This window comes from Paenibacillus sp. WG02 (assembly GCF_055396115.1).
In genome coordinates this window covers 5,793,929-5,851,599 of the sequence record NZ_AP036016.1, presented here as the reverse complement: position 1 = coordinate 5,851,599, position 57,671 = coordinate 5,793,929, and the positions used below count along the sequence as shown (strand labels likewise).

At 42.4% G+C, this 57,671-nt stretch carries 50 protein-coding genes and 2 pseudogenes (2 of these 52 running past the window's edge); 41 read left to right on the top strand and 11 right to left on the bottom strand.

Going from position 1 to position 57,671, the window contains the following annotated elements; genetic code table 11:
* Positions 1-153 (bottom strand): annotated as a pseudogene (locus ACBP55_RS26525) (MFS transporter) (it extends 779 nt beyond the left edge of the window).
* Between the two features lie 250 nt (positions 154-403).
* Between ACBP55_RS26525 and ACBP55_RS26520 the strand changes: the two are divergent.
* The 10 genes from ACBP55_RS26520 (at position 404) to ACBP55_RS26475 (ending at position 14,857) form a co-directional block, all read left to right on the top strand.
* The gene (locus tag ACBP55_RS26520) at positions 404-1,759 is read left to right on the top strand and encodes an ABC transporter substrate-binding protein (protein WP_464645866.1); all 1,356 of its coding nucleotides are present in this window, start codon (positions 404-406) and stop codon (positions 1,757-1,759) included.
* A gap of 237 nt (positions 1,760-1,996) precedes the next feature.
* Complete coding sequence (locus tag ACBP55_RS26515) at positions 1,997-3,337, top strand: ABC transporter substrate-binding protein (RefSeq protein WP_464653416.1); 1,341 nt, start codon at positions 1,997-1,999, stop codon at positions 3,335-3,337.
* An 83-nt stretch (positions 3,338-3,420) separates the two neighbouring features.
* The gene (locus tag ACBP55_RS26510) at positions 3,421-5,031 is read left to right on the top strand and encodes a response regulator transcription factor (RefSeq protein WP_464645865.1); all 1,611 of its coding nucleotides are present in this window, start codon (positions 3,421-3,423) and stop codon (positions 5,029-5,031) included.
* 135 nt (positions 5,032-5,166) lie between these two features.
* Positions 5,167-6,111 (top strand): carbohydrate ABC transporter permease, encoded by a 945-nt coding sequence (locus ACBP55_RS26505; protein WP_464645864.1) that lies wholly within the window; start codon positions 5,167-5,169, stop codon positions 6,109-6,111.
* Positions 6,112-6,122: 11 nt separating this feature from the next.
* Positions 6,123-6,953 carry a carbohydrate ABC transporter permease gene (locus ACBP55_RS26500; protein ID WP_464645863.1) on the top strand — a complete coding sequence of 277 codons (831 nt, stop codon included), beginning with the start codon at positions 6,123-6,125 and terminating at the stop codon, positions 6,951-6,953.
* A gap of 325 nt (positions 6,954-7,278) precedes the next feature.
* Positions 7,279-7,464, top strand: a complete 186-nt coding sequence (locus ACBP55_RS26495) for a hypothetical protein (protein WP_464645862.1) — start codon at positions 7,279-7,281, stop codon at positions 7,462-7,464.
* A gap of 668 nt (positions 7,465-8,132) precedes the next feature.
* Positions 8,133-9,902 (top strand): sensor histidine kinase, encoded by a 1,770-nt coding sequence (locus tag ACBP55_RS26490; RefSeq protein WP_464645861.1) that lies wholly within the window; start codon positions 8,133-8,135, stop codon positions 9,900-9,902.
* Between the two features lies 1 nt (position 9,903).
* Positions 9,904-11,508, top strand: a complete 1,605-nt coding sequence (locus tag ACBP55_RS26485) for a response regulator transcription factor (RefSeq protein WP_464645860.1) — start codon at positions 9,904-9,906, stop codon at positions 11,506-11,508.
* Between the two features lie 217 nt (positions 11,509-11,725).
* Positions 11,726-12,598, top strand: a complete 873-nt coding sequence (locus ACBP55_RS26480) for a cation diffusion facilitator family transporter (RefSeq protein WP_464645859.1) — start codon at positions 11,726-11,728, stop codon at positions 12,596-12,598.
* A gap of 138 nt (positions 12,599-12,736) precedes the next feature.
* Positions 12,737-14,857 (top strand): bifunctional metallophosphatase/5'-nucleotidase, encoded by a 2,121-nt coding sequence (locus ACBP55_RS26475; RefSeq protein WP_464645858.1) that lies wholly within the window; start codon positions 12,737-12,739, stop codon positions 14,855-14,857.
* 179 nt (positions 14,858-15,036) lie between these two features.
* Here the strand turns inward: ACBP55_RS26475 and ACBP55_RS26470 are convergent, their stop codons facing one another.
* From ACBP55_RS26470 to dltX, 6 genes and pseudogenes are all read right to left on the bottom strand, one after another.
* Entirely contained in the window at positions 15,037-15,426 is a 390-nt protein-coding gene (locus ACBP55_RS26470) for a Crp/Fnr family transcriptional regulator (RefSeq protein WP_464645857.1), read from the bottom strand.
* Between the two features lie 122 nt (positions 15,427-15,548).
* Positions 15,549-16,733: a D-alanyl-lipoteichoic acid biosynthesis protein DltD gene (gene dltD, locus ACBP55_RS26465; protein WP_464645856.1), complete on the bottom strand. Its 1,185-nt coding sequence runs from the start codon at positions 16,731-16,733 to the stop codon at positions 15,549-15,551.
* On the bottom strand, positions 16,730-16,969 hold the full coding sequence (gene dltC, locus ACBP55_RS26460) for a D-alanine--poly(phosphoribitol) ligase subunit DltC (protein ID WP_464645855.1): 240 nt from the start codon (positions 16,967-16,969) through the stop codon (positions 16,730-16,732). Before dltC ends, dltD begins: the two co-directional genes overlap by 4 nt.
* A gap of 43 nt (positions 16,970-17,012) precedes the next feature.
* Positions 17,013-18,167: a D-alanyl-lipoteichoic acid biosynthesis protein DltB gene (dltB, locus tag ACBP55_RS26455; protein ID WP_464645854.1), complete on the bottom strand. Its 1,155-nt coding sequence runs from the start codon at positions 18,165-18,167 to the stop codon at positions 17,013-17,015.
* Between the two features lie 5 nt (positions 18,168-18,172).
* A pseudogene (dltA, locus tag ACBP55_RS26450) lies at positions 18,173-19,697 on the bottom strand (D-alanine--poly(phosphoribitol) ligase subunit DltA).
* A gap of 16 nt (positions 19,698-19,713) precedes the next feature.
* Positions 19,714-19,893, bottom strand: coding sequence for a teichoic acid D-Ala incorporation-associated protein DltX (dltX, locus tag ACBP55_RS26445; RefSeq protein WP_464653415.1), 180 nt, complete (start codon positions 19,891-19,893; stop codon positions 19,714-19,716).
* A gap of 356 nt (positions 19,894-20,249) precedes the next feature.
* Here dltX and ACBP55_RS26440 point away from each other — a divergent pair, with 356 nt between their 5' ends.
* The 9 genes from ACBP55_RS26440 (at position 20,250) to ACBP55_RS26400 (ending at position 29,962) form a co-directional block, all read left to right on the top strand.
* Positions 20,250-20,693, top strand: coding sequence for a MarR family winged helix-turn-helix transcriptional regulator (locus ACBP55_RS26440; protein WP_173193458.1), 444 nt, complete (start codon positions 20,250-20,252; stop codon positions 20,691-20,693).
* Complete coding sequence (locus tag ACBP55_RS26435) at positions 20,690-21,349, top strand: HlyD family secretion protein (RefSeq protein ID WP_464645853.1); 660 nt, start codon at positions 20,690-20,692, stop codon at positions 21,347-21,349. The genes ACBP55_RS26440 and ACBP55_RS26435 overlap by 4 nt, the downstream gene beginning before the upstream one ends.
* Positions 21,350-21,358: 9 nt before the next feature.
* Positions 21,359-22,675 (top strand): efflux RND transporter periplasmic adaptor subunit, encoded by a 1,317-nt coding sequence (locus ACBP55_RS26430; protein WP_464645852.1) that lies wholly within the window; start codon positions 21,359-21,361, stop codon positions 22,673-22,675.
* A gap of 14 nt (positions 22,676-22,689) precedes the next feature.
* On the top strand, positions 22,690-24,315 hold the full coding sequence (locus tag ACBP55_RS26425; RefSeq protein ID WP_464645851.1) for a DHA2 family efflux MFS transporter permease subunit: 1,626 nt from the start codon (positions 22,690-22,692) through the stop codon (positions 24,313-24,315).
* 56 nt (positions 24,316-24,371) lie between these two features.
* Positions 24,372-26,120: a hypothetical protein gene (locus tag ACBP55_RS26420; protein WP_464645850.1), complete on the top strand. Its 1,749-nt coding sequence runs from the start codon at positions 24,372-24,374 to the stop codon at positions 26,118-26,120.
* Between the two features lie 581 nt (positions 26,121-26,701).
* Complete coding sequence (locus ACBP55_RS26415; RefSeq protein ID WP_464653414.1) at positions 26,702-27,001, top strand: HTH domain-containing protein; 300 nt, start codon at positions 26,702-26,704, stop codon at positions 26,999-27,001.
* 202 nt (positions 27,002-27,203) lie between these two features.
* The gene (locus tag ACBP55_RS26410; protein WP_464645849.1) at positions 27,204-28,241 is read left to right on the top strand and encodes a polysaccharide deacetylase family protein; all 1,038 of its coding nucleotides are present in this window, start codon (positions 27,204-27,206) and stop codon (positions 28,239-28,241) included.
* A gap of 31 nt (positions 28,242-28,272) precedes the next feature.
* Complete coding sequence (locus ACBP55_RS26405; RefSeq protein ID WP_464645848.1) at positions 28,273-29,301, top strand: AI-2E family transporter; 1,029 nt, start codon at positions 28,273-28,275, stop codon at positions 29,299-29,301.
* Between the two features lie 367 nt (positions 29,302-29,668).
* Positions 29,669-29,962: a hypothetical protein gene (locus tag ACBP55_RS26400; RefSeq protein WP_464645847.1), complete on the top strand. Its 294-nt coding sequence runs from the start codon at positions 29,669-29,671 to the stop codon at positions 29,960-29,962.
* A gap of 254 nt (positions 29,963-30,216) precedes the next feature.
* Here the strand turns inward: ACBP55_RS26400 and ACBP55_RS26395 are convergent, their stop codons facing one another.
* Positions 30,217-30,567 (bottom strand): hypothetical protein, encoded by a 351-nt coding sequence (locus ACBP55_RS26395; protein ID WP_464645846.1) that lies wholly within the window; start codon positions 30,565-30,567, stop codon positions 30,217-30,219.
* Positions 30,568-30,877: 310 nt separating this feature from the next.
* Between ACBP55_RS26395 and ACBP55_RS26390 the strand changes: the two genes are divergently transcribed.
* The 10 genes from ACBP55_RS26390 to ACBP55_RS26345 all read left to right on the top strand — a co-directional run bounded on the left by ACBP55_RS26390 (position 30,878) and on the right by ACBP55_RS26345 (position 39,807).
* A complete protein-coding gene (locus tag ACBP55_RS26390; RefSeq protein WP_464645845.1) occupies positions 30,878-31,990 on the top strand; it encodes an MGDG synthase family glycosyltransferase in 1,113 nt (370 codons plus the stop codon).
* Positions 31,991-32,030: 40 nt separating this feature from the next.
* Positions 32,031-33,323 (top strand): polysaccharide deacetylase family protein, encoded by a 1,293-nt coding sequence (locus ACBP55_RS26385; protein ID WP_464645844.1) that lies wholly within the window; start codon positions 32,031-32,033, stop codon positions 33,321-33,323.
* 113 nt (positions 33,324-33,436) lie between these two features.
* Positions 33,437-34,105, top strand: coding sequence for a TVP38/TMEM64 family protein (locus tag ACBP55_RS26380; RefSeq protein WP_464645843.1), 669 nt, complete (start codon positions 33,437-33,439; stop codon positions 34,103-34,105).
* A gap of 164 nt (positions 34,106-34,269) precedes the next feature.
* On the top strand, positions 34,270-35,190 hold the full coding sequence (locus ACBP55_RS26375; protein ID WP_464645842.1) for an ABC transporter ATP-binding protein: 921 nt from the start codon (positions 34,270-34,272) through the stop codon (positions 35,188-35,190).
* Positions 35,183-36,130: an ABC transporter permease gene (locus ACBP55_RS26370; protein WP_464645841.1), complete on the top strand. Its 948-nt coding sequence runs from the start codon at positions 35,183-35,185 to the stop codon at positions 36,128-36,130. Before ACBP55_RS26375 ends, ACBP55_RS26370 begins: the two co-directional genes overlap by 8 nt.
* Positions 36,131-36,304: 174 nt before the next feature.
* On the top strand, positions 36,305-37,045 hold the full coding sequence (locus ACBP55_RS26365; RefSeq protein ID WP_464645840.1) for a hypothetical protein: 741 nt from the start codon (positions 36,305-36,307) through the stop codon (positions 37,043-37,045).
* Between the two features lie 2 nt (positions 37,046-37,047).
* Positions 37,048-37,425 carry a GntR family transcriptional regulator gene (locus tag ACBP55_RS26360; RefSeq protein WP_464645839.1) on the top strand — a complete coding sequence of 126 codons (378 nt, stop codon included), beginning with the start codon at positions 37,048-37,050 and terminating at the stop codon, positions 37,423-37,425.
* Position 37,426: 1 nt separating this feature from the next.
* Complete coding sequence (locus tag ACBP55_RS26355) at positions 37,427-38,116, top strand: ABC transporter ATP-binding protein (protein ID WP_464645838.1); 690 nt, start codon at positions 37,427-37,429, stop codon at positions 38,114-38,116.
* Positions 38,117-38,175: 59 nt separating this feature from the next.
* Positions 38,176-39,084, top strand: coding sequence for an NAD(P)-dependent alcohol dehydrogenase (locus ACBP55_RS26350; protein WP_464645837.1), 909 nt, complete (start codon positions 38,176-38,178; stop codon positions 39,082-39,084).
* A 21-nt stretch (positions 39,085-39,105) separates the two neighbouring features.
* Positions 39,106-39,807, top strand: coding sequence for a DUF4386 domain-containing protein (locus tag ACBP55_RS26345; protein ID WP_464645836.1), 702 nt, complete (start codon positions 39,106-39,108; stop codon positions 39,805-39,807).
* Between the two features lie 70 nt (positions 39,808-39,877).
* Here the strand turns inward: ACBP55_RS26345 and ACBP55_RS26340 are convergent, their stop codons facing one another.
* The 3 genes from ACBP55_RS26340 to ACBP55_RS26330 form a co-directional block, all read right to left on the bottom strand.
* The gene (locus ACBP55_RS26340; protein WP_464645835.1) at positions 39,878-40,540 is read right to left on the bottom strand and encodes a PspA/IM30 family protein; all 663 of its coding nucleotides are present in this window, start codon (positions 40,538-40,540) and stop codon (positions 39,878-39,880) included.
* Positions 40,527-40,829, bottom strand: coding sequence for a hypothetical protein (locus ACBP55_RS26335; RefSeq protein WP_464645834.1), 303 nt, complete (start codon positions 40,827-40,829; stop codon positions 40,527-40,529). Before ACBP55_RS26335 ends, ACBP55_RS26340 begins: the two co-directional genes overlap by 14 nt.
* Before the next feature lie 198 nt (positions 40,830-41,027).
* On the bottom strand, positions 41,028-42,233 hold the full coding sequence (locus ACBP55_RS26330; protein ID WP_464645833.1) for a COG4705 family protein: 1,206 nt from the start codon (positions 42,231-42,233) through the stop codon (positions 41,028-41,030).
* A gap of 380 nt (positions 42,234-42,613) precedes the next feature.
* On the opposite strand from ACBP55_RS26330, the gene ACBP55_RS26325 reads away from it, so the two are divergent.
* From ACBP55_RS26325 to ACBP55_RS26270, 12 genes are all read left to right on the top strand, one after another.
* Positions 42,614-43,573, top strand: coding sequence for an ABC transporter permease (locus tag ACBP55_RS26325; RefSeq protein ID WP_464645832.1), 960 nt, complete (start codon positions 42,614-42,616; stop codon positions 43,571-43,573).
* 13 nt (positions 43,574-43,586) lie between these two features.
* Positions 43,587-44,468, top strand: a complete 882-nt coding sequence (locus ACBP55_RS26320) for a carbohydrate ABC transporter permease (protein ID WP_464645831.1) — start codon at positions 43,587-43,589, stop codon at positions 44,466-44,468.
* Between the two features lie 87 nt (positions 44,469-44,555).
* A complete protein-coding gene (locus tag ACBP55_RS26315; protein WP_464645830.1) occupies positions 44,556-45,263 on the top strand; it encodes an extracellular solute-binding protein in 708 nt (235 codons plus the stop codon).
* On the top strand, positions 45,260-46,192 hold the full coding sequence (locus ACBP55_RS26310; protein WP_464645829.1) for a type 2 periplasmic-binding domain-containing protein: 933 nt from the start codon (positions 45,260-45,262) through the stop codon (positions 46,190-46,192). Before ACBP55_RS26315 ends, ACBP55_RS26310 begins: the two co-directional genes overlap by 4 nt.
* An 82-nt stretch (positions 46,193-46,274) precedes the next feature.
* On the top strand, positions 46,275-48,524 hold the full coding sequence (locus tag ACBP55_RS26305; protein ID WP_464645828.1) for a glycosyl hydrolase family 95 catalytic domain-containing protein: 2,250 nt from the start codon (positions 46,275-46,277) through the stop codon (positions 48,522-48,524).
* 218 nt (positions 48,525-48,742) lie between these two features.
* On the top strand, positions 48,743-51,073 hold the full coding sequence (locus ACBP55_RS26300) for a helix-turn-helix domain-containing protein (protein ID WP_464645827.1): 2,331 nt from the start codon (positions 48,743-48,745) through the stop codon (positions 51,071-51,073).
* Entirely contained in the window at positions 51,063-52,637 is a 1,575-nt protein-coding gene (locus tag ACBP55_RS26295; RefSeq protein ID WP_464645826.1) for an extracellular solute-binding protein, read from the top strand. Before ACBP55_RS26300 ends, ACBP55_RS26295 begins: the two co-directional genes overlap by 11 nt.
* A 212-nt stretch (positions 52,638-52,849) precedes the next feature.
* The gene (locus tag ACBP55_RS26290; protein WP_464645825.1) at positions 52,850-54,370 is read left to right on the top strand and encodes a 7TM diverse intracellular signaling domain-containing protein; all 1,521 of its coding nucleotides are present in this window, start codon (positions 52,850-52,852) and stop codon (positions 54,368-54,370) included.
* A gap of 7 nt (positions 54,371-54,377) precedes the next feature.
* Complete coding sequence (locus ACBP55_RS26285) at positions 54,378-54,968, top strand: sensor histidine kinase (protein WP_464645824.1); 591 nt, start codon at positions 54,378-54,380, stop codon at positions 54,966-54,968.
* A complete protein-coding gene (locus ACBP55_RS26280; RefSeq protein ID WP_464645823.1) occupies positions 54,965-55,666 on the top strand; it encodes a response regulator transcription factor in 702 nt (233 codons plus the stop codon). Before ACBP55_RS26285 ends, ACBP55_RS26280 begins: the two co-directional genes overlap by 4 nt.
* 150 nt (positions 55,667-55,816) lie before the next feature.
* Positions 55,817-56,290: an SRPBCC family protein gene (locus tag ACBP55_RS26275; protein WP_464645822.1), complete on the top strand. Its 474-nt coding sequence runs from the start codon at positions 55,817-55,819 to the stop codon at positions 56,288-56,290.
* Between the two features lie 61 nt (positions 56,291-56,351).
* A protein-coding gene (locus ACBP55_RS26270) for an S-layer homology domain-containing protein (protein ID WP_464645821.1) crosses the window boundary here: on the top strand, positions 56,352-57,671 show its 5' portion. Its footprint extends 687 nt past the window's final position; the window shows 1,320 of its 2,007 coding nt (coding positions 1-1,320); it begins with the start codon at positions 56,352-56,354; its stop codon lies off the right edge, out of view.

Sequence of the window (57,671 nt, the reverse complement as noted above, 5' to 3'; positions counted from 1 at the left end):
CCCCGCCGTATAGGCAGAAATCCCTAAAACATCTGTATAAAATTTCAAGAGATAGATTTGTCCTAAATCGAACATCAATCCATTCCCAAGGTCCCCTGCTCCGTAACCCAATTTTTCTCTAAGACTTAATTTTTGTTTTGTCTTGCTGTTCATAACGGTTGCTCCTTCCCTTGCTGACGAGGTGAATCTCTTTTTTTAATATATCGAAGTCCATATTTGAATACATCCAAGGATTTTTTCTAAAACGAAAAAAAATTGACTTACAGAAAAAATAATTCAAAATGTGCAAAAATTGTTGCATGTTAATGGAATCAATCTGTACTATAATTCATTTGTATCCGCTTACATGAATAATGGAAATGTAATGTTTAGTGGAATTAAGAATGAAAAGGGGATTGATTCGATGTTTAATAAAACATTGCGTAGTATTGTAACTTGCTCAATCATTGCGGGATTGCTTGCCGGATGCTCTACTAGTACAGGTACTACTGCTACTGGCGCCAAGACGCCAGGAGGGACCGACAAGAAAGTCGAGCCTGTAACTCTGAAATTCCACTTTTGGTATAATGAAGATCAAGATAATTGGAAAACCGTCTATAAGGAGTTCGAAAAAAAATATCCAAACATTAAGATAGAATCGGTAACAGCTGGGGACAACAATTCCATCGAGTATCTGAAAAAACTTGACCTTGCTGCGGCATCCGGCGATCAGATTGATGTGATGTTGTTCTCGGCTCCTCAATATTACTCGCAGCGAGCGGCTATCAATATGCTGGAGCCTCTTAACTCTTACATAGCAAAAGATGGCTATAAGGTTCAGGATGACTATTATTTTGACCCCTCGATTGGTGATAAGACTTATGCGCTTCCTGCCAAAAAAGTGTCCTTCTTTGTCATGATGAATAAAAATCATTTGGATGAAGCAGGCTTGCCGGTTCCCCAGGACTGGACTTGGGACGAGTTCCTCGACTATTCCAAAAAACTAACCAAAGGTGAGGGATCGAATAAACGGTACGGAAACTACTTCCATACATTCCCTCTATTTTATCAATTTGCGCAAATGACTCAGATGGACGATTACCTCCTATATAAGTCCGATGGTAAGACAATCAATGTAGATACTCCGTTAAATAAAAAATGGCTCGATATCCGCAAGCAAGCGGAAGTGATGGACAAATCCACAACACCATATGCTGAGGTAATCAGCCAAAAGCTGAATTACAGGCCTCAATATTTCAATGAAAAAGCGAGTATGATTATTACTGGAGACTTTATGATTCCAGAAGCAGGCGGAACTGATAAAGTGCCCGCTAACTTCAAGACTGTTTTCGCACCTTTGCCAAAAGTGAACAAAAGCGACCCGATCACAACAACCTCAGGCTCAGATCTCATGGCTGTCTACGCAAAGTCGAAGCATAAAGAGGAAGCTTACCAATTCGTTCGTTGGTACACGACAGAAGGAATCCAATTGCAAGGGAAGTATATCTCATCTTGGAAAAAAGCAGATGTTAGCAAAACCATCGATAACCTGGTAGCAGCTTCCAAAACACCGGATAAGGTCGATAAGGAATCTTTGTTGTACGTGATGAAAAACAGTATTCCACAAAAATTCCGCATCCCGGCGCCTTATAGCGATGAAGTTGACAAAGCTTATGTTAAAGAAGTGGAAAGATTTCTGCTTGGCGAAGTAGATACGAATACCGCTATTCATAATGCGTCTCAAAAGGTGCAAGAAGTCATCAAAAATAACAGCAAATAAACATCAAAATCAACGGTCTACTCAGACGAACTGAGTTGGTCGTTGATTTTTTCTTGTATAAGGATACTTGTCCCAGACACACTAGGAAAATGGTGCGGAAAAATTTTTTCGTTATTTGCAAAAAATATTGAATGTTTAAGAAAGTAGTTTGACGTATGATTCATAAATAGCCACATGAACCAGCTTTCATTACATGAGATTATAAGTGGTGCTATTAAGGAGAAAAGGGGATTGACGATGCTCAATAAAACAGTTCGAAGTCTGACTGCTATTTCAATCATCGCAGGATTGCTTAGTGGGTGCACGGGTAGTCCTAATGCTAAAAATTCGGAGGTTACCGACAAAAAAGCCGAACAAGTAACACTGAAATTTCACTTTTGGTATAACGAGGACCAAGATAATTGGAAAACCGTCTACAAGGAGTTCGAGAAAAAATATCCAAACATTAAGATTGAAGCGGTAACTGCCGGGGACAACAATTCTATAGAGTATTTGAAAAAACTTGATCTTGCCGCCGCGTCCGGTGATCAAATCGATGTGATGATGTTCTCGCTCCCACAACAATATGCGCAGCGTGCTGCCATAAATATGCTCGAACCTCTCAACGATTACATTGCAAAAGACGGATATAAGGTACAGGATGAATATTTCATTGATCCTACCATTGGAGATAAGGTCTATGCACTTCCCGCAAAGAAAGCTACCTTCTTTGTCATGTTAAACAAAAATCATTTGGATGAAGCAGGTCTCCCGATTCCCAAGGATTGGACCTGGGACGAGTTCCTCGACTATTCGAAAAAGCTAACAAAAGGTGAAGGAGCAAATAAGAGGTATGGAACCTACTTCCATACGTTCCCTCTATTTTATCAACTGGTTCAGTTCAATCAGATGGACAATTACTTCCTTTATAAGGCCGATGGAAAGACGCTGAATATAAACACCCCGCTAATAAAGCGTTCGCTCGATATCCGCAAACAAGCGGAGGTTGTAGACAAATCGGCAACGCCGTACTCGGAAACCATAAGTCAAAAATTAAGCTATAGACCTCAATATTTCAGTGAGAAAGCGAGTATGATTATTACTGGGGATTTCATGATTCCTGAAGCAGGGGGTACGGATAAAGTCCCAACTAACTTTAAGACCGTTTTCGCACCTTATCCAAGAGCGAGTAAGAACGACCCTATCACAACTACTTTAGGTGGAGATCTTATGGCTATGTACGCAAAGTCGAAGCATAAGGAAGAGGCTTACCAATTCATTCGTTGGTACACGACGGAAGGAATTCAGCTACAAGGGAAATATATCCCGTCATGGAAAAATGCAGATGTATCAAAAGCACTCGACAACCTAATTGCTTCATCTAAAACTCCTGACAAGGTTGACAAAGAATCTTTACTATATGTAATGAAAAACAGCATTCCGCAAAAATTCATTATTCCAGTATCTTATCATGACGAAATAGACAAAGTTTATAATAAAGAAGTTGAAAAGTTTCTACTCGGTGAAGCAGATGCGGATACGGCCATTAAAAATGCTACTCAAAAAGTGCAAGAAGTCATAAAAAATAACAGCAAATAAAAATCCAATTCAACGGTCTTCTCAAATGAACTGAGATTGCCGTTGATTTTGATTTTCCTTATGTATGCCAGGAGGAGGAAAAAATGGCAATGTGGAAAGTGATTCTCGTCGATGACAGCTATCCAGTACTTGAGTTTTTGACTACCATCATTCCTTGGGAATCTTTTGAAATGAAGGTTATAGGCATACATCAAAACGGTAGGGACGCGTTGGAGCATTGCAAGGTTGATATGCCGCACATCCTCATTACAGATATTGGAATGCCAGAAATAGACGGCTTAGAACTCACGAAGGCTGTTAAGCAGCTAGCCCCTCCTTTGAAAGTTATTATTCTGTCGTGCTATAACGAATTTCAATATGCCCAACAGGCTGTCAGGTTAAACGTCACGGAGTATATTCTAAAGGAAACAATGGAGCCGGAAACGATATTTGAAATTCTAAAAACAACACAATTGCAATTAGAACAAGAGGACAAAATACGAGAAAGTCAAGTACGTTTAAAAACGATTCTAGACCAGAATAGTTCTCTATTAAAGGAAACATTTATTCGCTCGACGCTTAATCATCCGATAAATGATACTAAACGTTGGCTGGCTGAAGCGTATGAGTTTGGAATCGATTTGGACAAGATTAGGTATTTACCCGTACTCTGCTTCGCAAATAGATATCGTGATTTGAAACAAAGATATCAAACGGTCGAATTGTTCAAGTTTGTTTTTGAAAACGGTTTCTGTGATTTAGTTGATAAAAAAAGACTAGGATTTAGTTTTCTGTGCACAGCCAACGAAATCGTTTTATTGATTCCTCTACAAATAAATCCTGTGGTTAGAGAATACGATGAGATTCTCATTAAACTTACAGACATACAGGAGGAGTTTGAAAAACATTTAAAAATAAGCTTGTCTCTCATGATTTCGGCGCCTGCTCATACGCCGCAAGAAATCAAACAGAGATTGAAGGAATTAACGAACAGTAAGGATCAGCGGTTTTATGCTAATGAAATGAGTATCTATAAATGGGAGGAGTTTCAATGCTCATCTGATGATATCTATAAATATTTCACTCAAGCATCAGATGAACTAAAACAACTGATTGCTGAAGGTAGTAAAGATAGAATGGATGGAATATTAACTGGTTTGGAAAAAAAGCTTAGAACTTTACGGTTTAAGGCGGAGGAAGTACGAGGGTGGGCGATTAAGCTTTTGTCTGATATTGATTTAAAGTATCGATCACTGCAACACTTTCAAAAGGTTTATACAAAAGAACTGATTCATAATACCGTATTGGAATTGGAATCATTGGACGAACTGTTTGATTATATGCAGCATTTCATCTTGGAAAAAATCAATCAAGTTACTAGAACACAGCGCGATAGTCAACGAAAAGAAGTCATTGAAGCGAAACAATATGTGATGACGCACATGTCAGAGAAAATCGTGATGGAGGAGATTGCTCACATGCTTTTTTTAAATGCGAGTCACTTCAGTCGAATTTTCAAACTTGAAACGGGAGAGACCTTCATTGAATTCGCAACACGGGCGAAAATGGAACGAGCACAGGAGTATTTACTACAATCCGAAAAAAATGTAGAGCAAATTGCTGAAATGCTTGGATATGAGAATACCAGTTATTTCATTAAATTGTTTAAAGCATTCTCAGGGATGTCACCAGTTAACTTCCGCAGGTTAAAGTGAACATACATATTTTGTTATAAATAGGGAATTAAATAAACGCGCAAATATTTTTCTGAAAAGAAAAAATACTTAGATGTGTTTGCTCTTTCAGCTCCCTATAATGAAAGCATAACCAAACAACAAGAGGTGATCGAATTGAAACAAGGCTTGATAGAAAGACCCACTGGAACCGTATCTAAGAAGGTTTTGCACTATTCTCGAAAGCGTTCTCACAACGATGCATGGGCTGGTTTATTTTTTACTGGACCTATGCTCATTACGACTACAGTGCTTACGATTATACCTATTTTGCTTTCCGGTATCATTAGCTTCACCGATTGGAATTTTATATCGGGTCTAGGCAGCATCAAATCAGTTGGGTTCGCTAATTACCAAAAGCTGTTCCAAGATGTGGAGTTCATTCATTCCATGAAAAATAACATTGCGTTGATGGCCGTTGTACCCGTTTCACTTTTTCTTTCTTTAATATTGGCCGTGCTTATTAATAAAGTAACGTACTTCAAAACCTTTTTTAAGGTAGTCTACTTTATGCCGTTTATTTCCAGCTTTGTTGCTGTGGCTGTCCTTTGGAGGGTATTATTTCATCCGACCAACGGTCCGATCAATGGGTTTTTAAAGTCAATCGGGATTGCACATCCGCCGTTGTGGCTCGCTGACACGAATTATGCCCTACTTTCAGTAATGATTATCTTGGTATGGTCGTCTTTGGGATTCAATATGATTATTTTTATGGCTGGGCTGCAAAACATACCCAAGGATTTGTATGAGGCGGCTGATATAGATGGGGCCTCACCCATTCGTCAATTTTTCTCCATCACTCTGCAAATGCTTTCACCAACGACTTTCTTTCTGCTAATAACCGGCTTGGTTGCTTCCTTCAAGGCGTTTGATCTCATCATGATCTTAACGAACGGAGGACCAGCCGGATCCACATCCGTAATTGTATTTTACTTATATGAAACTGCATTTATAAATTTGAAGTCCGGTTACGCTTCTGCGATGGGCATCGTACTACTACTCTTCATTCTAGTGATTACTCTTATTCAATGGGTTGGTCAAAAGAAATGGGTAAACTACTAAGGGGTGTTCCAATGAAATCAATTCGTTTTGATCGTACATTAGTTACTTTAATTATGGCAATATGCGGAATATTTTTTGCTATGCCTTTCTTATGGATGCTCTCTGCTTCATTCAAACCAGAACTCGAAGTGCTGGCTTATCCCATTCAATGGATTCCGAAGACATGGAGAGCAGCTGAAAATTACACAGAGGTTTGGGCTGGGGCGCTGCCTTTTACAATGTATTATTGGAACAGCTTGAAAGTATCTGTATTAACAACTCTGTTCTCATTGCTGATTTCTTGTATGGCAGCCTATGGCTTCTCAAAAGTGTCCTTCAAGGGGCGAGATATTCTGTTCATTTTAGTGTTAGTAACCTTCATGATTCCTAGCCAGGCCATCTTGGTACCGCAATTTATTATGATACGTTGGATGGGATTATTCGATAGTCATATTGGTCTGATCCTGATAGGTGCATCCGGTGTTCTCGGGACATTCCTGCTGCGGCAGTTTTTTATGGGTATTCATAATGAAATTATCGAATCGGCGAGGATTGACGGTGCGAATCACTGGACTATCTTCTCCAAGATTACAGTTCCGCTTGTTAAGCCGGCAATGGCGACTTATATGATCCTGCGATTTATCTGGACTTGGAATGATTACCAGAATCCGTTGATTTTTATCCGTTCGGATCAATTGTTTACATTACAGCTCGGTATGCGTAAGTTTGCTGATGCGAATGGCGAGTTTTACTCCCTCATCATGGCTGGAGCCGTATCTGCTATTTTACCCTTGCTAATCATTTTCATTATTGGACAGAAACATGTTATTGAGGGCGTTGCCATGGGGAGTGTAAAGGGATAAACAATGGTTATCGGACTCGGATTTCTACTAATTTGGGGGATGAAGAGTATGTGCGTATATTGCATCAAATGTAATAAAATTGTTCCCTTAACGAACATAGCTATTACGTTTAGAACAGGATTTTACAAGTTGAAAACTCGTCTTGGAATTTGCAAAGATTGCGACACATCTATCACTTCAAATCTGAAATAAGGAAGGAGAGTTACTAGATGAAAAAAGGTAAAATCGACGTTCAAATGATGATGCTCAAAGGCAAAGTTGAGGAAATAGGGGTTTTCTCATACGTATAGGTCAGCTCGATTCGAGTGCCTTAGAGGGTGGAGACATGAGTAAATTCATGCAGGCTTTCTCCAATGTTGTACAATTTGCTGAGGTTGGTGAGGGCAGCCTTGATATGAAAGGTATTATTGAGGCAGGTCTGGAAAGTGGCTCACAGTATTTCTTAGTAGAGCAAGATGATTTGTACGGGCGAGATCCATTTGATTGCTTGAAAACTTTGATGACAACTTAAGAAAATTAGGTTACGCAGATTGGTTTTGAAAGCGAAAATGGCTTTGAGATGGCATGAAATACTGTTGATTATTTGGAAAATGACTGCATGAAATATTGCAGTCATTTTTTTATGTCAATTATTGATGTAAAGAGAAGGAGATTGAATAATATTAACAAGAAATATGGATTTGCCATGTGGGGCAATTTTTCGGCGCTGAGAAGTCCTTTTTGGACGTCTCAGCAACACTTTGCTACTTTTTCGACGGTGAGATTTCCATTTCGGCTCTCTCAGCACAATTTGGAGGTTAACAAGCATCTTTCTAGCGCTGAGAAGTCCTTTTTGGACGTCTCAGCAACACTTTGTTACTTTTTCGACGGTGAGAAGTCCATTTCGGCTCTCTCAGCATACATTTAGCGGTTTACATGCATCCTTCTAGCGCTGAGAAGTCCTTTTTGGACTTGAAATGATATAACCTCAGAAAAAATATTTCTTCATATGTCAAAATAATTGATGGTATAGTCGGTTGGCATATCGTATGATTCAGAATAATTGGAAATCATTTCGTAAAAACTAAAAGGCTGTCTTAATCACTAGAAACGGTATAATGATGTTGATTCATTAGCGTTATGATCTAAAAAAATTCCTTCATCAGTTATGGTCCTTTAGTCTCTAAAAAGGAGCTTATCATGTTATTATTCTTCCCAAATCTGTCCCTCAGGAAAAAATTGATTATTACATCAATCGCTTGTTTGATACTGCCAACCATCATCATGCTGTACATCACAAACGTTTTTTCACAGCGAATCATTCGAGAACATACGTTAGAAAGTTCAAACCAGATTTTACAAAATGTGCAGGGTCAAATCAATAAGGTAATCGATGAAATGGTTGCCGTATCGAACATGATTCAATTTAATTCGGAGCTAAAGAGCTTGCTTAAGGGTAAGTATGATCCTTTAGTAATGAAGTCGGTAACGGAAAAATTAGAACAATTGGTTAGCGATAAACCCGATATACAGCTCACCCTGCTTACTATGGATGGACGCTACTTTTCAAGTTATTCGTATTATGAGTTTGAGCCCTCAAATTTTAGGAAACAAGCCTGGTTTGATGATTTGTCTCGATTGTCAGCTTTAGACACGCTTTTTTTAGGCGTCCAACCCAATTATTTGAAATCCCAGGCAGAAGAGAACCCTTACGTCATCATGACAGCTCGAGTATTAATGGATAATTCTGCGAATCCACTTGCTTATTTGATCGTAAGCCGAATGGAGAATACATTCAGTACTATTTTCGATAAATTTTCCGAGGAAATTTTTCTGTTGGATACGAATAGCCGTATACTAGCCCACAGAAATAAGGATTACATTGGGGATAATTTTCTAAATTTAATTCAAAAAGGTGTTGTTGAATCACCTGAGATGATTAGCTTAGATGGAAAATCTCACCTCTATGTAACTAAACCCCTGCGTCATGCGGGTTGGACCCTGGTCAGTCTGACTCCGTACGAACAATTAACTGATAAATTAAACAACATTTCTCGGTCCGGTTTGGTTTTACAGGTGCTTTTTGTAGTTGGATTTATCATCATTCTCGCTTATTTGATTCGGAAATTTACAAAACCAATTCAAGAACTTGGTGAAGTTGCGCTTAAGGTTGAAGCTGGGGATATAGAGGTGCGATCTAACATAAGAGGAAGGGATGAAGTAGGACGTCTAGGTCGTGCTTTTGATCTTATGCTTGACCGCGTACTCCAGATGCTCACACAAGTCAAACTTGAACAAGAGCTTAAGCGGCAGGCCGAGATTGAGATGCTGCATGCGCAAATTCATCCTCATTTTTTGTTCAATGTACTAAGCTCCATTCGTTTAAAGTTACTAATGAAAGATGACGAAGAGAACGCCGAGCTAGTTGGATCTTTGTCAACTCTATTACGTTCTACTATCTCCACACAGCAGGAGTTTGTGTCTTTGCTTGTTGAGGTTGAAATGGCCAAGCAGTATATGGAATTAATGAATTTTACAATGCGGCATCCAGCCGTTTCTCACATCCATGTGAATCCCGAGTTGCTTCCGGAAACTGTACCAAGATTTATACTACAACCAATCATTGAAAATGCTTATAAGCATGGTTTTACTGGAAAAAGCGGATTTATTACGATAAATGCGGACAAAGTAGAAGAAAACTTACAGATTTCGGTTAGTGATAATGGGCTTGGTATGGATACTAATACATTGAGTTCTTTACAGGAACGATTAATGCTTAACAAAAGACAGATTATTGAAGGATCTGCTGACAATGGTAGTAATCATTTATCAGGTATAGGGCTATCTAATGTATATGAACGTCTAAAGTTAATTTATGGGGAGCAATTTCAGATGACGATACAAAGCGAGAATAATCTTGGTACCAGGGTTGTAATGATCTTCCCAATTTCAAAAACGGAGAATAAATGATATGTATAAAGTAATTATCGCTGACGATCATATGCCTGTTATTGATTACTTGACGGCAAAAATCCCTTGGCAAGAACTCGGTTTGGAGCTAATTGAAGCCAGTTCTGATGGAGAGGAAGCGGTTCAGGCATGCAAAAATCTTCCGCCTGATATTCTTATTACCGATATCGGTATGCCGATCATGAATGGATTAGATTTAATTGAAGAGGCTAGAAAAATCAATCCTGGCTTAAAGACTGTCATTTTGTCTTGTCATGAAGATTTTCAATTTGCTCAAAGGGCAGTAAAGTTGAGCGTTAATGACTATATTTTAAAAGAAACTCTTCGCATCGATCAGTTGGTAGCTATTCTACGCGAACTTATTAAACAATTGAACGAAGAAGAAGCAAATCTGCGTAACCTGCAAAAACTTCAAGATGTCGTTTTTCATAGCCTCTCATCGGTAAGAACAACCTTTTTGCGATCATTGATAGACCAACCTATTTGGAATGAGACAGAGTGGCTAGAGAAGGCTGAAAATAGTGGCATTCGATTAGTGAAAGGAACTCCTTATATACCTGTACTATGCATGCTAGAACGGTTTTCGGATGTAGAGAAAAGGTTCGGTGGAGGGCACCAACTTCAATTTGTAATAGATAATGCACTGAACGAATCTGTCAAAATCGAGGGTAGTGTTGTCATAACACTTAACGAGAGACATTATTATGTCCTATATCCCTATTCCAAGTCAATTAAAAGAAATACATTGGAAGAAATAAATGAAGAATTACAAAATGTTCAGAAATCAATAAATCGTTATATGAAAATTGGAACTTCTTTTTATATAGGTGAAGTTTGCGATACGATGTTAGTATTAAAAAAACAGACCACTTGTTTATTAAATTCAAAAAACTTCCGTTTTTATTCAGGAGAAAATCGTATTTTGAAATTGCAGCAAATTGAGATGACTAAGGATGATATATTCGTTTGTTATACAGCGGCTCTGGATGACTTCAAAGATTGTATTTTAAAATATGATGTTGACTTTGTAAAATCAACAATTGCCAAGTGGATTGGACAAATTAATGCAAATAAGTATCCAATGGATTCTGTCCTTAGTTGGGTGTTAAAAATCGTTTCTGATATAGAACTGAAGTATACAGTCATGCAGCATTTCTTAACGAACTATAGTACAGAGGTATTGCAACAAACGGTATATGGAATCGATACGCTAAATCATCTTAGTGAATGGTTAATCGGATTTTTGGTTGAAAAAATGGAAAACGTGAGATTGCACCAAGATCAATCTAGCCGCAAGGAAATCGTCGAGGCGCAACGTTATGTGATGATGCATTTGAATGAAAAAATCAGTATGGACGAAATGGCTAAACGATTAGATCTTAATTCGTCGCATTTTAGCCGTATTTTCAAAAAGGAGACTGGAGAAACATTTGTAGAATTTGTCACGAGAAGTAAGATGGAAAGGGCTCGTGAATTGCTTGATAAATCGAATCAAAGCGTTGAACAAATTTCAGAAGAACTTGGTTTTGATAATAGCAGCTATTTCTTCAAATTATTTCGCGCCTTCTCTGGCATGTCACCTACTGAATACCGTAAAAAAATATAACGATTTATAGTTGTGACGGTGATCTTATGAGGCTTCTTGCTACTTGCGAGGAGCCTCTTTTTTATTGTGCCAATATATTTCCCCTTACGCAAATTAGTTGAAGTGTTCCTATTATTAGTGACAGGGACAACACTGTTTCTCTAGACCCACTCATATTATGTCGGGTATGATTCCTTAAGAGAAAAAAATGTGGGAACATATTCGTTGGAGGAATAATATGGACACTTATAACGAGATTAAACAAGGGGAAAAAGGGGCATGGTTAAGTATCATTGCCTATATATGCCTCTCAGCTATCAAACTATTTATTGGTTATGTATCAGGATCAGAAGCTTTGTTGGCTGATGGACTTAATAATACAACAGATATTATTGCCTCATTTGCTGTTCTTATTGGTTTGAAAATTTCTCAAAAACCACCTGATAAAGACCATCGATATGGGCATTTTCGTGCTGAAACGGTGGCTGCTTTAATTGCGTCATTTATCATGCTCGCTGTCGGACTTCAAGTTTTATACCAAGCTGTTCAGAAATTTTTTGAGCCGACCATTGGGACTCCAGATATGATTGCCGCATGGACAGCATTGTTCTGTGCGATTGTAATGATGTATGTCTATAAGTATAATATTCGCCTTGCAAAAAGAATTAACAGTAACGCTTTGATGGCAGCGGCACAGGATAACCGTTCGGATGCTATTGTCAGTATCGGTGCATTTGTCGGAATCATCGGTTCTCAGTTTGGCTTCCCTTGGTTGGATCCATTAACAGCAACCATTGTGGGCTTAATTATATGTAAAACAGCATGGGATATTTTTAAGGATGCTTCCCACGCTTTAACAGATGGCTTCGATGAAAAAGAGCTTGAGGAAATAAAAAAAACGATTGAAGATACCTCAGGTGTTGGGGCAATAAAAGATATCAAAGCCCGAGTGCATGGAAATAATATTTTAGTTGATGTTACGATCCACGTAAATGGCAACTTGAATGTAGTGGAAAGTCACGAAATTACAGAAAAAATAGAAGAACGTATGATGGCTGAGCATAAAATCACACATGTTCATGTTCATATTGAACCCTTAGAAGCTATCTAACTGGTGGGTGGAATCCATATGAATCTTATATTCGAGAGTGATTGTTGGTGTGGGGATTTTACAATTTTTTGACAATAGGAAGATTATCAAATGTTATAATGACTTAAGATATATTAAAATGCGGAGGGAAGGTAAATCATGAAAAAATTGATTTTTAATCGGCAAACCGGAGTAGCTGCGTCACTAGCCGGTACCTTATTGCTCTTTATTCCAATAGTAGGTTTTGCCCATGAAAGCGGTGCTGCCGATTCTAGCCCTGTTCAATCGCAATTTGTAGGGCAAATCTTTGAAAAATCTCAACATCCGCTCCCGCATATTTCATTTACCATCATTCACGATACTCATTTTCACGGAAACTTCGGGAATCCGAAAGAACCGAATAACATTGCTAATTACTTTGGTATTGCGAACAAAATCAAAGCCGCTCAACCCAATTCGTTATTCATCGGCAACGGTGACGATCTCGGAACGTCGGTTATTTCTTCTACATTTCAAGGGCAACCCATCGTAGATGCTTTCAATGCGGGCAAGCTCGATGTCGATACATACGGCAATCATGATTTTGATATGGGGCCCGATCAGCTGTCGAAGTTAGTGAAAGCGAGTCAATTCCCATGGGTCAGCGCCAATGCGATTGACAAGCGTACAGGGGATGTTTTCGCCAAGGAATCCGGTGCGAAACGATATATCATCAAAGAAGTTGGCGGTGTGAAAATCGGGATTACAGGGCTCATTAACGAGGAAGCGCCCCAAATTACTTCCATGGGACCGAATGCCATCGTTCTAAATCCAGTAGAAGCTATGAAAAAGATAATTCCCGAAATGAAGGCAGCAGGCGCCCAATTCATCATCGTTTCTTCTCATCTCGCCAGTCCTGATGCTAGGGTAGTCGCAGAGAAAGTGGATGGAATCGATTTGATCGTTGGCGACCATGCTGCTTTTGCCTTTGATAGCCCAGAAAAAATCCATAATACCTTACTTTGGTTTATCGGCGATGAGTTTACTTATCTTGGGGAAATCAATTTCAACTTTGATAATGGAAAAGTAGCGGATTTCAATTATCACCGCTATGCCTTGAAAACTGATGTGGCAAAGGAAGGTTATCAGCCTGATCCGAATGTTAAAGCTGTCATGGACAGCTATAATGCGAAGCTCGGCAAAGAGCTTGAAGTGCAAATAGGTAAGAGCTTGACTGAGATGGATGTTATGAAAGCCTCTCAGCGCAAAATGGAAACAGCTATCGGCGATCTGGTAGCGGACGCGATGAAGGATTATACAAAAGCGGACATGACGATCATTAACGGAGGAGGCATCCGTGCGGAACGTGTATTCCCAGCAGGTCCGTTGACCAAAAAGGATATAATGGATGCAATGCCTTTTGCGAATTACGTAGAAAAATTGGATATTACAGGAGATCAACTGTATCAAGCATTGGAGAACGGAATTAGTCTAATCGAAAGCGGCGCAGGGCGCTACCCGCAAGTGAGCGGCATTGAGTTCTCTTATAACCCGAAGCTCCTTCCCGGGGCTCGCTTGCTTGACGTAAAGGTAAAGGGTCACCCGCTCGACCGCAAAGCGCATTATACGATTGCTGTAGTTGATTTTGTCGCCGAGGGTGGTGACGGCTACGATATTTTCAAGGGCTCGAAGGTGTTACTCGATAAAAATGCAGGTCCACTTCTATCCAAAGTAGTTGCCGATTATATTCAGCAAAAGGAAACCGTTGCTCCAAGAATAGAAGGGCGAATCCAAATTTCTGGCAATGTCCCAAATAACTATTATTCGGACTTATCTGGACAATCGTTTGAAACTGTTTATGCAGTAACAGATATGCTGTATAGGAACATTGTGGGGGCTGCCGACGGCGGAAAGCAGTTCCAGCCGGATCAAAATGTGACTGTTCGTGAATTTGCAAAAGCATTGAGTAAAGCGGTAGGAGTAACGTCATCGGCGGCTGTGGATTCCGCAGCAGGCGTACTTGATCCGAACGCCAAGCTAACGCGTACACAAATGGCCGTTCTTATGTCTAATGCTTTAATTGCTGTCGGTAAATACCCTCAGATAAGTGATGACGTCAAAAAATCGCTGAATGCTTTTGCAGATAAAGTTGAGGGGAATGACGACTGGGCTGTCGTAGCTTACACGGGCCTTATTCGTGGCAAATCGGATGAGAAGGGAACAACCTTTCTTGCTGTCTCCGATTTCGTTACCCGCGCGCAAATGGCTATAGTAATAGAGCGATTGTTACAATTAAAGTAAAAAATGAAACACCCGTGTACCCCCTAATCATTTTGACTTGGGCAGGTAGATATGATGATCTAGAAGTCCCTCTGAACAATTATTACAAAGTATGCTTTGACGTATAATAACGAGCAAGGATCTGCCGAGGCAGCTCCTTGCTTCTTTTTATCAAGATTTATATACTTAATTTTTGGTATTTATCGGCTAAGCAATAAGTGGGCCATACATTGAATCATTTTGGGGTTGATATAATAAAACGAGTTGACCGGAGGTTTTACTTTACCTCCGGTTTTTCTTTTTAGTTGTAAAGTAGAGGCTTTATTTTCGATCACATACTTGCCGTTTTGTTTGGAGATTACGTCGGTTTTTTCCAATTGTTTTAAAGTTTTTGCCACGGTTACTCTCGATGTACTTACCAGATTGGCCAACTCTTGGTGGGTAAAACTGATTGCAATAACGTCCTTTCCGCCGCTTCTTGAACCATACGTATCAATTAATTGAAGAAGCATGTAGCAAATTCGCTGAATGGCGGAAAAAGAGTTGAGTTGCAGTAAATGAGATGACATGATTCTCATTTTTATGTTCACTAAAAGCAAAACCTGATGCGTAAGTTCAAAGTTATTTTTTAAAGCGTCTTCAAATTTCTTTCGTTCGATTTTGATTAATTTGGTTTGTTGCTTTTTCTGGAGATTCTAATATTCAAAAGATTTTAACTGCCAAGTATCTGCTTGCCATATGCTTTCAGTAAATCCTCATCTACCTGAACCCAACCAGTCCAGCCGAGGTGGCTTAAATCGCGCATAAAGTAAGGATCGTATTCATGACTTGCATAATCGATCACTTGGAATCCAGCGCCGGTTACCCTTTGTTCCATTTTGGTGTACAATTTATCGCGATACTCTTTCGTAAATCCGGTGTAGTCACTCCATGCGCCTTTACGGGGGATAAGAATGAATATAGGATCCGCATGTTCGGCTTTCAAGATGTCAACGATCGCTTGGAAATTATCATACTCCACAGAATTCAAATAATTCCCGGGCTTCCAGGAGTTTTTGGATTGTTTTAACTTGGGCTCGATCGTTTTCTTATAATAATCATCCAAAAGCCCGTACGGATTATTTTCAGTTGCTTTACTGGCTTCCTTGGAAGCTTGTTCTTTCAACTGGTCCCACGTTAGATTCGCGGTGGCTGTTTGTTTGTTATAAGTTTTAATTTTACTAGTAAGCTGCAGCGCCCTCACCATATCCTGTTTCTCTTGAATCTTCATGGAAAGATAGGCGAGCGGGCGGACGGCTTCTCCTATTACACGGTTCCATAGGTTATTGCTCGTCAGTCCTTCCAGCATGATCTTTAGCAAGTGATCCTTTTGGGGTGCGGAATAATGCAACAGTTCGGCAGCTATTTTCTTCTTGGCGGCTAAGTCAATGTCCGTGTTAAAGATAAACTCGTAAGCCGGCAATTTGGCGTAAAGGTCAGTGAAGCGTTGGTCTGCCATTCCATTTTGATTCATGAAATCGCCGGGATCGAGCATAAACACCATTTTTTTGTGAGCGATCGAATCGCCGGTCGCCGCTAGATTAAGCACATGAATTATCGATGTACAAGCGGATTCACCTTGTAAATAAGGAGTGAACGGTTCGGTAATGAGATTGGAAGGGTGGTACCGACTGAAAATACCGATGGTCGATGAGCCGTAGAAGGGAAGGAAACCGTCGTAATGGAAGGAAGCATCCTGGAATAATACGTTCCGAAAACGACTCACATCTTGCCAATTCGCAGCGCCAGCGACTTCTTTTCGGGAAAGCAGGCCAGATAATGCAGATTCGGGGATCAGCAGAATGATGACGAACATAACGAGCGCCAAGAGCATCGGTCCGAATCGCGGCCCATTCATACATACACCTCTAACTTGCTTATTATCCGGTTCGGTGTATACCATTCCGTCCGGTCGAAATCGGTTATGGGCACACGAATCTGGCATTCCGTTTCCAGAGCAATCAGCAATTCAATGACTCCAAAGGAATCAAGCAGTCCACTATCAAACAAATCGAGATCTGGACGCCGGTATACCTCCTCTGTATGGCATATGCGCGAGATAATACCAATCACTTTCTCGTATAGATCCATCATCGTTGTTCACCTCCATGGCATGTTTTTTCTATTATATTGAGATTTAAAACAGTCTGCCAGAAAAGATAAGGAAACCGAAACAGACGAAGTGAAAGGTCAGCACCGTCGAAACGCAGCGCAGCGCCCAATGGTCCTTCCACCAGGCAAATCGTTTATTTAAACGTTCGATGCCGTCGAATCCGATCATTAAGCACGCATGATACAGCCCATAAATGATATAATGCAGCTCTAGCCCATGCCAGAGGCCCATCAACAGAAATAGGACAGCGTAACCGGCTGACGAAAGAATATAACGATTGCGTATCCATTTATGACGGGCTACCATGAGAACGAATCGCATATAGACATAATCGCGTAACCAAAACGACAATGTCATGTGCCAGCGGTTCCAAAAGTCCTTGATGTTCCGGCTTATAAAAGGCAGCCGAAAGTTCTCCGGCGTACGAATGCCGAGCAGGTAGCTCATGCCGATTGCAAACGCGCTATACCCTGCAAAATCAAAAAATAAATAAAAGCTGTAAGCATACATATAACACCAGATACCAGCAGCCGTATTCATCTTGAGCAGCGGCAATGTCAATATATACGTTTTTATCAGGTAGGCGATGATAAATTTATACAGAAATCCGCGGAATATCCGATGGAAACCGCCATATAGAAGCTCTTTATAAGTGTTTTTAGGCATCGTTTGCTCTGTATCCTGTACGTAGCGCCTGTAACGGTCAATCGGTCCTGAAGTTATGGTCGGAAAAAACCAAAGAAACGATAAATAATTCCAAATCGAAATCGCTTTGATTTGTCCATCCCGCATTTCAATGAGCATTTGAACACATTTGAACGTTAAATAAGAGATACCGAGGAAGCCGAACGTTTCGATCGGTTTCTGGATGGCCAACACTTTGACAATGATCAGAGGTAAAATAGAGAGCGAGACTGCACTGATATAAATCCAGTCACCGGAATGCTTTCGCCGCAGCAAATCATATCCCTTAATCAACAGCCATTGCCAAACGGTATAAATAATTAAAAAGATCAATTGCCTTTGAGTCCCGGCATACATAATACAGATAAAACCCAATGTCAGCACAAAATTGTACCATTTCAAGGACTTGGATTTGCCCAACAACCCGAGGACAATGGATGGGAGAAGCAGTCCGGCAGATAAGCCGAAATACATAAAGCTTGTATAAGGGACCATCCTGGCTAGACCTCCTCTGCCAACCTTTTACGGTCGACTTTACCGTTTACGGTGATGGGCAGGCTATCTTTGATGACAATTCTGCGAGGTACCATATAGTCAGGTACGAATTGGGCCAGCTCTTTTTTAACTGCGAGTCCCCATGCGAATTCATCTTCTGGAAGTCGATCGGGTACGATAAAGGCTGTCAAATACTCACATAATTGTTCTTTCCATTTAGGGAGGACAACAGCTGATTTCAGTCCTTTGATCCGTCTCAATTGGTGTTCGATTTCCTCCAGTTCGATGCGATACCCGTGAAGCTTGACCTGAAAATCAAGGCGACCGACATAGAATAACTGACCTTCCTGTAAAAATCCAGAATCACCCGTACGGTAGCTGCGAAGAGTACCTAGAGTCTTATCTTCATAAGTGGAAAATGCCCGTTTCGTTAACTCCGTATTCCGGTAATAGCCTGGGCTAACGCCAGGTCCGGCAATGACGATTTGCCCTTTTTCGCCATCGGGCAGCGGATTGTTCATTTCGTCAACGATGAGGATACGGCAATCCGGTTTACAGAAGCCTACTGGGAGCGCTGATTGGCTGGTTAACAGCTGCGAATCGATCTTCACCGAAGTAACAGCCACTGTTGCTTCGGTTGGCCCGTAAGTGTTAAACACAGTAGCTAGCGGGAACCGTTCCAATAATTGTGCTGCGCATGTCCTGGAAAGCGTCTCGCCGCAAAACAGGAACGTACGCAGATGAGGAAGAAGCTCTTGGTTAAACAGAGGATTCCGAAGACAATATTCAGCAAACGAAGGCGTTGACGTCCACACTGTCACGTTCGATTCAGCCAATCCGGCAAACATATGGGCCGGTTTTCCCAGAATTTCTCGATCGAGTGCCCAAACCGTTCCGCCGCTGACAAGGGCCGGATATAAGTCCATCACGGAAAGGTCAAACGAGAAGGGCGCCTGATTTAAGTAAATCGCATGACCCGTGCTCGGAAACGCTTCAATCATCCAGCACACAAAGCTCTGCAAACATTTGGCCGTGATTTGTACGCCTTTTGGAGTGCCTGTACTGCCGGATGTATAAATGATGTAGAAATTATCTTCTTGTTGGACGCGCGCACTAACGTCCGGACGCTTTCCTTGATAAGCAACCGTGAGGGTAGATAGGTTGGCCAGGATCTTAACACCGGAGGGAATCACACCATCGGGGAGTTCGGATACCGCGATGATCAATTCTGCTTCAGAATGGTCGAGAATAGCTTGCAGCCTATGTATCGGCGTTGAATCGTCTACGGGGATATAGGGATGGCCGGCTTTAACGCAAGCTATGAATGCAATGGGCATTTCCAATTGCATATGGCCATAAACGATTATGGGACGTCCGGTGCGGCTGCACGATTCTTCCAGCAAAGAAGCTAAGGCGTCTGAACGTTCCTCCAGACTGAAGGTATGTGAGCGCAAAACCTAGCCATGTATAGGCGGGGGTATGTGGCTTTTTGATTGCCCATTGGGCGATGCTTTGCAGAATATCATCCATCATGGGCTTCTCCCCTTTAAAAATTCGTATAAATGAAATGGCTCGGTTGTACATCGTCGTTCATCCCGTATATCCATAACAGACCCAATAATATCAATAAGTAAAAGAGAGTCCTGTACACCCATTTTGTGGTCGAATGCTCCCAGATTGCTAGAGCGAAACGGATTGGCCAACCTAAATGTTTATTTTTTTCCATCTTCCGTAACAAGGGAATCACCTCCTGATTGATTTAACCGCAGGATACCAAGCGAAGGCGTAATGTCATTGAAAGGCTCCACTTACCATAAGATATCATTAAAATATGTCGAAATTATTTCAATTCTATGTATTGGATATACATGAAGTTCATGATGTAGTTAGTGCTCATTTTAGGACGACCACGAAGTCGGAAGCATTAGCTTTCGGCTTTTTTCTTTTCACAAAAAAGTTACATCCTACATATTTCCAGATCCATAAATTCATGTTACGATTAATGACATCTAAATATTTCGCATACGAAATATTCGCATTCGAAATAACTATTGATCTTATGTTTTTTAAGGGGGAAGTGGTTTGGAAGAGGTTAGAGATCTTGTGGCTGAATTTACTAGGCTGCATAAGCTGCGTGTATCTTTAATGTATAGGGAACTTCAACGGGAAGAGTTAACGGGACCACAGTTGTTTATTTTAAGGGAATTGTTTATGAAGGAACCGAGAAAGCTTGGGGATCTCGCTCATTCCGTGCAGCTCAGTAATAGTACGGTTTCCGGTATTGTGGATCGGTTGGAACGTGATGGGTTGGTAGAACGCAAGAGAGATGAGCAGGATCGAAGAATTGTCTGGATTGGTACGACAGATTTTTGTCAACAGATGAAGAAAACGAAGCTTGAGACGATTACCAAGGAGTTCTACGAAGGTTTGGAGATGGCATTTACACCTGAGCAGATTGCTACATGTAAAGAAGTGATCGGAATACTCATTGAACATTTGGAGAAAAAGCTGGAGGGAACGGAATGAAACGTAAATTGGTTCTAATTATTATTCTAGCTGTTATGGTTATTAGCGGAGCCACCATCGGCGGTTATTACTGGTATCAGGGCGCTAACTATATAGCTACAGACAATGCCCGTCTCTCGGGAGATATTTACCGTGTCATGCCTCGAATTGCGGGCAAAATTAATACGTTGGGCATAAAAGTAGGCGATACGGTTGTGGCGGATCAAATCGTCGGACAGCAAGATATTACGAATTTATCAAATAGCTTGCTCGATCAAGCGACTTTGCGCACTCCGATCGGTGGAACTGTGATTCAAACCGCTGCTAAAGTTGGCGAAGTAGTCGCTCCCGGGCAATCGGTCGCAATGATTGTGGATAAGAGCGCCTTATTCGTATCGGCAGATATTGATGAAACGAAGATCCAAAAGATACATATTGGACAGTTGGTAACGTTTAGTGTGGATACATATAGTGGAACAGAATTCCAGGGGAAAGTAACGGAGATTGGTCAAGCAACAGCGTCTACCTTCTCATTGCTTCCGACAACGGGTTCAAGCGGGAATTTCACAAAAGTTACACAGCGTTTGAATGTAAAAATATCTATTGACGATCATAAGGGATTAGATCTGGCGCCAGGTATGAATGCTTCGATCAAAATCCATATCAAAGGGGAGTAAGGATTACCCATGAAAAAACATCTTAACGTCGTTGTATCTTTAAGTGTTCTGGCTGGTTCCCTTATGCTTGTTAGTGGTTGCAGTTCTTCACAAACTAGCGCTGCGCAATTAACAACACCTTCAGTCAAAGTGATTACGATCGGCAGTTTGAATGCAGCTGGAGCGAGCGGTAAATTAGCGGCGGATCAAACGGTTCAAGTAGTGTCCAAAATAGGAGGTAAAATTACTTCTGTTGCTGTAGATGAAGGTGCGAAAGTAAAGAAGGGCGATCTACTTGTCCAGCTCGATACCGAAGATTTAAGCCAGCAGTTGGATCAAGCACAAGCCGGACTGACGGCTTCTCAGGCGAAATTGGCAGATACAGTAGCAGGCGCCCGTTCACAGGATTTGCAAGCGGCAGGTGCGGCAGTTGAGCAAGCCAAAGCGGCAATTAATCAAGCCAAAGCTGGAGTGTCGCAAGCGAAAGCAGCTTATGATCTCGTGACCAAAGGGTACAATCATACGAAAAACTTTTATGATCAAGGCGATGTGAGTACGGACGATCTGGATAAAGCGACACTGGATTATGAAAAAGCAAAAGCAGCTTATGAATCCGCTATATCGCAGCAGCAAGGAGCGAACGCTCAATTATCTGCCGCAGAGGCTAAGCTGAGCTTGGCCAAAGAAGGCGCAACTGTAAATACGTTGGAGCAATTGAAAGCCGACGTCTCAGCGAAGCAAGCCGCTTTGACACTAGTTCAGAATGCGGTGAAGAATGCTGGGGTAGTTTCGCCAATTGATGGTATCATTGTAAAAAAGAATGTGAATGTGGGAGAAATGGCACAAGCAGGAGCAGCTTTATTGACGGTTGTAAACATAGATCAAGTGAAAGTGGAAGTCAGTGTCCCTGAAGGAATGGTCAGTTCCATTAAACAAGGAGAGAAAGGAACCGTGACGGTACCCAGCATTCCAGGTAAAACGTTCGAAGGTACAATCACATTTGTTAGTCCGATTTCTGATACGAATAACAATACCTTTCCTATTAAGTTAATGGTGGGCAATCCTGATGGATCCTTGCATGCGGGAGCTGTTGCCAGTGTTGCTTTTGGAGCAAGCAATGGCGATAATCGCGTTGAAATACCGAAAGCCGCGCTTTTGCAAAAAGACGGCAAGACGGTCGTTTATAAGATTAGCGGTGACACAGTTCATCCTGTAGAGCTGCAGACAGAAGATAAGAACCAAGATTGGGTATACCTCAAAGGGGATGCGGCATTGAAACCCAATGATAAGATCGTCTTGAATCCAAGCGATAAGCTAACGGACGGTACCAAGGTTCATGCCGAGTAAAGGAGGCTGCAAGGATGTCATCTGCAACGACAGCAGCGGCTACCCCCGAAGTTGAGATACAAGAGGAGAGAATAACAGGTTACCAATGGTTAGCTCTACTAGTGCTCATTCTGGGTACGTTTCTCGCCATTTTAGATAACAGCTTGATGAATGTTGCTATACCAAAGCTGATGGCCGTTTTTGGCTCTACGTCGACACAAATTGAATGGGTTGTTACGGGTTACATGCTCGCTTCAGCCGTTGTTGTACCCATGGGTGGGTTTTTATCGGATCGGTTCGGTTACAAAACAACTTTTCTGACGACGGTAGTTGCCTTTGTTATTGGCTCGATTTTGTGCGGGATAGCTTGGAGCGACACGAGTCTAATCGTTTTTCGAATTATTCAAGGACTTGGCGGAGGTTTTATCATGCCTGTTGGTATGGCGATGCTTTACCAGATTATGCCACGTAGCAAAATTCAAGTTGCGATGGGAATCTGGGGGATTGCCGCCATGGCAGTTCCTGCCATGGGACCTACATTAAGCGGATATTTAGTCGATAACTTTAGCTGGCGTTATTTATTTTACATCAATGTTCCAATTGGGATTATAGCTGTAACGCTTGGTTTCATTATTTTGAAAGAGACACCCAAACGAGCAGGGCTAAAATTTGATTTTGTCGGCAGTATTTTATGTATGATTGTTTTCAGTACCCTGCTTCTGGCATTAACAGACGGCCAAAGCGACGGATGGACCTCACTCTATATTGTCAGTTTGTTTTTCATTTCTATTTCTAGTTTCATCCTATTGATTTGGGTTGAGCTGGGCAAAGATAATCCCATCATGGATTTCCGTTTGTTCAAGAACCCTATTTTTACTCTAAGTTTGGCGGCTTCGAGCTTCGTGATGATTTCCATGCAGGGCGGTATTTATATGATGCCGATTTTTATGCAAAATGTAACGGGATTGACGCCTATGCAAACGGGGTTGGTTATGATGCCTCAGTCAATTGCGATGGCTTTCATGATGCCCGTTGCAGGAAAACTCGTTTCCAAATACGGTGTAGTTCCGCTTGGCATATTAGGCTTAGCCATTATTGGTTGTACGACCTTAGAACTGCATGTGCTCTCTCAACAAACTTCTACGCATTGGATCAGCGGTTTGCTCATTATCCGCGGTATTGGCATTGGCTTATGTATGATGCCGTTGTCTTCAGCGGGAATGAACACTTTGCCCAATCATCTGATTGGCAGGGCGTCCTCGGTATCCAATGTTATCCGTAATGTTATGGCATCGCTTGGTATTGCGGTGTTGACCAGTAATATGAATAATCAAGCGACACAATATGGAGCCAGATTCAACGAGTCCATTTCTACGATTTCGCCGGCGTATACGGATCTTCAAACGAACGTCGTACATCGTTATTTGGAACTAGGGACAGATGCAAATTCAGCGGCCGGTGGTGTGGTTGGTGTTTTATATGGTCTGGTGCAAAAAGAAGCTTTGACAAGAGCTATTGCGGATACATTGATGCTTTCTGCAATACCGGCGTTCATTGCCATTATTTTAGTCTTTTTCATGCGTCAGAAAAAGAAACAGCAGGCGTCAGCTCAGGAAAGCACCGAATCTGATGCTCAGCACCATGTCATGATTGAAATGTAAATATGTGCTTACGAAGAAAGTTTTGCTAAAGCAAAACTCTTAGGAGGAAATAAACGATGAGAATTCAATTCAAACAAGTAGCGATGACGCTCGTTTTGTCTTCCTCGTTGCTGATTTCGGGACTTCCCGCTTTAGCAGATGGAGGAGATGTAACAGCTACAAGGACAAATGCAGCTGCGGTTCATCAGATAAGCGATAACCTTCAAGTAACGGTGGAGGGTGTCTATAATGAGAAAATGGCCAGCGGCGTGCGTCTCGGCGCTGTTATTCGAGTAAATAACACTAGCAGTCAAACGCTGCGTATTCCCGATTATGAGCTTAGAGTAAAAACGTCAGATGGTATTGTTTATAGCTTACGTGCAAGCAGTGGCAATGCACGTGGTGTGCAGCCCGATTCGGAAGTCGAGTTGACTTATTTGAAAGTAGTTAACCGACAAACAGAAGTGAATTTGAGCAATCTCTCGCTTGTAGATGTCAACTACGATGTGTATCCGAAACAGGAGACAACATTGCTTACGACTCCAATAGACGGAGCGGTATGGAATGGCAATCATGGAGAGTTTAAGGACGTATCGCTTATGAAGAAGTGGGGGGAAATCTTCACCATACCGACACTGGAATCACCGCTTCAATATAAAACGGTGGATATTACGAAAAGTAATAGCAATGATGGCGTTGTGTATGTCGTGAAACTCTTGGTTTCCAACCCGAGCGATCAAACTGAAACGGTGCCAATGCTGGAATTGGATGGGAAGTCCAAAACAAATGTATATACCGGCAAACAGGTTGAGGCAGACTCTGTGAAGCTTGATGCAGGTGAGAGCAAATATGTGCATTTTGCTATTCATGCGGCTATGGATACCGTACTAGACAGTATTAATGTTCTGACATCGGAAAGCTTTACACAAGCCGATGCGACAGGCAACGTGAAGACCTCGGCATTCCATATTGGTAAACTGAATGTAGGCTTGCCTAGCACGAAGACCGCAGTGGGCAGCTATACCTATGGGACTCCGATTGCTTTCGAAAAATGGAACGACGTCATTAATCAGGATCTGGACGTTGCATTGGTGGAGCTTCATATTGCAGATAACCAAGATCAAGGAAGTAAGCTTGCTTTTGCCAAGTTTACTTTGACGAATAAGGGATTAAATGAAATTCCCGTTCCAGCATTCCAAACGATGTTATCGAGTCCAACGGGCTTTGACTATACGGGATCCAGACAAAGTGACGTGACGAAATCTATTGCCCCTGGAACATCGACGGTTGTTAGCTATGCCTTTGTATTGCCTGTAGCTGAAACTAGCGATACATTCACGATGAAAGTGCAAAACGTAATCAATGGTGAGGCTAGCGGAGAAACGAAGCCGATCTTTAAATCAACGATTGCCTCCTATCAGGTAACAGCACAAGGGCAAGATGACAGACATAAAGTTTCCCTATTTCCATACACTGTCAATATTAAAGATTATTACTTGGCGCAGATTACGTCCCCAGGACAGACAATTGCAATCAACTATACATATAAATTGCAGTTATTTATGGACCTCATTCGTGATCCACAAGTTTTGGTTGACAACAATTTTTCAAAGTTGAAATTTGAGCTAGTGGATCCTTCCGGAAGCATCCTAGGTTCCAAGACATTTCCTTTCACAGGCACTGATCGTTTAGTGAATGGGAAACAGACGCTAACCTTTAGCAATCTGACTACAGACCAAATTCAAAGTAATGTCATTGTTAGAGTATATGAAGCGTTGAATACACCTTCAGGTGAAGTGGATCGTCTGATTGCGGAATTAAAATAACAATTGACCCTTATGCATCATATGACATATATTCTCATCGGAATCGTTATTGCAATTTTCTTATGGAAATTAATTGGGATTACTTTTAAATCTATACTTTTTTTCATCTTACTTGGGCTGATCACTTTAGTTAATTTGACAATCAGGGTGAATCGTGAATTTCAAGATTCGAAGAACCTTATTATTGGCGATGGGCAATAAAAAAGCACTCTTGTGGGAGTGCTCAAAGTGATGTTCTTTTGAGAAGTTCAACATCGATATCTTGCGCTTTGATATGATCCCATATGAGCAAAATTAAAAAAGCAAGTGCTGTACATATGAAAACAGCAAAGGCTGCAAAAACAGCGTAATGTATAAAGCTGAATATCAAATTTTGAGTCGCGGACAGTGTCGCGACTCTTTTATTACAAATTGTGTGGCTTTCTCTTTAACGTGTTAATCTCCATGGAACAATGATAAAAAAACGGCTCTGTTTACACTGGTACCCATAGTCTGGACACTTTGAAAAAGTGTTCAGACTGTGGGTATCTTTTTTTGTATACTAGAGTAAGCACCGGAGGGGATTACATCATGTCTAAGAAATCTTTAGCGAAAAAGAACGAAAGCATTTATCAACGAATAAATACGTTGTCAAGATAAGCGCGAAATCAATAATCTATGCCGATGAATTTAAGCGGTTGTTTATCGACCATTACATGTCAGGAAAGACTCCTAGAGAAATATTTGAAGCTAATGGATTTGATGTCAGCGTAATTGGAATGAAGCGAGTTGAACAAAGCGCAAACCGTTGGAAGAAAGCATACGGAAAAGACGGAATCATTGGACTAGCCGACTCCCGTAAGGAAGCTTCTGGACGTCCCCTGAAGCATGAACCTGCATAACCATTTCTACATTCAGACTTTAACACTTCCTTCTAATTGGAGGTTTTCCCTTAAGGCTCATGCTATCTATTAAGACTATATCTTGTTGATTTTCTACCTTTTCTTTCTTTAAAATATGAATATGAAGTGATCATTTTTCAGTCAATAGTTGATATAATTAAATATAAATAAATGAGAAAAGAGCTATTAGAGGGATTTTATAATGAAAAGACTAAAAATAAGAAGATGGCATTTGTTGCTTTTTAGTATTATTATTGTGATTATGATTTCACTCGGTTTTTCCCATTTTAGAACCGAAATACAGAAACAAAGCTATCAGGAATATATGCCCGAACCCACCAACGCACAAGCCATAACCGAAACAGTCATTGCACAAACTCATCAGTCAGATTTGACCAACGACGATTTACTTCAAGATAACCTGCACCAAATGAAGAAAACATCGCTTGAAAATCTGCAAATCTCAATGAACAAGCCAGAGATTTTTTACCGAAACAAAGTTGCGGTACTAACATACCATCATCTTGATCCTGTAGAATCGTCGGTAACCATAACGCCGGATAGGTTTAAATCTCATTTAGAGGCGTTGAAGAATAATGGTTTTCATGTTATTTCTGTTGAGGACTTTGTTGACTTTCTGCAAAAGAAAAAAACCGTTCCTTCAAATTCAGTAGTTATAACGTTCGATGACGGGTATGAATCTGTATATAAGTATGCATACCCGATTTTGAAGTCAGAGGGAATGACTGCTACTTTTTTTCTGATTGTTAGCTACATTGAGGATGGAACTGTAAGGATGCCCCCCATATTAAATTGGAAAGAGATCATTGAGATGCACAATGACGGATTCAGTTTTTATTCCCATACATTTAATTCTCATGAAACCGTGGCAGTAAAAAAGGGTGAGGAACTTTCCAAGTTAACAGCAAAGTTGTTTAATCAGTCAGCCAATCGGATCGAAACTGAAAAAGAATACAAATCCAGAATTCGCGACGATTTAACCGAAGCGGATGATATCCTTAACGCCAAATTGGGAAATAAGATTAATCTACTTTGTTTGCCACACGGAAAATACAATCAAGAAGTGGTCGATATCGCGAATCAATCGCAGATTCCGTTCTTGTTTACAGGGGTGGAGGGTATTAATTCGGATAACATTAAACTTATAAAACGAATCAATGCAGGTTCTCCTTATATGTCAGACAAATTGCTGATCAAAAGGCTTTCCCAAGGCAAATGATAATATTTATAAATGAGGAGCAAAAAAAGTAATGGAGTATATTAAAGGGATAATAGCAAGTTTAACGTTTAGAAGATTTTTCATACTGTTTCTAATATGTGTTTTGCTAATTAGTTTAAAAGGCATGCTAAACCTAATACTACTAACTTTTTTAATTACCTACATCATGAATAGTTTACAGAGAAATATTACAAAGAATTTAAATAAATGGATTCGGATAAATTATCGAGTTGTTGTAATAGTCATCTATTTACTTCTTATTATATCGTTTGTTACAGGTATCTCGAATTTGTTGCCGAAAATTGTTGAACAAGTTAAAGCAGTATCAAATGAGATAATTAATTTGTATAATTCACCTCAAGCTGATTCTCTACCAGATAGTATAACTAGTGCTTTGGATAGTTTAGATTTACAATCGTATGCAAAAGAAGGGCTGGGATATTTACTTAAAATAGGTGATTGGGGTAAAACATTCTTCTTATCATTACTGCTTAGTCTCTTTTTCTTGCTTGAAAAAGATAGGATTATACGGTTTACTTCAAAATTCAAGAAAAGTAAAATTTCTTGGTTTTATAACGAAGTGGAATATTTCGGGAAGAAATTTGTTGTCTCTTTTGGAAAGGTAATTGAGGCTCAAATTCTTATTGCGATTTCTAACACGATATTAACAACAATTGGTCTGTGGATAATGGGTTTTCCCTATTTGTTCGCTCTGTCCATTACTGTATTTTTACTTAGTTTGATTCCTGTTGTTGGGGTTATCATCTCAATGGTTCCACTCTCCTTAATTGCTCTTCAAGTGGGTGGAGTAATTATGATAGTCTACGTAGGTATTATGATAATAGTGATTCATTTAATTGAGAGTTATTTCCTAAACCCAAGATTTATGTCTTCTAAAACTAAATTGCCAATGTTTTACAGTTTTATTATCTTAATTTTTTCGGAACATTATTTAGGAATTTGGGGATTAATAATTGGTGTTCCAATCTTTGTTTTCCTTTTGGATCTTCTTGATGTAAACAAAGAAGATGAGTCTGAGTTCTTGATAGGTATTACCTAGAAAGTTAAAGAATTTAATAACATTGTATTATAACAACCTGTTCATTTATGGACAGGTTTATTTTACTTACTGCTCGCAGATGATGCCATATTTTACCCAGTCTTTGGAAGCCATTAAATTAAACTAACGCAGAGTAAGAGTTCAAATAACAAAGAAGGCAACCGATGCAGATTGAGCGGCTGCCTTTTCCTTTTATCAGACAGGAGGTCATGCAAAAGTAAATATAATAAGTAGTAACAGGATAATTATGCGAAAAGTGGATATGAAGCTAACACTTTCTACCGGAGAGTGAAGGAGTATGAGACCAAGTCCTTTACTTAATCTATGAATATACTATTTCATCAAACTTAAATAGGAGGAATGGCAGTTGAGCATCGAGGAAAAGCATATTGTCGGAGCACATGCCGAAGTTCATACGATCAAAGTAATTGACATCGATCCTGACCATGGGGAGCGGAAAGAGTCTGCAGAATTCAGGGCAACCAAGGAACGATTGAAGGCCGATGGGCATTATCAATGCTACATCTGCAAAGGGACGGACAAACTGCAATCGCATCACATGGCCGGAGAGTACAAATTTCGAACAATCGTTGATTTCGACACAGAAAAATCTGGAAGGCACTTGCGAAAGTTGAAGCGGACCGCATTCAAGCAACAGTAATTGTAAAATGGCTAGTACGACAAAAAAAAAATTCAAAATACTGAAATGAGAATTAGACCTACAACTTTTTAGGGCTGTAAGTCCAATCTCCTATATGTGAAATAACTGGGGTTGGTCTTTAGAATAACCAGGGAAGATTAATGTGAGCTTAAGATTAAATAATTATTACGTGAAGGACCGAATTACTTAGTGCTTGTACCAATGTTCCAAGAGCTTGTACGGCTGTAAAAATGGCAATAACCATGTTAAGCCTGCTACAATCCAGTTAAAGCATCTAATGTTAATTTAGCGGTAGTAGTACATTTTTTATAAACCTCCCAATAACCGTCTATAACCCAACCTATCCTAAATCTTCTGTCAGCTATAAAGACCGTAGCTAAATCAATACCAATATCTAATAGATCAATTTTTGATTCATTTTCAATATTTTGTAATTTGCCTTTAAGTACCTCTTCAATATAATCTTCTACGGAAAGCGATTTAGCCTTCGCTTTGTCTTTCACTTTACTTTTCATGTCTTGATAATATATTGACACGGAAATTTCTTTGCCTGGTATGATTGAAGCAGAAAAACGAACAAGTTCTGAAACTAAGTTATCTTCCAAAATTGAAACAGCTCCTTAATGGATTTTTGCATAAGATATAGCGACAAGCCATTTTAGAAAATTGCAACAATAATAGCATGTGCTAATTAACAAACTAAAAATCATACTAATTAATTTTTGCTCTATTCGATTATTGTAATCATGTAACCGCGGCAAGATCGAGGCTCAACAGTATGCCAAGAGTTTGTAATATAGTTAACGATTAAATAAATACTTAAGAAAAGTTTCAAAGTTTATAATTGCTGTTATGTAAATAACACATACTCTATATAATAGATATGATCTTACCTGCATATTGGGAGGCTTTTAGTTGACTTACCACTCTAGAATTTTAATTCTTACCGCTGGTTATGGAGAAGGGCATCTACTTGCATCAATTGCATTAAAAGAGCATTTTTTAAAACTTGGCGTTGAATTTGTACAAGTTATTGATTTAATGCAAGAAGCACATCCTATCATCAACAAAATCTCATGTAACGTGTACAAGGGAAGCTTTGGAGCAGCTAGATACGGTTTCAATTATTATGGATGGAGTTATTATCTAACACAGGATGCCAAGTCCCATAATCCCTTACTTACTGTTTTAAATCGTTTGGGGTATAGACATCTCAAAAACATTGTATCTAGTTATCAGCCTGACGTCATTATCAACACTTTCCCTTACGGTGCTGCACCTGCTGTTGGTCGTGCTTTTGGGATTCCGACTTACACCATCATCACAGATTATGTTATTCATGCAAGATGGCTCCATCCCCATATACATAAATACTATGTGGCAACTAATGAACTTAAACGAGATATGTTGAACGTTGGCATACATGAATCCCATATTGAAGTTACAGGGATTCCGGTTCGAGAAGCTTTTGAAACGAATCAATGCATACATAAGAATCGAAAGATGGTTCTTCTATTTGCTAGTTCACATCCTAATGGTGAATTAACGGAAGAATTGATTAAAAAGCTTCAATTCATCGACGGTTATCATCTTACGGTTGTATGCGGCCGAAATAAAAAATTAGAACAAATGCTTAACAACCGCTTTGAAAATTTTCCTAATGTAACCATTTATGGGTTTGTCGAACAGATCACTGAATTAATGGCTCAAGCCTCATGTATTATTAGTAAAGCAGGAGGATTAACCCTGGCTGAATCACTTACACTGCAAATTCCAGTTTTTATATATCGGCCATTTCCTGGACAAGAGAAAGATAACGCTATTTATTTTTCCAGAAAAGGTGCTGCTGCTATTTCTCATGATATTAATCATTTATTGGCGCAAATTGAACGTTTTTTAACCAACTCTTCTTATGCAAAGCGATTGAAATCACAAATGGCTGCTTTAAATCAAACAAAAGCTGCCGATACGATTGTTAAAGATATACTTAAGAACTTATATGATAGGAAGTCTGCCACCTATTCTTAAGTAAATTTGCAGGAGTATTTTTGGGAAGAGAGTGATAGCTATGAGTAAATTAGTTTGGTTTCTTCTGGTCATTTTGTTGGTGTATACGATTTTACCCACGCTTATAGTTCGTTTAGGTGGATTTGGTGTCTATACAAAGGGGAAGAAGGCGAATGGGATTGCTTTAACATTCGACGATGGTCCTGGACCGGATTATACGCCTCAACTGCTTGATCTATTAGCGGCTTACCAAGTAAAGGCCACTTTTTTCGTACTTGGATCAAAAGCTGAGAAATACCCGGAATTGATTATGCGCATGCATAGAGAAGGACATTTAATTGGGATTCACAACTATGTACACTGGGCAAATGCCTTAATGACCCCTATGAAGGTCAAAAAACAGTTAAACGATTCCGTAAAAGCCATCGAGAACATAATTGGCGAAAAACCCATTTATTACCGCCCTCCATGGGGAATTATCAATATCTTCGATCTAATCTTATTAAAGCAATTCCATATGGTCTTATGGTCGCTAATGGTCGGGGATTGGAGAAGCAGCGGTGGAAAGAACCGAATTAGAAACGAACTGCTTTCTAAGCTGAGTAACAATGACATTATTTTGCTGCACGATAGCGGTCAGACTTTTGGTGCCGATCAAAACGCTCCGATATTTATGCTTGAGGCTTTGAGTGAATTTCTGGAGGAGTGTAAAAGACGAGAATATATCTTTCTTCGAATCGATAGCAAGATGAAATTAGATGGGCCGCGCAAACAAGAACCCTTGCAGCTTTTTAAAAAAACGATTGTTTACTTTTGGTTGAAGTGGGAGATGCTCTTTTATTGGTTATTTAATGTAAGACCTTTAGATCCTAACTATCAGATCTTTTATATTAGACTATGCAAGTATCATGGGAGTACGATCTATTTAGAGAATGATGAGAAGCTTAGCGACGGCGATTTAGTCGTTGAACTTCATTTTAATAACGAAAAATTGTTTCAAATGATTTCCCAGTCGAGCACGAGTGTTCAGTTAGCTGTAAATCTCATACGAGATGTACAACGGTTTCTTCCAACGCTTACTCAATTCCTTGAGCTTCATCAAGAAGTTAGAGGCATTTATGGAATAACAATGATTCATCGAGGCTCCAAACAAATGGGATTTACCGTAAAAGAACTACCTAAAGGTATGCTTAGATTGCTTAGTCATATCTATTTAAGATTCCTTATGTATATATTTCACCCCCAAGGCAGAAAACGTTTAATGAAGGGTCAATTATCTCCACGAATTGTAGCTATCTCAGCGAGTGAAGTGATAAGAAGATATCCAGCAGACAGCAGTTCACCATCTCTTTGATTGTTCAATTGCTGTCTGCAACAGGATTTTCTATACGTTAAGCGGGTTTTATATGCATGTACAGGAAATACTAGTCTTACTTAGCCAAATTATTTCATGGAGTTGAATATTAAGTGTTAGCCCATAAAAGTATTCCTAATACTCGACTCATCAGTGGAATAAGTTTACTGATTATTGCAGCCATAATCGGCTATTACATCTATCTTCTTCATACAGGAGAAGCACAGAAGCTTTTGAAAACTATTCAAGACTTAGGATTTATCGGTATACTCATCGGAGTTATCGTTCAATCGGCAGCTAATATCCTCCCCGTACCAGGAGAATTTATATCCATTATCCTTATGGAAATTTATGGCCCGATATGGGGAGGCATTTTCTCATGGATAGGCGGTTTGGCAGGAGCGGTAGGTGCTCTCTATCTCACTAAATGGGTCGCTAAACCTATTTTCGGTAAAATGGCCCAACCGTTTATTAAGAAAGTGGAAGAGTTTATCAAAAAGTATGAGATTTTTGGACTTTTGCTAATTCGTTTCGTTCCGCTTGTTCCTTATCACTTTGTTAATTATGCTGCTGGTTTTTTGAATGTAAAGTTATGGAATTTTATCTGGACAACTGGTCTTGGTATTCTTCCTTACACATTAGCTATGAGCGGTATTTATGCTGGAGTCCGCCGCGGTTCGCTTATGTGGGGGGCGATAGGACTTGTTGTATTTATCTTGCTGTTAGGTATAAGTTGGATGATTCAAAGAAAAATTGGGAACAAAAGTAAGATTAAAAGATAATAAAGCCTGGTTCAAGTGGAACTAGGCTTTTTTTGTTTTTAAGCTTTCATATGTGTCATTCACATTATGTTTTAATGTGGAGTGTATATAATATGTTTGGTGAATTAGAAGATCAACAATCAAATTGTAAATCGTATAAATGCAAAAAGTTAGGAGGAATTTGAATGACAAAACCGATTCTTCAGATTAAAAATCTGACAAAGCGAATTGGAGGTAAAACAATAATTGACAATTTGAATTTCGAGGTGCCTAGAGGAGAAATATTTGGATTTCTGGGGCCTAACGGAGCGGGGAAAACAACAACGATTCGTATGATGGTTGGCTTGATGAGCATTACAGAAGGCGAGATCCTGATTGATGGGGAAAGTATTACTCGCAATTTTAACCAAGCTATTGTCAAAGTTGGTGCGATCGTAGAAAACCCGGAAATGTACAAGTATTTAAGCGGGTACAAAAATTTGGTTCATTTTGCTCGAATGGTTCCTAATGTAACTGAAGAAAGAATCCAAGAAGTTATTCGTTTGGTTGGATTAGATAAACGCATCCAGGATAAAGTCAAAACCTATTCATTAGGTATGAGGCAGCGGTTAGGCGTCGCGCAAGCATTGCTGCATAAACCATCACTGCTCATTCTAGATGAGCCGACCAATGGGCTTGATCCTGCCGGTATCCGTGAATTACGAGATTATTTGTATACGCTAACACGAAAAGAAGGAATATCCGTCATTGTCTCCAGTCATTTACTTTCAGAGATGGAGCTTATGTGTGACCGAGTAGCCATTATCCAAGGAGGAAAGCTAGTTGAGGTGCAATCCATCAAAGAATTTATGGATGAGGGACTGCACAGTTCGGTAGTCTTCGATGTAGATCATGTAGATGCAGCCATTCTATCCCTTTCTGACCATCCAACAGCGCAAGCTAAAAAAACGGAGGATGGTTTAGCATGTTGGTTGGAACGAGAACAAATTGCCGATGTGACCAAGCTTTTGGTCAAGGCTGGAATTAAAATATATGGTATTAGAAAGAACTCCCTAACGCTAGAAGATAAATTCTTGGAAATTACAGGGGGCGAAAAAGTTGGTTAATTTACTTTTGAATGAAAACATGAAAATTTATCAACGTTTACGGACGTGGTTGCTCGTATTGGGCTTAATTCTTACTACAATCGGATTTCTAATTGCACAAACATACAGTGTAAAACCTTCGCAGGTAGCTAGTGCGGATTGGAAAATTAATATGCAGCAGCAGATCCAAAATGATACACAATTGCTGAATAATATGAATAGGGGACCAGATTGGAAAGCAAGGATTACTTCAAGGATTAATATGAATCAGTATCATATTGATCACAATATCCCGCCTACTGAAGAAACCTTATGGGGGAATATGCTAAATGCCGCGGACTTAATGATAGTTGTTTCAGTTATGACTGTCATTATTGCGGCAGATAGTGTGGCGGGTGAATTCACCGATGGTACCATTAAACTTCTTCTAATACGTCCCGCATCTCGTGCTAAAATTCTTCTTTCGAAATATATATCAACCTTTACCTTTTCCATTGTATTGTTTGTGATCTTGTTTATTACGGCTTTCCTTGTCTCAGGGATATTACATGGTTTTCACGATATGAGTGCCCCGTATGTTTACGCTTCAAGTGATACAATCGCGCATGAAACAAATATTGTACAGCATGCGATTAGTACTTATTTATATCAATGTATTCAGATGGTGATGATCGTCACTATGGCATTTATGATTTCCACTGTTTCTCGAAGCAGTTCGATTGCCATTGCATTATCTGTGGGGATCATGTTTGCTGGTACAAGCATCGTTGGTTTCTTAGCACAATATAATTGGGCCAAATTCTACTTATTCGAAAATACGGATTTGACTCAATATCTCAATGGCTCTCCAAATATTGCAAGTATGACATTACCGTTCTCAGTCACAGTCATTGTTGTCTATTTCATCATTTTTAATGTCCTTTCTTGGCTTGTTTTCAGGAAAAAAGACGTGACTGCTTAATTGTTAAAGTGGCTGTCTCAAAAGCCAATTTGAAAGTGACTGAAAAGCGTACTCAGGAAGTAAGAAGGTTCCCCTTCTTGCTTCTTTTTTTATTTGTCTATTTACATGATATAATGTCTTAGTGTACTATTGCATTAATACACTATTTCTTTATATGAAGAAGGGGAGATTTGGATGAGTGCTTGGGCAGCGTTATTAAAAAAAGATTTTAAATTAACAAGAGCCGTATTTTTCGTAGGACTTGTCATTAATTTATTGATTGTCATGTTGACTTCTTATATGGGGATGAAAGCGGATGATACCTTACTTATTTTCTTACCCTTAGTAGTTGCTGCTGTTTTGCATATTTTATATGTTCCGGTGATTGTATTTATCAGTTTGAAAACGGAGGCCAATCAGCTGCATCTATGGTTGCATAATCCTGGGTCAGCTTCTAGTTTGTTAATGAGTAAGATGCTGAACGGGTTGATGATGCTCATTATTTCACTATTGATGTTATATGTGATGTCAGGATTGCTGATCATACCCAAGTTCAACTTGATTGAAGCGTATTGGACGGATACTTGGATATCGGGCTTATTCGTATTTCCTCATATTATTATGATTTCTATCATAATTAGCGTTTGGGTGGTATTTCTTTGGTCGCTTTACCAATTCCTTAAATTTAAAATCGGGCGTTGGAGTTGGTTAGTCGTTATTGGGGCAGTAAGCATACCTAGTTGGCTAACTGCTCTAATCGAATCCACTACCATGTATAGATTAGCAACGAAATGGGGGAGTATTACTTATAATTTCCCTTCTTTTTCAATACAACCCATACAAACATATGCAGGAGAATATTTGTATACCTTCATTTTTACCGTTGGATTATTCTTCCTGAGCGCGTGGATCGTTGATAACAAAGTTGAGGTGTAGGCATGGATGAATTTAATGCTTCGAAACCAATTTATCTGCAATTAGCGGATCGCATCAATCGACAGATTGTAAGCAAAGAATTGAAAGCAGGCGAGAAGCTTCCTTCTGTCCGAGAAATGGGGATCAAATACAGTGTTAATCCAAACACAATTCAGCGTACTTACAGTGAGTTGGAGCGTGAGGGTATCCTGGAAACGAGAAGAGGTCAAGGTACGTTTGTCACGGAACAAGAGGATCGCTTGGTTCAACAACGTGAAAATTTAAAAAATGAGCAGATCCTATCGTTTGTCGAGGTTATGAAGGAAATGGGATTCAACTCTAGTGAGATCATATCAGGGCTGCAGGACCACTTGAGCAAATTGGATAAAGGAGATGAGTAATTTGATTCAATTGACGAATGTTTCTAAAAAATATGTTAAACAGCCCGTACTCCATAACATTTCATTCACTGTGCCCGTAGGTAAAATCATTGGCATTGTGGGTGAGAACGGCAGTGGAAAGTCAACGCTATTGAGACTTATTTCCGGACTTTCGCTACCTACGAGTGGGAAAGTTACCGTAAATGGAGAGACGGCCAATCGAAGAATCAGCAAAATGGTTTCTTATTTATCGGAGCTTGGTTCTTTTTATTCGATATTCACAGTACGTGAAGCAATGGATTTTCAGGCTTCCCAATATACGGATTTTAACATGGCTAAAGCGGAGGAAATCATGACGTTTATGCAGCTGGAGCCTCATATGAAAATCAAAAATCTCTCGAAAGGAAATCGTGGTCGATTAAAAATCATGCTTACTTTGGCCAGAGAAGTATCCTACATTCTAATGGATGAACCATTATCCGGACTTGACCCCATGGTGCGAGAATCTATCGTGAAAGGAATGATTTCTTATGTTGACTTGGAATACCAGACACTCATCATGACAAGCCATGAGATTACGGAAATTGAATCATTGCTGGACAGCTTCATTGCGATCAAAGATGGATCATTACTTAAAATAGCTGATGTCGCTGAAATACATGAATCAGAGGGTCTTAGTATCACGGATTGGATGAAGAAGAATTATGTCTAATTCGGAATTATCTAGGCAGCTCTGCTCATTGTAATTGATAACCATTAGGAGGGGGAAATATGAAAGCAATTGTATACAGCAGATACGGACCGCCCGATGTTCTTCATCTGAAAGAGTTAGAAAAACCTTCACCCAAGGACAATGAAATACTGGTGAAGAACTATGCGACAACGGTAACAGCAGGGGACTGGCGCATGCGAAAGGCTGACCCCTTCCTAGCAAGACTTTACAATGGGTTCCTAAGACCCAAAAAAGTAACGATATTAGGGTTTGAGTTAGCTGGGGAAGTTGTTGCAGTAGGCAAAGAGGTTAAACGATTTAAGGAAGGCGATCAAGTCTTTGCGTTCTGTGGTATTCGCTTTGGTGCATATGCCGAGTACAAATGTCTGCCTGAGGATGGCATAGTAGCTATAAAACCGACCAATTTGACGTATGAGCAGGCCGCCGCTGTTCCTATTGGGGGTATAACTGCGTTGAATGCACTTAAGAGAGGAAATATCGCGAGTGGAATGAAGGTTCTTGTTTATGGCGCTTCTGGAAGTGTAGGTACTTATGCGATACAGCTTGCCAAATATTATGGGGCGGATGTAACAGGGGTATGCAGCACTACGAATCTTGAATTGGTGCAATCTATAGGAGCAGACAAGGTAATTGATTATACGAAACAGGATTTTACATCGAGTGGAGAACGTTATGATTTAATCTTTGATGCCGTTGGGAAAAAAATATCGAAAATCACCAAATCAACATGTAAGAAAGTGCTTCGCCCGAACGGAACCTATGTGAATGTGAATATGTCACAAAAGGTTCGTGTTGAATATCTAGTCTTCTTGAAGGAGCTTATTGAGGGAGGAAAGATAAAACCTGTCATCGATAAGCGCTATCCGTTAGAAGAAATTCCCGAAGCTCATAGGTATGTCGAGAAAGGACACAAAAAGGGAAATGTAGTCATAACTGTGAGGACATGAATTCAAAAAAGGAGATTACAAATGAACGCGAATAAAAAGAGCGCTTTACTTGTAGGAGTACTGTTTATACTTGCAGCAGTTACGGCGATAATAGGTCTTCTTTTATACGATCCTATCCTAAATGGTCCTGATTACCTGATGAAAGGTTCCGAACATGCCAACCAAGTGATACTGGGAGCGCTTATGGAGTTAATGCTTGTCGTTTCAGCGGTTGGTACGGCAACCACCATGTTTCCAGTTTTAAGAAAATATAATGAAACTATTGCTCTGTGGCATCTTTGCTTCAGGTTTCTTGAAGCCATTATTATTACTATTGGTATAATCAGCGTACTGTCCCTGTTGACCTTAAGCCGGGAATTTGCAGCAGCAGCGGCTCCGGATACCGCGTCTTTTCATGCTTCAAGTATAATATTAAAAGCCATACATGACTGGACCTTTATGCTGGGGCCTCTTTTCATGCTGGGCATCAACACGATGATGTACAGTTATATATTTTATAAAACCAAGCTCGTACCCAGGTTTATATCCATCTTAGGTATGACAGGGGCAACGCTTGTTTTTCTGTGTGCCTTGTTAGTCATGTTCGGTGTCATTCAACAAGTTTCTGCATGGGGGGCTGTTTTGGCGCTGCCAGTAGCAGCTAATGAAATGATTCTAGCTGTTTGGCTCATCGTGAAAGGATTCAATTTATCGGAAGTTAGAGAGTCAATAAATAAGCGCTAAATGATAAAAGACGACTCTCATGAGAGGTCGTCTTTTATTGGTACTAGTGTTGAAAAGTAAATAAAATAACCTATTTTCTCTCAGCTTTAAGCCGCTCCAGCTCCTGCTGCACCTCATTCTTGAAAAGGGTATTCGTTCCAGCCGAAGCGGAATTGTGAAAAATCCGATCGACCTGAGCGTCTGCGGAGGCTCTCGCTTCCATCTGCCACACCTTCTCCTCCATTCTGGAAAAACCTTTTCGAACGGTATCCGCATCCACGGAAGCGACGACACGGTTCAGGTTTTGCATAGCCCGAGCGCCATTTGCCCTGGACATTAGAAACCACTTTTGGCTTTGCAGCTCATCGTACAGCGCCTTCGAAGTATGGAGCGATTCTTGCAGTATAGCGATTTGTTGCTTAACAGTCTGATACTGCTCTTGATACACGTGGAGCCTCTTTTCGCAAATGAGCTTTTCTTCAATGGCTAGTTGTGCGATCGTTTCATCATTCCGATCGAGCGCGAGATTAGCTTGTCGAACACGTTTTTCGATGATCTGCTCAAGCTCGCTGATTAACGCTTCAAACTTGCGCTCAGCGATCAACTGATTCGCGAGTGCGTTCTTGGCGGTGGTGATTTGTTCCTCCAGCTCTCTCAGGTATTGCTTGATCATGTTGATCGGATTTTCCACTTTATCGAGCACCTCATTGATATCGGCCAATGCAATGTCTTTTACTCTTTTAAAAATTCCCATTTGGTTTCTCCTCCTTGTGAATGTTGCGCTCCCATTCGTCTAACAGGCTAGCCCTTTGACTTAAAGGCATTTGATAGTAAACCGGCGGTGTGGAAGCATCGAGATTTGTAAACGAGTTCTGCTTATGTGTTCTTAATCTTCTCCACAATAAATATCCAATGAAAACGACGACAAGCATCAGTAGGATGCTCAGAAACGGCCATCCATGAAAGCCGTGGTGCATGCCTTCAAAGGAGTCGCCTTTGAATTGGTGCCAATTTTCCGAGCCTCGTATTTGCCTTTCTCCCATCTCTCAATCCTTCCTCTCTATTGTTTTGCTTACACTTAGAAGTATAGGCTTGTTTTCTTAAGGATAAGTGAAAGCCAACTGAAACTTAATTGAAAGGTTGCTGAAAATACGCTGAATATGCTGAGTTCCTTAAGATCAAATGGGTTCAATAAAAAAGCCGCTTTCCCTTATATGGGGTTAGCGGCTTTAAAGTATTGGTTAGTTAAGAACGTTAAGCAATGCTTCCAGAGACGTTTTACATCCTTCAGCGTCTTGATGGACAGCACGTAGTTGTCTCAATACCTTATCAATGGCATTATCAACCTCAGTCCACTTCTTCGGGGTCTTTGGCTTAAGCCGAGCCTGAGCGTCGTCCCAAGCCGTCTCCAATTCAGTAACATGTGTTTTAGCGGCGGATAAATTTCCGGCTTGCACAAGACTTAGCGTATCTTCCGTAATTTTCCGGAAATTAGTTAAATCCTCCTGTGGGAAGGTTTGCTGGACGGTGCTGGCCGAATCCCCTTGCGGCAGGGCATCCTGGAGACTAGCACTACGCCAAAAATAGCCTGTTCCGGACGCGAGAACCATGATAGCTATAACGATTGCAACTTGCCAGCGAACGGCGAACGGTTTTGGAATAGTCGCTTCCATTTTTGGTTTTGCGATCAAATCTCGCTTGGTGACAGAAAGGAAAATGACTAACAGCAGAATCGCTAATATGAATATTGCGCTTGTAATAGTTGCACCTAATCCCAACCCGCCGTCAGTTTGTGCTTGTGAAAGGAAGTCACCGAGCGAAGCACCCAAAGGACGCGTCATGATATAGGCAATCCAGAATGCTAACACAGAGTCAAGCCCGATTCGCCAAGCTGCTGTCATGGCGGCAATGACTGCAAGTACTATGACACCAGTTATAACGTAACCAAGGCCAAGGCTCTGTGCCATTAGGTCACCGGACGCGGTACCCAGTGCAAAGGTGAAAAGGATTGTTAACCAATAAAAGGATTCTCTTCGTTTAGTGAAAATTGAATGGATAGAAAGTGTTTTCTCCTTGGCGTACCATAAGATAAAGGTCAATACCAAGACTACACTGAAAGCTATCGTACTCACTTCAAGAGGGACACCCATGTTGTCTGTCAGAATGTCTGTAACAAGTGTTCCAAAGATACTAATTAAGAATACAGTCAACCAATAAATGCTCGGAATATATTTCTTTGCTTTAAATTGAAAGAAGATTGCAACAAGTAACAAAGCGCCCATAACAATGGAGGTACCCGTCAGACCAAAACCTAGATTAACGTTTAGGAAATCGGCCGCGGTCTCACCAACTGTGGTACATAAGATTTTTATGATCCAGAAATAAATGGTGACCTCGGGAACTTTGCTTAATAAGGTTTTAGTATCATTTGTTTTGATCGTTTCCATTGTACCTTCTCCTTTTAAAGATTTTTTTATACAGGAATATTCCATTGAATAATCCTTTTATCTCCCCATAATTGCTATAGTACATGCTTCACATTAAAAAATAATGAGAGTGTATTTTAACTTTCTTCCGAGTCAGCAAAAATGGAACGAGCTAATAGCAACACCTAACAAATTTTATATCATCAAACCTAACGAAATGATGATGATCTAATGATTTATCCATTGCGCGGAGAATAGGTGTCGTCTATCGTTGGTTACATGGCGGACATTTCAAGCAAAGTTATTTCCAATTCGGATACTTTGCGATGAGTCCCAAAGCTTGTTCTATCCGGGCCCCGGTACAGGCTGGCTTTTAAAACGAAAGGGAGGGCGATTGCCTCATGAATCAGCCGGTATCAGCCAACATAAAGCATGAAGCGCGTCCCGGCAATCACGGACAGAGCCGCTTTTTACGTGAGTATTGGCGTCATAAGTATTTGTATTTGATGGTACTGCCCGGCTTTTTGATTGTGCTTGTATTTGCCTATTTTCCGATGTACGGGGTGCTGATCGCATTCAAAGATTACAACGTGGCCAAAGGCATATGGGGAAGCGATTGGGTCGGATTCAAATATTTCAAAGAATTTCTGAACAACCCGATGGCGCTGCGAACCGTTAAAAATACGCTAGTGCTCGGCATTTACGGACTCGTATTCGGGTTTCCGGCCCCGATCGTCCTGGCGCTGCTTCTTAATGAAATTCGGGCGCTCGCTTTCAGGAAATTCTTGCAAACGGTTTCTTATTTCCCTCATTTCATCTCCACCGTTATCATCATTGGGATGATTAAGGAGTTTACGTCGCTTGATGGCTTGTTCAATTCGATTACAGGGTTGTTCGGCATGGAACCGATCAACTATCTGACGGAGCCGTCTTATTTCCGGACGCTGTTCGTCGGTTCAGGTATTTGGCAGGGCATCGGTTGGGGGACGATTCTTTACTTGGCTGCGCTCAGCAATGCCGATCCGACCTTGTACGACGTCGCATCGATCGACGGAGCGAACCGCTGGCAGAAGACAAAGCACATTTCCATTCCGACTATTTTGCCGACGACAATTATTTTGTTCATTTTGTCCGTAGGCGGCATCCTTAGCACTGATTTCATGAAGGTGCTGCTCATGTACAACCCCAGCACGTACGAAAAAGCAGACGTCATCGGCACGTATGTGTATCGGATCGGTTTGGAAGGCGGACGTTTCGAATATGGTGCAGCCGTCGGCTTGATACTCTCCGTGGTGTCCTTCCTGTTTGTCCTGATAACCAACCGCATGTCCCGCAAATTTTCGGAAACAAGTTTATGGTAGGTAGGTGAGACGCGTGCATGACAAACAAAAGTTAGGATCGCGGTTGTTCGACGCGGCCAATTACGGGTTTATGCTGCTGCTTGTGGTGGTTACGGTTTATCCGCTGCTCAATGTCATTGCGATTTCGTTCAGCAACGCGGATTTTATTTCACTCGGGCAAGTTTCGTGGTACCCGAAAGGGTTCAATGTCAAAGGGTATGGGGTCATTTTCGACAACCCAATGCTCTATATCAGCTACAAAAATACGGTGCTGTACGCCGGGGTGGGCACACTTTTGATGCTATTCCTGACATCGATGATGGCGTATCCGCTCACGGTTTCTGATTTCCGATTGAAAAAGGCTGTCACTATTTTTCTGGCGATTACGATGTTTTTCAGCGGCGGGATGATCCCGACTTACTTGATCATGAAAGAGCTGCATTTGCTAAATACGTTCTGGGTCATGGTCGTCCCCGGCTGCATCAGCGCGTATAACGTCATCATTTTTCGAACGTTTTTTCAAAACATCCCATCCGAGCTTCGAGAGTCGGCTTATATGGACGGCGCCAGCGATTTGACCGTGCTGTTCCGCATTTATCTGCCTCTTTCCAAGGCGCTGCTCGCCACCTTCGCGCTATTTACGATCGTCTCGCATTGGAATGAATGGTTTAATGCGCTTATTTATTTGAAAGATGAGAACAAATATCCATTGCAAATGTTTTTGCGCAGCATCATCTTTACCCAGCAGGAAGGGCAGAGCGGGCAGGTGAGGGATATGATCCTGAACCGGCAAATCAACCCGAAAAATATCCAGATGGCAGCGATCGTCATCACGATGGCGCCGATTCTGTGCATGTATCCGTTCGTGCAAAAGTATTTCATCAAAGGCGTTATGCTCGGCTCGATCAAAGGGTAGTCGATCTTACAAGCATCTCCCGATCTAGTGGTCGGAGAAAGCTTAGAGATATGGATTCATTTTCATCAAATCAAAGGGGGAATTCATGTGAAAAAATCAATGACTAAGCTAGTATCAGCTATCCTCTTAACAACTGTGTTCCTAAGCGGTTGCGGAAGCGATTCAGGTAAAGATGGTTCAACAGCGTCGCCGTTGGCAAGCGATTCAGGCAGTAAGACCGCCACTGATGTGAAGGAACTGAAGCTGAAGGTCGTTATCCCGCATTTTGGCGGCGATCCGAAGGGCACAATCGTGCAGCAGGAGTTCGAGAAGGAAATCGAGAAGTACTTGGGAGCCAAAGTGACGATCGAGTGGACGCGCATTCCGTGGGGCGAATATAAGGAGAAAACGCAGGTTATGCTGACAAGCGGCGATATTCCGGATATTATGCTCGTGCGCGATCAGGATAACATCATTAAATACGGCGAGCAGGGCTTGTTCCTAGACCTTTCCAAGTACATGGACAAAATGCCCAACTATAAGCAGTACATCACCGCCACAGATAATAACGAGCAATATTTGATGAATAAAAATAAGCAGCTGTTTGCGTTCTACGACGGCTTCTCGAATCCGTCGGATATCGAGCCCAGCCAATACGCAGCCGCATATCGCCTCGACATTTTCGAGAAAAACAACATGAAGGTGCCGACTACGCTGGACGAAATGTACGATGCAGCCAAGAAGCTGAAAGCGCTTTACCCGGACTTTATCCGGTCGCGCAGAGCGAACAGTATTTGGGTTACGACGGCATTTTGAACGCGAATCATACGAACGGCGAAATTTACTGGAACGGCAAACAGTACGTTTATGGGCCGACAGAAGAGGCGTACAAGGAGTCGTTGATTTTCCTGAACAAGCTTTATACGGAGAAGCTGCTCGATCCGGCCTTCTGGTCGGATGAGATGGATCAGGCGAAGCCAAAGGCGTCAACCGGCAAAACGTTCATGTACCCGCTGATCTGGTCCGGTTATGTAGCGGACTTCAATGCGAATAAAGAAGCCGGCGTCAAATGGGCGCTTTCGATGAACGCTGATAATCCGAAATACGGGAAATCGTGGAAATATGGAAGCGATCCTAAAGGAAAAGGGCTGAGAAACGGTTATGGCCTTGTTATTTCGGCAAAAGCCAAAAACCCGGAGCAGCTCGTGAAGCTGGTCGATTATCAATACAACGACAAAATGATCGATCTCTTGATGTGGGGAATTGAAGGCAAATCATACGAAATGAAGGATGGCAAGAAACAGTACCTGCCGGCATTGAAAAGCTCGGCTGACTTCGTAGGCGAACTGGCGAAAATGGGCGTATCGGCATCTATGCGCACCCGTCCGGGCATCGTGTTCACGCCGCAGGAGCGGATTGCCGTGTACACCTCGATTCCGGATGTGCTCTTCTATAACAGCGGCAAAGCGCAGATGGAAAACTATTATATGGCTTCTGACAAATACGGCGGCAAAGAATCAATCGCCCCGATGGACCGTGCACCGAAGATCATGTTGACGAAGGATGATAACGATCGCATCGCCAATACGATGACACCGGTCAAAACATATGTCAAAGAATCGGCCGTCAAGTTCATTAAGGGCGAGACGAGCTTCGCCGATTGGGACAAATTCCAAGCAACGATCAAGAAAATGGGCGACTACGAGTCGATTCTGAAGCTGCAGAATGATAAGGTCAAAAAATAATCGAGAGCTAAAGTCGGTCAATTCCTTCTATGTGTGAGTACGCATGGAGGGAGTTGTCTGCTTTTGCGGGGAGGTAAATGGGATGAACAAGCATGATCTGATATTCGATCAGCCGATCACAAGATGGGACGAGGCGCTGCCGCTTGGCAACGGATTGACAGGATGCCTGCTATGGGGAAACGGGGAGCCACTTCGGTTCAGCTTGGACCGCGGTGATTTGTGGGATTTGCGGCTGGCGCCGGAAGTGCTGGACGCCGGGTTCACCTATGCGGAAATGATCGAATGCGTTCGGCGCGGCGACCAGGAAGGGCTGCTCAGCCGATTCGACAGCATCTACGAAAAATATCCGTACCCAACTAAGCTTCCTGCCGGTCGGCTGGAGCTGCGTTTCGGGAGGCCGGCGGATCACGTGAGGAGCCATCTCGCAATCCGCGAGGCATGCGCGCATATCCTAATGGCTATTGGCGATCGTACCGTTAAGGTGGACAGCTACCTGCATGCAGTGAGCGGCCTCGGCTATATCAAAATCGGCGGTGCTCCTTTCGAGGGCGGGAGGCTGGACATTGTATCTCCGGATTACGCCGGTAAGTTGCCGCATAATTCAGCAGACCCCGTCTTTCATACGAGCCTGACCCGGCTTGGCTACCCGGCCGCCACGATTCATGAGGAAGGAGATGTACGCTGGTTTTATCAGCGAACATGCCAAGAGCTCGAATATGCCATTGTCATAGCCGAACGGCAAACGTCGAGTGACCATTGGGAAGCGGTCTATTCGATCGCTGCCAACCATGATGGCGAGCAGTGGCTGGAGAATGCCAAACGGAAGGTTATTGATGCGCTGGACGCCGGGTTTGACGCCGCATTCTATGAACATTGCGCCTGGTGGGAACGCTACTGGGGCAAGAGTTCGATCGCTTTGCCGGACGCGGAAGCAGAGAAGATGTGGTACTTGAACAACTACCTGTTCGCATCCTGCTCGCGCAAAGGTTCTCCACCGATGCCCCTGCAAGGGGTGTGGACGGCGGACGAAGGCCTCCTTCCCCCATGGAAAGGCGACTACCATCACGACTTGAATACGCAGCTCAGCTACTGGCACTATTTGAAAGCGAATCATCTTGAAGAAGGGGAAAGCTTCCTCGACTTCTTGTGGGACTTGCGTCCGGAAGCGAAGCGGTTCGCGCAAAGCTTCTTTGATGCTCCAGGCATCAATCTTCCATCTGTCATGACCCTTACCGGCGGTGCGATAGGCGGATGGCCGATGTATAGTATGAGCATCACGAACCACATATGGGTGTGTCAGGCGTTCGACCATTACTGGCTGTATACGGGCGACGGCGATTTCTTACGCGACAAAACTTATGTGTACTTCAAGGAAACGGCGGACTGCGTGCAGCGCTGGCTGACGCCGGGAGAAGACGGCAAACTGCGGCTGCCGGTATCGAGCTCGCCGGAGATTCACGACAATTCGCGTAAGGCATGGCTGGAGCCGATCAGTAACTACGATTTGGCGCTTCTTATTTATTTGTTCAGGCGTTTGCACGATTTAGCAGAAAGACTTGCTTACCCCTCCGATCTGGAAAGATGGGCGGATGTGCTTGCCAAACTCCCGGATCTTGCGGTTAACGAGCGTAACGTGCTGATGGTCAACCCGGAAGAGTCCCTCATGGAAAGCCACCGGCATATGTCTCACATGATGGCCATTTATCCGCTGCAGCTGCTTGACCGACGTGGTTCGGAGAGGGACCGCAAGATTGCCGATGCGACAATCGCTAATCTAGAAGTGCTCGGCAAGGGCCAATGGGTCGGCTATTCGTTTGCTTGGGCGGCCGCCATGTACGCGCAGCAGGGCAACGGCGAAGCGGCGATTTATCATCTGCAGCAAATGTGGCAATACACATGCTCGCCGAACGGGTTCCATCTGAATGGCGATTATAAAAAGGCTGGCGTCTGCATGTTTCATTACCGTCCGTTTACGCTCGAAGGCAACTTCGCCGCTATTTGTGCGCTCCAGGAAATGCTGCTGCATACGGACGGGCAGACGATCCGTGCGTTTCCGGCGATTCCCCGCGAATGGGCGGCAAATGACGTCGAGTTCCGCGATTTCCGCGGAGAGATGGGCGTGCTCGTCTCGGCGCGATGGCGTGCAAACCGGCTCGACTATGTAGAACTGCATGCCGAACGCGGCGGTTTCTTCCGTGTGCAGAACGATTTCACGAGCGAAAGGCTGCAAATTCGGATCGGAGATAAGATGGAGGAGCTCATTTGCGGAATGAAAGACATTTTGACAATCTCTTTGCAAGCAGGGGAGTCCTGTAAGGTTACCGTCTTGTAAGAGTTGCTTAACGAAGGCGTGGAATAATGGCGGCAAGTCTGAATATGGCTTGCCGCCATTCCTGCGCTAACCCCGCTTGCATATTTCGAACGGGAATTAGCTGCCTTAAGGATGATCATGTAATCATGATATACTCGTTTCAATAAGAAAAGTGGATGCGCTTCCAAAGTGTCGTGTTATTATGTTTGTAGGACAGTTTTCGTTTCAGGAGGGAATTCATGAGGCGACTAATTAAATCGTTTCCCCGCAAGGCTACCGCAGGTATGAAAAAAAAGACGCTGATCACGATTTTTCTGCGGTTTTTCGTTCTGACCTTGCTGCTCATGGTATCGTCTATCATGATTGCAGCGTATTCGAATTACAGGATGATCGATGACGCGAAGGAAGCGAACCACAATTATTTGCGCGCTGTTTCTTCGTCGCTTGACGGTTTGTTCAACAAAATCAAAGACAAGGGGTACAGTATCTCGTCCGATTCTAACTACCTCAATCTGATATCCATGACCGACAAATCGCAAAAAAATTACGCTTCTTCTACCTATGCATTAAGCAGCAAGCTGTACGATCTCTACATAAGCGATGACACAGTGGACGATGCCTTTATCTATTTTCAAAACATCGATACGGTGTTGGCCGGATCCGGTTCTTACGAAACCGCTTTTTACCTTAACAAATATAACCGCTATAAGGGTTATTCACAGCCGTTTTGGAACGGTGAAATCGAGAATGGGATCTTGTCGACCCTATTTCCCGCGACAGACGTTTACAGGCAGACCGGCGCGATCGGCGAGAAAAAGTACAAAACAATCGTCCCGCTTGTCCTCAATATCGAAAGCGTTGCTCATGCGCGCAGTTACATGATCGTTAACATAGACGAACAAAAAATTTATCAAATGATCGATAACATGAACATTACGAAGAAAGGCGACATCTACCTCGTCGACACGCTCCATAATCGGCTTATTAGCGCGACCAACCGCAAAATGCTAGGCGGGACATTCAACCTCGGGGAGCTAAGTTTGAATGTGAAAGATGTTAAAACGGATTCGGAAGCGTCGATTGACGGAGACAACTATATGCTGTCGTTTCAACCGTCATCTTGGAACAATATTGGCTTCCTGATTGTAACACCGAAAAAAATGCTGACGGGTCCGATCAATAAGTTCCTATACATGACGATCGGCGTTATTGTCTTGTTCATGTTGATCGGGACGATCGTTTCCGCCGTCTTCACGTTCGGCATTTATTCGCCGCTCGCGGAGATGGTCCATTATGTGAAACGTTTTGCGAAGGCGCCGTTCGAGAACGGTAAGTCCGAATACGACTATATCAAGGAGAATATAACGACGCTGCAGCAGTTTCAACAGGAAAGTCTGCCTTCGTTGTTGCAAATCTTTTTGTACCGAGCATTGAACCAGCAGCTCAATCAGGAAGATATCAAGCGGCTGCAGCAAAAATACGATTTTTTCCGCGGCGGGGGCTGCTTCGCGCTGGCTGTCGTCAGAGTCGGCTTCGCTGGAGGAAGCGAGCAAGCGGTAGCCGAGTATAAACGACAGCTTGTCACCTTAAACAAGCCGGTACTCGATATGACCGAGAACGAAAGCGTACTTTTTCTGCAGGAACAGGATGCCGGCGACGTAGATGTGTTTGTTGTGAAGCTTGAAACCATTTTGATGCAATATCAAGAAGATTGTGGGGACGAAGTAAGCTTGGCAGTCGGCGTTAGTCCGATTTTCGTGCAATTGGATCAAACGTGGAAGGCGTACAAGGATGCCTGTATGATCCTCGATATGCGCAGCGTGAGCAGCGGAGGCATCGTCTTTGGCGAGGCGGACAGCAACCCTGGAGGGGCCGGAGCTCTGATTGCGGCGGAAAAAAAGGAGACGATGCGCAAATATTTGGAGAACGGCCATGTGGAGGGCGCCGCTCATTTATTGGATCAGCTCTTCGATGGGGCGAAGAAGCAGCAAATGCCGTTTAAGGTTTTCCGGCAATTGGTGAGCGACCTACTCTATTTTGCCGTGGAAACTGTGTATTCGCGTCGTATCGATGAAGAGTCGATATTCGGCATGCCTGCCGGTGAAATGATTGCACGCGTGAATTCAATGCAAAGTCCATTGCCAATCGAAGCTCTTTGCCGCAACGTATACGAACAAGTGACGGCACATGTGCAGCAGCTTCAACAGTCGTCTCAGGCGTTAACCGGGATGCTCGACTATATTGCGGCAAACTTAGCGGAAGTGAGTTTGACGACGATCGCTGATCGTTTCGACCTGAATGCGAACTACGTTTCACAATATTTCAAGAAACATAAAGGCGTTACGTTTACAGATTACATTAACCGGCTTCGCATCGAAAAAGCGAAGGAACTGCTGCTCGATACCGATAGCACGGCGAATGACATCGGCAAGCAGATCGGCTTCAATAACGCGAACGCTTTTATCCGTATGTTCAAGAAGCTGGAAGGCACGACGCCGAACGAATACCGCAAGGGCGTCAAAGCGAATTACGTCTGCGGGGCTGAAGGGGGGATGGGTCTTGCTGAATAAAAAAAGAACAATGATTGTCGTTTCTATGTGCGCGGCGATGGTTCTTTCCTCGGCCTCCGTTACCTTCGGCAAGCGGGCATCCAGTACGGCATCCGTACCGCCAATCGTCGTCAAAGCGGCCGTCCCGTCATTCGAACGAGAGCGGGATACGCTGATCGATCGCGAGTTCGAGCGGCGTGCTCATATGAAGTTCGATTGGATTCAGTTTCCGGTTACCGAATATATGAAGCGGGTCAAGCAGTTGCTCACGACTTCGGGAGATAAACCGGATATTTTCGTCATTAACAAAGAAATGGTTCAGCGGTTCGGTCCTCAAGGGCTGCTGCTCGATCTTCGTCCTTATCTGAAGCGAATGCCTAATTTACAGCGATGGATGGACAAGTATCCGCAAATTATCGACAGCATCGTCTCCGAGGATGGCAAGCTTTACGGCATCGACGGCTTCAACACGTATGGGCAGATGCCCATCGGCTATTTGCTGCGTGAAGACATTTTTTACCGTAATGGCATGCTGCTGCCCAAAACATTCGACGAGCTGTACGATTCGCTGAAACGGCTCAAGCAAATTTACCCCGATTCGAAGCCGATTTCAAATCGTTGGGGGCCGGATCACCTGCTCGATAACTTTTTCATGGCTTATCATACGCAAAGCGGCATTTATTTCAATAACGATGAGTTGACGTTTAAGTTTGGGCCGATTGAGCCCAACTTCAAAAAGGCGGTCGAATTGGCCCACAAATTCTACGAAGCCAAATTGATCGACCCCGATTTTGCAACCGATTCTGATGCTCAATTTTTTGAAAACATTACGAAGGGCAAGACCTTCGCTTTATTCGGCGAATATTTTACAGAAATGGACGGGTGGGTAGAGAAAGGGAAAAAACAAGATCCGTTATTTAGCTTGAAAGCTGTGCAGCCACCGTTCACTGAGAACGGTCTGCAGGCACTCCTGCCGGTACAGTATGCAAATTCGCAAGGAGATTGGGTGATCGCCGTCAATGCGCATTCAAACCATACCGATGAACTCATTCGGCTGCTTGATTATCAATATTCCGATGAGATGATGGAACTAACGAATTGGGGCATCGAAGGGGAGACGTTTAAATGGGTGAACGGGGAGCGTAAATATGCTGTAAAGCTGCAGACGAAGCTGAATTCGACGGGGACGGTAACCCCTGAACAGCTAGGCGTGGACGGACGCACGGGCATCTGGCCACCCTACGATCAGGATGCGGAGTATGCGAGAAAATGGGGGGCCGTCGGGCTTGAAGCGCAGCGATTGTATAATGATAACTCGAGCCGATTCGGGTTTTTCTCGGGGCCGTCCGTCTCCTTCAATCAGGACGAAATGGTTGAGATCACGAAAGTCATGACACCGCTCACTAAGCTTCGGACCGAGAAGTTGATTAAATTCGTGACCGGAGAGCTCACGATGGACACGGATTGGAATTATTTTCAGGAAGAATTAGAAAAGTTGGGGGTCGGACGGGTGCTTGACATGTACCGCTTAAAATATGCGAAGCTGCCGGACGAACGGAAAAAGCTGAATACGATGATTAAATAAGCGGATCATGCATGAAATGCGCATACCGATTAATCTGCTGAATGGGAAATTATGGAATATGTCGATTTTAAGCGAAAATTGTTGAAAAATCGTGTATGCATGGCAGCTCCTCGAAGGAAAAGAGCCACTCTTGAAGAATATATTTAGTGACTATACCCGTTTAAGCGGACTTAAACCAAAAGGGTCATAAATGATTGTGAGAGAGAGACCGTATGAGAAAACCATTTTACAAGGTATATGTACTGCTACTTGTTTTCATATTTTCTGTACTGCTTCCTGGCGCATCTGCTTTAGGCAAAAGCTCTCAGCCCGAGGCGGTGAAAGGCATTCTCGATTTGTCTGAGTGGAATTGGGAACACAGCGGGCTTGCCAAGCTGGATGGCGAGTGGGAGCTGATCTGGAGCCGACTTTTGACGCCAGATGATTTTGCTCACAGCTCGTACAGCAGTTCTCCAACCTATGCGCAAGTGCCAAAGGAATGGAAAGCTTTGCGGGTGGACGGCGGGCAGCTGTCAAACCAAGGATACGCGACATACCGTCTGCTGATTCGTACAGACTCTGCCGACAACGGTAAAGATATGGGGCTCTATGTCCCGAGTGTTGCGACGGCCTATAAACTATGGATTGACGGAAGGCTGGCAGCTGAGAACGGTGTTGTCGGGACGAGCAAAAAGGATATGGTTCCAGCCAACTTTCCGAAGCCTGTATTTTTCCATTTACAGGGCAGCCAGACGGAGCTTGTCATTCAAGTCTCCAATTTTGTGCAGCGCAAAGGCGGTTTGTGGGAAGCTTTTCGTTTAGGTGAATCGCAGGAAGTGATTTATGAGCGGGAGAAGGAGATGACTTCTCAACTGCTGATCGTCGGCAGCTTGTTTACGATGGGGCTTTACCATATGGGTCTCTTCTTGGCACGCAGAAAGGATAAGTCGCCGCTAGTTTTTGGATTGTTTTCCTTTGCTATTGGGATTAGGACGTTGGTCACCGGGCAAACGCTAGTTGCTTACCTGTTTCCGCACATTTCCTGGGAAATACAGGTTCACTTCGAATATTTGTCGGCGAGTTGTAGCATGATCATGTTCGCCTTGTTCGTCTATTACCGGTATCCCGCCGAAATGCGCAAAGGATTGCGCAACCTGTTCGTTGGGGTGCTATTGGCATACAGCCTGTTCGTCCTTGTAACACATGCGTCCGTTTATACCTACACGATGCTGTATTTTCAACTTGTTATTCTTGTGTTGATAGGCTACGCTCTCTATGTTTTTGTGCGAGCTTTCATTCGCAGAAGAGAAGGGGCTCGCCTCAATATGGCAGCGGTGGTCGTGTTCTTAGTCTTTGCGCTGAACGATGTCCTTTTTGACAATCGGATTATTGCTAACGGATATTTGGTGCAGCTTGGTATGCTATTTTACGTTTTCATGGAGTCGGTTAACTTGTCGCATCAATTTTCAAAGTCGTTCGCGCGTGTTGAAACGTTATCTGCACAATTGCAAGAGTGGAACGAAATGCTGGAGGAAAAGGTGCAGGAAAGAACGGAGGCATTGGAAAAAACCAACGAGAGCATGCAAAGGGTCAATAAGGAATTGGTCAAAATGGAGAAGTCGCGTCGACATATGTTAACTAATATTTCCCATGAACTGGGAACGCCGCTAACGCTCATTCAAGGCTATGTGAAGGCGGTTTTGGACCGAGTAGACGAAGATAACCACGATCGGTATTTGCGGTCTGACTTATGAAAAGACGTTGATCTTAGATCGCATCATTGGCGACTTGTTCGAACTGTCGAAGTTAGAAACAGGCAAAATCCGCTTTGACTGTCAAGCGGTTGCCCCAGCAGCGTATATTCGCTCGCTCTATGATAAATACGAGCTGTCTATCAAGCAAGAAGGATATAGCTTTGAATTTATTGATCATTCTGCTTCTGCTGCACATAGAGGGGTCCTCGTATGGATTGACGTGATGCGAATGGAGCAAGTCGTTACAAACTTGTTGTTCAACGCGCGGAAATTTACTCCCTCTAGTGGATTCATTCATCTTATCGTCGAGCAGTCCGGCTCCCAGGAGAAGGGTGACTTGTGTGTAAGGGTCACTGTTCAGGATTCCGGAAGAGGAATTGACGAGGAAGATTTGCCGTTTGTTTTTGATCGCTTCTATAGAGGGAAGGAATCCAGCAAGAACAGCTCGACCGGAACAGGTCTCGGGCTGGCGATTTGCAAAGAGATTATTGCCCATCACGGCGGTACGATTGAGGTGGAAAGCAAGGCCGGCAGCGGAAGCGCGTTTACCTTTACACTTCCAGTTATGAGCGATATGGAGGGGGAGCTAGGCGCATGACGAAGGTAGCGAAAATAATGATTGTCGATGATGAAGAGGAAATTCGGGGACTGATCGCCCTCTACTTGCGAAATCACGGATTTCAGGTGGTCATGGCGAAAGACGGGAGCCAGACGCTTGCGCTACTTAAGCAGGAAAAACCAGATTTGATGGTGCTAGATATTGTGCTTCCCGATACGGATGGCGTAGAGCTGTGCAGGCGGATTCGCGAACACTCGGATATACCGATTGTTTTTCTGAGCTGCAAGCGGGAGGCAGACGATATTATTGCAGGACTCGATACCGGCGGGGACGATTATATGACGAAGCCGTTCGATCCGATGGTACTCGTCTCTCGAGTTAAGGCGAATCTGAGGCGGGTGGCAGCTGGTCAAAAACGAGACAAGGAAGACATGCTTATCACATGCGGTGAATTGCAGGCAAATTTGCAGAGCTTGGAGGTCCTGGTGAAGGGAGAGCTTATCGATTTGTTCGCCAAAGAGCGGCAGCTATTGCTTTTTCTAATGCAAAATCAGAACCAAGTGTTTAGTGCGGAACAGCTGCACAAGCAGGTGTGGGGTTGGGACAGCTTCAGCGACGAGCGGACGGTTATGGTGCATATTAGCAATTTGCGCAAGAAGATTGAATCTGATTCTGCAGCGCCCAAGTACATTCACACGGTTAGGGGCTTTGGCTATAAATTTTGTTCGGATGTATAAGTTTTTATTTGAAGTAGAGCGATTATTCCTTGCGAGGAATGTCGTTTTTTTTGTTTTTTTTAACAGTTTTTAAACTTGGGTTGATACAATCGTAACTTAAATATTGCGTTTATCGTTATGCAAAATGAATCGTTTTTGGGGAGGAACTGTATGGCTTCTTATAAGTATAATTTTGAAACAAATTGGAAGTTTGAGTCTGATATCCATCAAGTTTGGGGACTCATCGCCGGATTTAAGTATAGCGATTGGTGGCGTGGAGTAAGTTCTGAAAGAATATATCAAGGCTCTAGGGAAGATGGGATTGGCGATAAGTATAATTATGTTTTCCGTACGAAGCTTTCCTATCAGCTGGATTTCGTGGCGGAAATAGTAAGGAAAGAAGAGCCAAAGTATTTAGAAATCAAAGCAACAGGGGAATTGGAAGGCAGAGGCGTTTGGAAACTAACACAAGAAAGTAACATTACGCATGTCCAATATGTCTGGCAGGTAAATGCAAATAAGAAATGGATGAACAGGCTAGCCCCGCTCTTGAGACCTGCTTTCATATGGAATCATGATCAAGTTATGGATGAGGGTGCTAAAGGAGTTGCTGCGGCATTGGGAGTAAAGCTGCTTTCGAAATAAGTTTATGTTTCAAGCCATAGCTTTTAAACTTTGATTAATTAACTCATAGAGGTGACAGAAGTTGTTTACGACAAAAATAAAAAGTTGTCTTATTTTGCTAATGTTGGTAATAGGCGCAGCTGCTTTAGCGGGCTGTGTCTCCAACTACCCAAGCATAACTTTCCGAATCGAAAAAGGCTACATGACCGTTCAGGATTCTGTTTATGCCAGGTACGCAGACGGCGACGTAACACAAGCCGTATATAAAGGGACGGCCCCCAATCAGACGCATGACGATTATTTGGTGGAAAATGCTTCGCGTAACACGATTGTAAGCGGTTTTGTAACCGATGGCACAGCAAGCTGGGTTCCTGATAATATTCAGAATGATTTATGCAGATGTTACGTTATTTACACACACAACACTGCGAAATTATACAATGACTGGGGCAAGCCTACGATCCCAGCGGTGAGCGCTGAAGTTCAAAGCGTATCGGTGAATGCTGCAAATGCTCAGCATGTGGATGTGACATTCGCCGTTTATGGAGCGCAGCATCAGCTTGTTGATGGTCTTACCGAAATTTTTGCGCACACCAACAATCCAGATGTTAAATTTGAAATTAACAACTTACCAAACTTGGCTTATGAAAGCGGCTATTCAAAAAGCGCAAGTGGCGGCTTGGTTACTTTCACGCTAGCTCCCGATCCGCTCAATGCTAGCGCTGCGCAGCTGGAAATCGCCAATTTGGATTCGTTTCAAATTTCATTGAAATCGGGGTTCAAAAACATACCGATCAATCATGAACCGACTGCCAGTTCGGTTAGCGACAAAACCATCAGCACGAAGATAGGACTTACTCTGGATGGGAATGATTTGGCTAGTGATGCGGATGCGGGAGATCAACTAAAAATCGGCTCGGCGAGTGCCCAGACTCCCGGCATCGTGAATCTTACCGTGAACAATGGAAATTTGAGCATTATGCCTCAGTCAGTTGGCTCAACCAACATAACTACAGTTGTATACGATACGTATAGCGCAAGTGCGAGAGTCACTTTTAACGTGATCGTTGAGGCGTCTGCCATACCGCCACCAGATCCGGACAGCGGACCTGTTACGAGTGAGCTAGCGGCTGATCAATCCTCGGCGCAAGCCGATGTAAGTTCGACCACAGGTGCGGAATTGAAGCTGAAAGACCGAATTCGTGTAACTGTACCTGCGGGAGCTGTATCAGCGAAAGGCACCATTAAGGTAGCCATAGTGCCTGAGAATCAGGCCCCAGTGGCGGATGGTAAGCAAGCATTAACCCCGACATTTGAGTTGACGAGCACGACAGGTCGTACATTCGCGAAGCCTGTGGAGTTGACAATCACTTACGATGCGGGACATGCCATCAACGGACAA

Excerpts from the sequence above, each read along its gene's own strand:
- ACBP55_RS26515 (WP_464653416.1), top strand. The coding sequence starts at position 1,997 with ATGCTCAATAAAACAGTTCGAAGTCTGACTGCTATTTCAATCATCGCA.
- ACBP55_RS26480 (WP_464645859.1), top strand. The coding sequence starts at position 11,726 with ATGGACACTTATAACGAGATTAAACAAGGGGAAAAAGGGGCATGGTTA.
- ACBP55_RS26495 (WP_464645862.1), top strand. The coding sequence starts at position 7,279 with ATGAGTAAATTCATGCAGGCTTTCTCCAATGTTGTACAATTTGCTGAG.
- ACBP55_RS26500 (WP_464645863.1), top strand. The coding sequence starts at position 6,123 with ATGAAATCAATTCGTTTTGATCGTACATTAGTTACTTTAATTATGGCA.
- ACBP55_RS26420 (WP_464645850.1), top strand. The coding sequence starts at position 24,372 with ATGAGAATTCAATTCAAACAAGTAGCGATGACGCTCGTTTTGTCTTCC.
- ACBP55_RS26290 (WP_464645825.1), top strand. The coding sequence starts at position 52,850 with ATGAGAAAACCATTTTACAAGGTATATGTACTGCTACTTGTTTTCATA.
- ACBP55_RS26375 (WP_464645842.1), top strand. The coding sequence starts at position 34,270 with ATGACAAAACCGATTCTTCAGATTAAAAATCTGACAAAGCGAATTGGA.
- ACBP55_RS26345 (WP_464645836.1), top strand. The coding sequence starts at position 39,106 with ATGAACGCGAATAAAAAGAGCGCTTTACTTGTAGGAGTACTGTTTATA.
- ACBP55_RS26385 (WP_464645844.1), top strand. The coding sequence starts at position 32,031 with ATGAGTAAATTAGTTTGGTTTCTTCTGGTCATTTTGTTGGTGTATACG.
- ACBP55_RS26360 (WP_464645839.1), top strand. The coding sequence starts at position 37,048 with ATGGATGAATTTAATGCTTCGAAACCAATTTATCTGCAATTAGCGGAT.
- ACBP55_RS26435 (WP_464645853.1), top strand. The coding sequence starts at position 20,690 with ATGAAACGTAAATTGGTTCTAATTATTATTCTAGCTGTTATGGTTATT.
- ACBP55_RS26365 (WP_464645840.1), top strand. The coding sequence starts at position 36,305 with ATGAGTGCTTGGGCAGCGTTATTAAAAAAAGATTTTAAATTAACAAGA.
- dltX (WP_464653415.1), bottom strand. The coding sequence starts at position 19,893 with ATGGAAAAAAATAAACATTTAGGTTGGCCAATCCGTTTCGCTCTAGCA.
- ACBP55_RS26520 (WP_464645866.1), top strand. The coding sequence starts at position 404 with ATGTTTAATAAAACATTGCGTAGTATTGTAACTTGCTCAATCATTGCG.
- ACBP55_RS26325 (WP_464645832.1), top strand. The coding sequence starts at position 42,614 with ATGAATCAGCCGGTATCAGCCAACATAAAGCATGAAGCGCGTCCCGGC.
- ACBP55_RS26430 (WP_464645852.1), top strand. The coding sequence starts at position 21,359 with ATGAAAAAACATCTTAACGTCGTTGTATCTTTAAGTGTTCTGGCTGGT.
- ACBP55_RS26300 (WP_464645827.1), top strand. The coding sequence starts at position 48,743 with ATGAGGCGACTAATTAAATCGTTTCCCCGCAAGGCTACCGCAGGTATG.
- ACBP55_RS26275 (WP_464645822.1), top strand. The coding sequence starts at position 55,817 with ATGGCTTCTTATAAGTATAATTTTGAAACAAATTGGAAGTTTGAGTCT.
- ACBP55_RS26280 (WP_464645823.1), top strand. The coding sequence starts at position 54,965 with ATGACGAAGGTAGCGAAAATAATGATTGTCGATGATGAAGAGGAAATT.
- ACBP55_RS26490 (WP_464645861.1), top strand. The coding sequence starts at position 8,133 with ATGTTATTATTCTTCCCAAATCTGTCCCTCAGGAAAAAATTGATTATT.
- dltB (WP_464645854.1), bottom strand. The coding sequence starts at position 18,167 with ATGGTCCCTTATACAAGCTTTATGTATTTCGGCTTATCTGCCGGACTG.
- ACBP55_RS26350 (WP_464645837.1), top strand. The coding sequence starts at position 38,176 with ATGAAAGCAATTGTATACAGCAGATACGGACCGCCCGATGTTCTTCAT.
- ACBP55_RS26330 (WP_464645833.1), bottom strand. The coding sequence starts at position 42,233 with ATGGAAACGATCAAAACAAATGATACTAAAACCTTATTAAGCAAAGTT.
- ACBP55_RS26405 (WP_464645848.1), top strand. The coding sequence starts at position 28,273 with ATGGAGTATATTAAAGGGATAATAGCAAGTTTAACGTTTAGAAGATTT.
- ACBP55_RS26335 (WP_464645834.1), bottom strand. The coding sequence starts at position 40,829 with ATGGGAGAAAGGCAAATACGAGGCTCGGAAAATTGGCACCAATTCAAA.
- ACBP55_RS26425 (WP_464645851.1), top strand. The coding sequence starts at position 22,690 with ATGTCATCTGCAACGACAGCAGCGGCTACCCCCGAAGTTGAGATACAA.
- ACBP55_RS26510 (WP_464645865.1), top strand. The coding sequence starts at position 3,421 with ATGGCAATGTGGAAAGTGATTCTCGTCGATGACAGCTATCCAGTACTT.
- dltC (WP_464645855.1), bottom strand. The coding sequence starts at position 16,969 with ATGATGGATCTATACGAGAAAGTGATTGGTATTATCTCGCGCATATGC.
- ACBP55_RS26410 (WP_464645849.1), top strand. The coding sequence starts at position 27,204 with ATGAAAAGACTAAAAATAAGAAGATGGCATTTGTTGCTTTTTAGTATT.
- ACBP55_RS26305 (WP_464645828.1), top strand. The coding sequence starts at position 46,275 with ATGAACAAGCATGATCTGATATTCGATCAGCCGATCACAAGATGGGAC.
- ACBP55_RS26340 (WP_464645835.1), bottom strand. The coding sequence starts at position 40,540 with ATGGGAATTTTTAAAAGAGTAAAAGACATTGCATTGGCCGATATCAAT.
- ACBP55_RS26485 (WP_464645860.1), top strand. The coding sequence starts at position 9,904 with ATGTATAAAGTAATTATCGCTGACGATCATATGCCTGTTATTGATTAC.
- ACBP55_RS26475 (WP_464645858.1), top strand. The coding sequence starts at position 12,737 with ATGAAAAAATTGATTTTTAATCGGCAAACCGGAGTAGCTGCGTCACTA.
- dltD (WP_464645856.1), bottom strand. The coding sequence starts at position 16,733 with ATGAATGGGCCGCGATTCGGACCGATGCTCTTGGCGCTCGTTATGTTC.